44 protein-coding genes (1 of these 44 only partly in view) are annotated in these 57,671 nt (G+C 72.2%); 14 read left to right on the top strand and 30 right to left on the bottom strand.

All coding sequences use genetic code 11. The features are described 5' to 3' along the window. Positions 1 to 460: 460 nt before the first annotated feature. Positions 461 to 5,155, top strand: coding sequence for an FtsK/SpoIIIE domain-containing protein (locus ACZ6RT_RS15970; RefSeq protein ID WP_470154170.1), 4,695 nt, complete (start codon positions 461 to 463; stop codon positions 5,153 to 5,155). Between the two features lie 211 nt (positions 5,156 to 5,366). On the opposite strand, the gene ACZ6RT_RS15965 is transcribed toward ACZ6RT_RS15970, so the two are convergent. Next, the gene (locus ACZ6RT_RS15965; protein WP_344889587.1) at positions 5,367 to 5,639 is read right to left on the bottom strand and encodes a WXG100 family type VII secretion target; all 273 of its coding nucleotides are present in this window, start codon (positions 5,637 to 5,639) and stop codon (positions 5,367 to 5,369) included. Positions 5,640 to 6,038: 399 nt separating this feature from the next. Between ACZ6RT_RS15965 and ACZ6RT_RS15960 the strand changes: the two genes are divergently transcribed. Next, a complete protein-coding gene (locus ACZ6RT_RS15960) occupies positions 6,039 to 7,805 on the top strand; it encodes an acetyl/propionyl/methylcrotonyl-CoA carboxylase subunit alpha (RefSeq protein ID WP_470154168.1) in 1,767 nt (588 codons plus the stop codon). Between the two features lie 326 nt (positions 7,806 to 8,131). Further along, positions 8,132 to 9,475 (top strand): hypothetical protein, encoded by a 1,344-nt coding sequence (locus tag ACZ6RT_RS15955; RefSeq protein WP_399185891.1) that lies wholly within the window; start codon positions 8,132 to 8,134, stop codon positions 9,473 to 9,475. 251 nt (positions 9,476 to 9,726) lie between these two features. Here ACZ6RT_RS15955 and ACZ6RT_RS15950 read toward each other — a convergent pair whose 3' ends face one another. The 3 genes from ACZ6RT_RS15950 to ACZ6RT_RS15940 form a co-directional block, all read right to left on the bottom strand. Next, complete coding sequence (locus ACZ6RT_RS15950; RefSeq protein WP_399185890.1) at positions 9,727 to 10,731, bottom strand: LacI family DNA-binding transcriptional regulator; 1,005 nt, start codon at positions 10,729 to 10,731, stop codon at positions 9,727 to 9,729. Then, on the bottom strand, positions 10,728 to 13,538 hold the full coding sequence (locus tag ACZ6RT_RS15945; RefSeq protein ID WP_399185889.1) for a glycoside hydrolase family 3 C-terminal domain-containing protein: 2,811 nt from the start codon (positions 13,536 to 13,538) through the stop codon (positions 10,728 to 10,730). Before ACZ6RT_RS15945 ends, ACZ6RT_RS15950 begins: the two co-directional genes overlap by 4 nt. Before the next feature lie 181 nt (positions 13,539 to 13,719). Next, on the bottom strand, positions 13,720 to 14,925 hold the full coding sequence (locus tag ACZ6RT_RS15940) for an ROK family transcriptional regulator (RefSeq protein ID WP_399185888.1): 1,206 nt from the start codon (positions 14,923 to 14,925) through the stop codon (positions 13,720 to 13,722). Between the two features lie 212 nt (positions 14,926 to 15,137). Between ACZ6RT_RS15940 and ACZ6RT_RS15935 the strand changes: the two genes are divergently transcribed. The 3 genes from ACZ6RT_RS15935 to ACZ6RT_RS15925 are packed head-to-tail and all read left to right on the top strand — an operon-like array spanning position 15,138 to position 18,746. Then, on the top strand, positions 15,138 to 16,835 hold the full coding sequence (locus tag ACZ6RT_RS15935; RefSeq protein ID WP_399185887.1) for an extracellular solute-binding protein: 1,698 nt from the start codon (positions 15,138 to 15,140) through the stop codon (positions 16,833 to 16,835). Then, the gene (locus ACZ6RT_RS15930; RefSeq protein ID WP_470154164.1) at positions 16,828 to 17,850 is read left to right on the top strand and encodes an ABC transporter permease; all 1,023 of its coding nucleotides are present in this window, start codon (positions 16,828 to 16,830) and stop codon (positions 17,848 to 17,850) included. Before ACZ6RT_RS15935 ends, ACZ6RT_RS15930 begins: the two co-directional genes overlap by 8 nt. Further along, positions 17,847 to 18,746 carry a carbohydrate ABC transporter permease gene (locus ACZ6RT_RS15925; RefSeq protein ID WP_399185885.1) on the top strand — a complete coding sequence of 300 codons (900 nt, stop codon included), beginning with the start codon at positions 17,847 to 17,849 and terminating at the stop codon, positions 18,744 to 18,746. The genes ACZ6RT_RS15930 and ACZ6RT_RS15925 overlap by 4 nt, the downstream gene beginning before the upstream one ends. Positions 18,747 to 18,908: 162 nt before the next feature. On the opposite strand, the gene ACZ6RT_RS15920 is transcribed toward ACZ6RT_RS15925, so the two are convergent. The 8 genes from ACZ6RT_RS15920 to ACZ6RT_RS15885 form a co-directional block, all read right to left on the bottom strand. Continuing rightward, positions 18,909 to 19,220, bottom strand: coding sequence for a helix-turn-helix domain-containing protein (locus ACZ6RT_RS15920; RefSeq protein ID WP_399185884.1), 312 nt, complete (start codon positions 19,218 to 19,220; stop codon positions 18,909 to 18,911). A gap of 86 nt (positions 19,221 to 19,306) precedes the next feature. Continuing rightward, positions 19,307 to 19,762 (bottom strand): Hsp20/alpha crystallin family protein, encoded by a 456-nt coding sequence (locus tag ACZ6RT_RS15915; protein WP_399185883.1) that lies wholly within the window; start codon positions 19,760 to 19,762, stop codon positions 19,307 to 19,309. A 307-nt stretch (positions 19,763 to 20,069) separates the two neighbouring features. Further along, complete coding sequence (locus tag ACZ6RT_RS15910) at positions 20,070 to 20,936, bottom strand: aldo/keto reductase (protein ID WP_470154161.1); 867 nt, start codon at positions 20,934 to 20,936, stop codon at positions 20,070 to 20,072. Between the two features lie 200 nt (positions 20,937 to 21,136). Continuing rightward, on the bottom strand, positions 21,137 to 24,064 hold the full coding sequence (locus ACZ6RT_RS15905) for a glycoside hydrolase family 3 C-terminal domain-containing protein (RefSeq protein WP_470154159.1): 2,928 nt from the start codon (positions 24,062 to 24,064) through the stop codon (positions 21,137 to 21,139). 237 nt (positions 24,065 to 24,301) lie between these two features. Then, the gene (locus ACZ6RT_RS15900; protein WP_399185880.1) at positions 24,302 to 25,117 is read right to left on the bottom strand and encodes a carbohydrate ABC transporter permease; all 816 of its coding nucleotides are present in this window, start codon (positions 25,115 to 25,117) and stop codon (positions 24,302 to 24,304) included. Beyond that, positions 25,114 to 25,992 carry a carbohydrate ABC transporter permease gene (locus ACZ6RT_RS15895; protein WP_399185879.1) on the bottom strand — a complete coding sequence of 293 codons (879 nt, stop codon included), beginning with the start codon at positions 25,990 to 25,992 and terminating at the stop codon, positions 25,114 to 25,116. The genes ACZ6RT_RS15900 and ACZ6RT_RS15895 overlap by 4 nt, the downstream gene beginning before the upstream one ends. A 107-nt stretch (positions 25,993 to 26,099) precedes the next feature. Further along, positions 26,100 to 27,404, bottom strand: a complete 1,305-nt coding sequence (locus ACZ6RT_RS15890; RefSeq protein WP_470154157.1) for an ABC transporter substrate-binding protein — start codon at positions 27,402 to 27,404, stop codon at positions 26,100 to 26,102. Between the two features lie 10 nt (positions 27,405 to 27,414). Then, complete coding sequence (locus tag ACZ6RT_RS15885) at positions 27,415 to 29,703, bottom strand: TIM-barrel domain-containing protein (protein ID WP_470154155.1); 2,289 nt, start codon at positions 29,701 to 29,703, stop codon at positions 27,415 to 27,417. A 192-nt stretch (positions 29,704 to 29,895) separates the two neighbouring features. On the opposite strand from ACZ6RT_RS15885, the gene ACZ6RT_RS15880 reads away from it, so the two are divergent. Then, a complete protein-coding gene (locus ACZ6RT_RS15880; RefSeq protein WP_470154153.1) occupies positions 29,896 to 31,905 on the top strand; it encodes a beta-galactosidase in 2,010 nt (669 codons plus the stop codon). A 67-nt stretch (positions 31,906 to 31,972) separates the two neighbouring features. Here the strand turns inward: ACZ6RT_RS15880 and ACZ6RT_RS15875 are convergent, their stop codons facing one another. From ACZ6RT_RS15875 to ACZ6RT_RS15865, 3 genes are all read right to left on the bottom strand, one after another. After that, a complete protein-coding gene (locus ACZ6RT_RS15875) occupies positions 31,973 to 32,542 on the bottom strand; it encodes a hypothetical protein (protein ID WP_399185875.1) in 570 nt (189 codons plus the stop codon). A gap of 167 nt (positions 32,543 to 32,709) precedes the next feature. Then, on the bottom strand, positions 32,710 to 33,162 hold the full coding sequence (locus ACZ6RT_RS15870) for a hypothetical protein (protein ID WP_470154151.1): 453 nt from the start codon (positions 33,160 to 33,162) through the stop codon (positions 32,710 to 32,712). After that, on the bottom strand, positions 33,159 to 33,842 hold the full coding sequence (locus ACZ6RT_RS15865; protein WP_470154149.1) for an alpha/beta fold hydrolase: 684 nt from the start codon (positions 33,840 to 33,842) through the stop codon (positions 33,159 to 33,161). The genes ACZ6RT_RS15870 and ACZ6RT_RS15865 overlap by 4 nt, the downstream gene beginning before the upstream one ends. Before the next feature lie 231 nt (positions 33,843 to 34,073). Between ACZ6RT_RS15865 and ACZ6RT_RS15860 the strand changes: the two genes are divergently transcribed. Next, complete coding sequence (locus ACZ6RT_RS15860; protein WP_470154148.1) at positions 34,074 to 35,270, top strand: pentapeptide repeat-containing protein; 1,197 nt, start codon at positions 34,074 to 34,076, stop codon at positions 35,268 to 35,270. 53 nt (positions 35,271 to 35,323) lie between these two features. Here ACZ6RT_RS15860 and ACZ6RT_RS15855 read toward each other — a convergent pair whose 3' ends face one another. Further along, positions 35,324 to 36,718 (bottom strand): NAD(P)H-quinone dehydrogenase, encoded by a 1,395-nt coding sequence (locus ACZ6RT_RS15855; RefSeq protein WP_399185871.1) that lies wholly within the window; start codon positions 36,716 to 36,718, stop codon positions 35,324 to 35,326. Between the two features lie 151 nt (positions 36,719 to 36,869). Here ACZ6RT_RS15855 and ACZ6RT_RS15850 point away from each other — a divergent pair, with 151 nt between their 5' ends. The 3 genes from ACZ6RT_RS15850 to ACZ6RT_RS15840 are packed head-to-tail and all read left to right on the top strand — an operon-like array spanning position 36,870 to position 39,868. Further along, positions 36,870 to 37,322, top strand: coding sequence for a gamma-glutamylcyclotransferase (locus tag ACZ6RT_RS15850; RefSeq protein WP_399185870.1), 453 nt, complete (start codon positions 36,870 to 36,872; stop codon positions 37,320 to 37,322). 39 nt (positions 37,323 to 37,361) lie between these two features. Beyond that, positions 37,362 to 38,165 carry a purine-nucleoside phosphorylase gene (locus ACZ6RT_RS15845; RefSeq protein ID WP_470154146.1) on the top strand — a complete coding sequence of 268 codons (804 nt, stop codon included), beginning with the start codon at positions 37,362 to 37,364 and terminating at the stop codon, positions 38,163 to 38,165. 59 nt (positions 38,166 to 38,224) lie between these two features. After that, on the top strand, positions 38,225 to 39,868 hold the full coding sequence (locus ACZ6RT_RS15840) for a phospho-sugar mutase (RefSeq protein WP_470154144.1): 1,644 nt from the start codon (positions 38,225 to 38,227) through the stop codon (positions 39,866 to 39,868). 45 nt (positions 39,869 to 39,913) lie between these two features. On the opposite strand, the gene ACZ6RT_RS15835 is transcribed toward ACZ6RT_RS15840, so the two are convergent. The 5 genes from ACZ6RT_RS15835 to ACZ6RT_RS15815 all read right to left on the bottom strand — a co-directional run bounded on the left by ACZ6RT_RS15835 (position 39,914) and on the right by ACZ6RT_RS15815 (position 44,774). Beyond that, positions 39,914 to 40,726 (bottom strand): PH domain-containing protein, encoded by an 813-nt coding sequence (locus ACZ6RT_RS15835; protein WP_470154142.1) that lies wholly within the window; start codon positions 40,724 to 40,726, stop codon positions 39,914 to 39,916. 33 nt (positions 40,727 to 40,759) lie between these two features. Then, positions 40,760 to 41,839, bottom strand: a complete 1,080-nt coding sequence (locus ACZ6RT_RS15830) for an adenosine deaminase (protein ID WP_399185866.1) — start codon at positions 41,837 to 41,839, stop codon at positions 40,760 to 40,762. Positions 41,840 to 41,917: 78 nt separating this feature from the next. Next, positions 41,918 to 42,271 carry a cupin domain-containing protein gene (locus ACZ6RT_RS15825; protein ID WP_344889660.1) on the bottom strand — a complete coding sequence of 118 codons (354 nt, stop codon included), beginning with the start codon at positions 42,269 to 42,271 and terminating at the stop codon, positions 41,918 to 41,920. Between the two features lie 138 nt (positions 42,272 to 42,409). After that, a complete protein-coding gene (locus tag ACZ6RT_RS15820; RefSeq protein ID WP_470154139.1) occupies positions 42,410 to 43,006 on the bottom strand; it encodes an AMIN-like domain-containing (lipo)protein in 597 nt (198 codons plus the stop codon). A gap of 334 nt (positions 43,007 to 43,340) precedes the next feature. Continuing rightward, positions 43,341 to 44,774: an MFS transporter gene (locus ACZ6RT_RS15815; protein WP_399185863.1), complete on the bottom strand. Its 1,434-nt coding sequence runs from the start codon at positions 44,772 to 44,774 to the stop codon at positions 43,341 to 43,343. An 87-nt stretch (positions 44,775 to 44,861) separates the two neighbouring features. On the opposite strand from ACZ6RT_RS15815, the gene ACZ6RT_RS15810 reads away from it, so the two are divergent. Beyond that, a complete protein-coding gene (locus tag ACZ6RT_RS15810) occupies positions 44,862 to 45,488 on the top strand; it encodes a MarR family winged helix-turn-helix transcriptional regulator (RefSeq protein ID WP_470154138.1) in 627 nt (208 codons plus the stop codon). On the opposite strand, the gene ACZ6RT_RS15805 is transcribed toward ACZ6RT_RS15810, so the two are convergent. The 7 genes from ACZ6RT_RS15805 to ACZ6RT_RS15775 all read right to left on the bottom strand — a co-directional run bounded on the left by ACZ6RT_RS15805 (position 45,478) and on the right by ACZ6RT_RS15775 (position 54,017). Further along, on the bottom strand, positions 45,478 to 46,758 hold the full coding sequence (locus ACZ6RT_RS15805; RefSeq protein WP_470154136.1) for a thymidine phosphorylase: 1,281 nt from the start codon (positions 46,756 to 46,758) through the stop codon (positions 45,478 to 45,480). The genes ACZ6RT_RS15810 and ACZ6RT_RS15805 overlap by 11 nt on opposite strands. Positions 46,759 to 46,795: 37 nt before the next feature. Beyond that, positions 46,796 to 47,242: a cytidine deaminase gene (locus tag ACZ6RT_RS15800; protein ID WP_399185860.1), complete on the bottom strand. Its 447-nt coding sequence runs from the start codon at positions 47,240 to 47,242 to the stop codon at positions 46,796 to 46,798. A 77-nt stretch (positions 47,243 to 47,319) separates the two neighbouring features. Then, entirely contained in the window at positions 47,320 to 48,600 is a 1,281-nt protein-coding gene (locus tag ACZ6RT_RS15795) for an ABC transporter permease (RefSeq protein ID WP_470154134.1), read from the bottom strand. Beyond that, positions 48,597 to 49,745 carry an ABC transporter permease gene (locus ACZ6RT_RS15790; protein WP_399185858.1) on the bottom strand — a complete coding sequence of 383 codons (1,149 nt, stop codon included), beginning with the start codon at positions 49,743 to 49,745 and terminating at the stop codon, positions 48,597 to 48,599. The genes ACZ6RT_RS15795 and ACZ6RT_RS15790 overlap by 4 nt, the downstream gene beginning before the upstream one ends. Before the next feature lie 37 nt (positions 49,746 to 49,782). Then, on the bottom strand, positions 49,783 to 51,306 hold the full coding sequence (locus tag ACZ6RT_RS15785) for an ABC transporter ATP-binding protein (protein ID WP_470154260.1): 1,524 nt from the start codon (positions 51,304 to 51,306) through the stop codon (positions 49,783 to 49,785). Positions 51,307 to 51,408: 102 nt separating this feature from the next. After that, the gene (locus tag ACZ6RT_RS15780) at positions 51,409 to 52,488 is read right to left on the bottom strand and encodes a BMP family protein (protein ID WP_399185857.1); all 1,080 of its coding nucleotides are present in this window, start codon (positions 52,486 to 52,488) and stop codon (positions 51,409 to 51,411) included. Positions 52,489 to 52,775: 287 nt separating this feature from the next. Continuing rightward, the gene (locus tag ACZ6RT_RS15775) at positions 52,776 to 54,017 is read right to left on the bottom strand and encodes a M20 family metallopeptidase (protein WP_470154132.1); all 1,242 of its coding nucleotides are present in this window, start codon (positions 54,015 to 54,017) and stop codon (positions 52,776 to 52,778) included. A 536-nt stretch (positions 54,018 to 54,553) separates the two neighbouring features. Here ACZ6RT_RS15775 and ACZ6RT_RS15770 point away from each other — a divergent pair. Beyond that, entirely contained in the window at positions 54,554 to 55,942 is a 1,389-nt protein-coding gene (locus tag ACZ6RT_RS15770) for a peptide ligase PGM1-related protein (protein ID WP_399185855.1), read from the top strand. Positions 55,943 to 55,996: 54 nt separating this feature from the next. Here the strand turns inward: ACZ6RT_RS15770 and ACZ6RT_RS15765 are convergent, their stop codons facing one another. Then, the gene (locus ACZ6RT_RS15765) at positions 55,997 to 56,209 is read right to left on the bottom strand and encodes an SCO4848 family membrane protein (protein ID WP_399185854.1); all 213 of its coding nucleotides are present in this window, start codon (positions 56,207 to 56,209) and stop codon (positions 55,997 to 55,999) included. Between the two features lie 86 nt (positions 56,210 to 56,295). Here ACZ6RT_RS15765 and ACZ6RT_RS15760 point away from each other — a divergent pair, with 86 nt between their 5' ends. Beyond that, positions 56,296 to 57,555, top strand: coding sequence for a D-alanyl-D-alanine carboxypeptidase family protein (locus ACZ6RT_RS15760; RefSeq protein WP_470154130.1), 1,260 nt, complete (start codon positions 56,296 to 56,298; stop codon positions 57,553 to 57,555). Positions 57,556 to 57,599: 44 nt separating this feature from the next. On the opposite strand, the gene ACZ6RT_RS15755 is transcribed toward ACZ6RT_RS15760, so the two are convergent. Further along, positions 57,600 to 57,671 carry the final stretch of a YihY/virulence factor BrkB family protein gene (locus ACZ6RT_RS15755; RefSeq protein ID WP_470154128.1) on the bottom strand. The gene runs 861 nt beyond the window's last position, so the window shows 72 of its 933 coding nt (coding positions 862-933); the start codon falls outside the window, past its right edge; it ends in the stop codon at positions 57,600 to 57,602.

The following is a 57,671-nucleotide window of genomic DNA, read 5'->3' as shown; positions in this document are numbered from 1 at the left end:
ACACGAGACTTATTTGGGTGATAAGGACGGTAATCAACTCCTGTAACAATCGTCCCGGCATTTACAGCGGGCATTACCTGCTGTGCCCCACACCTTCACATCCCCTGTTCACGGCCTTCTCCCGCGCCCCCTCCCGCGGGGACGACCCGCCACCCGGACGCGGCACCACCGGACCCCCTCCCCACCTGGGGACCGGGACGGTACGGGTGTGGAAGGACCCGACTCTCCGAACAGGTTTTCCACAGCCTCGCCCCCGTGACGGGACGGCGACCGGACGCCTCCGGGAGACGGAACGCCCACGTGGACCGGCATGACGGCCCGGCGCCCACCGGCGGTTGTCCACAGGCGGGGACGTTTTCCACATACCAGCCCGCGTGCCATGACATTGCCGCGAACACCCTCTGCGAGACGGTTTCCACTCTGTACGGTAGATCCAGGGCCTGACCCGAGGAGAGCGGCGATGCGGATCATGCTCACCGTGCTCGGCGAGCACGCCGACCGCGACATCGTGGTCGAGGGCGACGAGACGACCACGGTGGCACGGCTCGCCGAGTCCCTGGCGGGGCAGGGCGGCGAGCGGCCGAGCAACGTGGTGCGGCTGACGCGCAGCAGGGCCCCGTACGGGCTGGGCCGCGATCCGGGCGGGTCCGAGCCGCCGCCGCTCTGGCTGGAGGGCCGTCCCCTCGACCCGTCCGTGCCCGTGCTCGGCCTGCTCCGCGACGGCGACCTGGTCACCCTCGACCGCTCCCTGGCGACGGCCACGGTCGCCGAGGAGCCGGGCGGGATCGTGGAGATCCGGGTCGTCGGCGGGCCCGCGGCCGGGTCCGTGCACCGCCTCAGCCTGGGCGTGCACACCGTCGGCTCCGACCCCGCCTGCTCGGTCTCCGTGGCCGATCCCCGGCTGCCCGCGCGGGCGGCGGTGGTCCGGCTCACCCCGGACGCCATCACCGTCGAGCCCGCCGAGGAGAACGGGCCCGTGCCCCTGCTGGACCGCGACCCGGTCTCCGAGCCGCTCGCCTGGCCCGAGCACGCGGTGCTGAGCTGCGGGGGGACCGTGCTGACCCTGCGGGCGGTCGAGCCTCCCGACGCGCACCTGGACGCGCAGCCGGACGGCGGGCTGGCCTACAACCGGCCGCCCAGGTTCCGGCCGCCGGGCGGCACGCGCCGCTTCGAGGTCCCGGCCGAGCCGAAGCGGGCCGAGACCATGCGGCTGCAGCTGCTGACCGCGTTCCTGCCTGCCGTGCTGGGCGTGGGCATGGCCATCGCCCTGAAGACCCCGTACTTCCTGCTGTTCGCGCTGATGACGCCGCTGATCATGATCGGTCAGTGGTGGAGCGACCGCCGGCACGGCCGCAAGCAGTACCGCCAGGAGCTCAAGCTGTACAGGGAGCGGATGAAGGGGTTCGAGGCGGCCGTGGAGCGCGCCCGCGCCGAGGACGAGGCCGCCCGCCGCGCCGCCGCCCCCGACCCCGCCGAGGTGCTGCTCACCGTGACCGGCCCGCGGCGGCGGCTGTGGGAGCGGCGCGACCACGACCCCGACGCGCTGCGCCTGCGCCTCGGCCTGGCCGACCTGCCCGCCGAGCTGGAGTTCGCCGCCGAGCGCTCCGCGGCGGTCGACGCGCCGCTCCCCGAGCCGCCGCTCTGCCACGCGGTGCCGGTGGCGCTGGCCATGCGCCGCCTGGGCGTCGCGGGCCTGACCGGGCCCCGGCAGGTCACGGCCGGGGTGGCGCGCTGGCTGGTCGGCCAGGCCGCCGCCCTGCACAGCCCGCGTGACCTGGCGATCGTCGTGCTGTCGGCGCACGGCGACGGGCAGGAACGCTGGGACTGGGTCCGCTGGCTGCCGCACTGCGCCCCGCGCGGCGGCGAGGACTGCGTGGCCCTGGTCGGCGCCGACCCCGAGGCCGCGGCCCGCCGGGTGGCCGAGCTGGCCGCGATGATCGACGAACGCCTCGGCGACGAGGCCGCGACCGGTACCGCGGCCAGGCTGGGCCGCATCCCGACCGGCTGGGGCGACCTCGGCGGCGCCGGGGACGACGGCGCCGGGCAGCCGTACGCCGCGCCCGTCTACGACGAGCGTCCCTACGACGTGCTGGTGGTGCTGGACGGCGCGCAGATGCTGCGCGCCCTGCCGGGCATGCCGCAGGTGCTACGCCGGGGCCCCCGCGCGGGCGTGTACACGCTGGCGATCGACGGCGACCAGCGGCTGCTGCCCGAGGAGTGCGTCACCGTCGCCGCGGCGGAGGCCGACGGCACGCTGCGGCTGCGCGGCGGCGGCCTGGACCACCTCGGCGAGATCCTGGCCGACCAGGTGGGCGCCGCCTGGTGCGACCGGCTGGCCCGCTCGCTCTCACCCATCCGCGACGTCAGCCGCGACGACGCGGGCCTGGCGCTGCCCGACTCCGCGCGGCTGCTCGACCTGCTGGGGCTGCCCTCGCTGTCAGGCTCCGACCTGGCCGGACGCTGGGGACGGACGACCGAGGCCGTCATCGGGGTGGGTCCCGAGGGGCCGTTCTCGGTCGACCTGAGCCGGGACGGGCCGCACGCCCTGATCGCGGGCACCACCGGCGCGGGCAAGTCGGAGCTGCTGCAGACCCTGATCTGCTCGCTGGCGGTGGCCAACCGGCCGGACGAGATGACGTTCGTGCTGATCGACTATAAGGGCGGCGCCGCGTTCAAGGAGTGCGTGCGGCTGCCGCACACGGTGGGCATGGTCAGCGACCTGGACGGCCACCTGACCCAGCGGGCCCTGGCCTCCCTGGCCGCGGAGATCCGCCGCCGCGAGCGCCTGCTGCTGGCCGCAGGGGCCAAGGACATCGAGGACTACCACGAGCTGCGCGACGCCCGTACCGCCCGCGCCTCCCGCGACCTGCTCGTCGCCGGGGGCGGCGCACCGGTCAGGCCGCTGCGCGGGCGCGGCGCGTCCTCGGCGTCCACGGCGTCCACGGCGTCCTCGGCGTTCTCGGCGTCCCCGGCGGCCCTGGAGCCCCCGGCGCCGCTGCCCAGGCTGGTCCTGGTCATCGACGAGTTCGCGGCCATGGTCAGCGAGCTGCCGGACTTCATGACCGGGCTGGTCGACATCGCCAGGCGGGGGCGCTCGCTCGGCATCCACCTGATCCTCGCCACCCAGCGGCCCGGCGGTGTGGTGACCGCCGACATCCAGGCCAACACCTCCCTGCGGATCGCGCTGCGCGTCACCGAGTCCGCCGAGTCCGCCGACGTCATCGGCCGTCCCGACGCCTCGTACATCCCCAAGTCCGTGCCGGGACGGTGTTACGTGAAGTCCGGGGCGGGCGCGGCGACGGGCGTGCAGGCCGCGCGGATCGGCGGCCGCAGCCCCGGCGCCTCGGGCGGGGAGAGCCGGGTACGGGTGAGCGAGGTCGGCTGGCACGACCTGGGACGGCCCAGGCCGGTCCAGGCCGGGTCCGAGAGCGGCCACGTCACCGACCTGTCGCTGCTCGTCGACGCGCTGGTGGAGGCCGCCCGGGTGGCCGGGGTGGCCGAGCAGCCCAGCCCGTGGCTGGAGCCGCTCCCCGACCTGGTGACCGTCCCCGGCCTCGTCCCGCCCGCCGGAGACCGAGCAACCGGGGACCGGTCCGGCGGGGACCGGTCCGGCGGCTTCGTGAACGGCGGACCGCCGAACGGCGGGCTGCCCTACCGGCCGGGGGTCGAGGAGGTGGCGCCGCTGGCCTTCGGGGTCACCGACCTGCCCTGGGCGCAGGACCGCCGGGCGCTGACGCTCGACCTGGCCCACGGCGGGCACCTGCTCGTCGCCGGCGCCCCGCGCAGCGGGCGGTCCACGGCGCTGCGCACGCTGGCCGGATCGATCGCCGCGGGCGCCTCCCCCGACGACGTGCACCTGCACGCGATCGACTGCGGCTCGGGGGCGCTGCTCCCCCTGGTGGCGATGCCGCACTGCGGGGCGGTGGTCACCCGCGACCAGCTCGACCGGGTGGAACGGCTGCTGGCCCGGCTCCGCGCCGAGGTGGGACGGCGCCAGCAGCTCCTGGCCGAGGCCGGGTACGCCTCGCTGGCCGAGCTCCGCGCCGCCGACGGTCCCCGGCTGCCGTGGCTGGTGCTGATGCTCGACCGCTGGGAGGGGTTCGTCGCCGCGTTCGAGGCCTACGACTACGGGCGGCTGATCGAGGCGCTGATGCAGCTGCTGCGGGAGGGCCCGGCGGTCGGCCTGCGGGCGGTGGTGACCGGTGACCGGTCCGCGCTGATCGGGCAGATCTCCACGGTCTTCGACGACCGGCTCATCCTCCGGCTGGCCGACCCCACCGACTACGGGCTGGCCGGGCTGCCCGTCAAAAACCTGCCCGCCACCATCGCGCCCGGCCGGGCGCTGTCCGGCGGGGAGCACGGCACGACCGAGAGCCAGATCGCGCTTCTGTGCGAGGACCCCTCGGGCCCTGCCCAGGTCGCCGCGCTCCAGGCGCTGGCCCGCTCGGCCCCGGAGATCACCGGTGATCCGCCGATGCGGGTGGACGCACTGCCGATGCGCGTCACCGCGGCGCAGGCCATGGACCTCGCGCCCGCCTTCCGGCCGCCGTCCCCGCTGTGGGCGCTGCTCGGGGTGGGGGGCGACTCGCTGGCCCCGCTCGGGATCGACCTGCTCGCCCACGGCCCGGCCGCGGTCGTCGCGGGCCCGCCCAGGTCGGGCAGGTCCACGACGCTGCTGACCGCCACCCACTCTCTGCTGTCCCAGGGCACGCCCGCGGTCCTGGTCACGCCCCGCCGCAGCCCGCTGTGCACGCTGGTCGACACACCGGGCGTGCTGGCCGTGCTGGACGCGGGCGGGGATCTGCACGGGGCCGTCGCCGGGCACGACCGCTACGTCGTGGTCGTCGACGACGCCGAGCTGATCTCCGCCGACTCGCCCCTGGGCACCGCGCTGGAGGAGGTGCTGCGCAGCGGCAGGGACGGCGAGCACGGCATGATCGTCGGTGGTACCACCGGTGACCTGACCACCGCCTACCGGGGGTTCGCGGCCGAGGCCCGCAAGGGCCGTACCGGCCTGCTGCTCTCGGTGCAGAGCCCGGCCGACGGCGACCTGTTCACCGTCCGCCTGCCCCGCGGCGCGGTCGGCGGCCCCCCGGGACGCGGCCTGCTGGTGACCGCGGGCTCGGTGACCCCCGTCCAGGCCGCCGTCACGTGAGGACGGCGCAGGCCCGGCCCTGACCGGGCCGCGCACGGACGGCCGTACCCGGACGGACCGCGCACGGACGGCCTGTGCGGGGCCGCACTCGGACGAGGCCGCTCGGACGGGGCCGCACGGACGGGCCGGGGCACGCGGGCGGGGCCGCGCATGGAAACGCCCCGGTCCTCGAAGGCGTCTCCTCCAGGACCGGGGCGTCCCGGCCGTTCCTCTAGCGCGTCGCGGACTCGATGTTGCCGCGGTAGGTGTTGATGACCCTGGAGGCCTCGGCGAGCTCCTCGGACATGCGCTGGAACGCGGCGCGGTAGTTCTGCCACGCCTCGCCGAAACGCTGGGCACCGGGCCCCGTCCAGGCGGTCCCGACTTTCGCGGCCTCGCGGTCCAGCGCGGCCACCGTGGCCCTGACCTGGTCGGCCTGCTGGGTGAACTGGGTGGCCATCTGCTGCATTTCCGCGGGATTGCCGCCGAGCAAGTTCTGGCTCATGCCAGTCTCCTTCGGATCAGTGTCGGGACGGTGACCAAACGAAATCACGATAGGCGAATGGATCACATGGGATCCGGGTTATACCGAGCGGATATGGACGTTCCCGTCGTTGCCGAGAGGCTAACGTTCTTCATTATCCCTATTTTTCGTGAAGCAGGGAGTTATCGGCGGTGGGTGGGATCGTGGTGACGGGCGGGGGAACCGGTATCGGTCACGCCGTCGCGGAGACGTCCGCCGCCCGGAGCGACCGGGTGACGATCCGGCCGGGTCGTGCGCGTCGACGGCGGCGCCCACCCGGCCGGGCAGGCGCCCCATCGCCGCCGGGTGATCAGGGTGCGCCTACACTCCGTTGGAGGCCCGCCAGCCTTCTGTCCGTACGTACTGAAGGGAACGACCTCGGTGCACAAGGTCCTGATCGCCAATCGTGGTGAGATCGCGGTGCGGATCGCACGCGCGTGCAAGGACGCCGGGCTGGCCGGCGTCGCCGTCTACGCCGACCAGGACCTGGACTCGCTCCATGTCCGGGTCGCGGACGAGGCACACGCGCTCGGCGGGCGGACGCCCGCGGAGACCTACCTCGACATCGGCAAGCTGCTGCGGATCGCCGCCGAGACCGGGGCGGACGCCGTCCACCCCGGGTACGGCTTCCTCGCCGAGAACGCGGACTTCGCCCAGGCCGTGATCGACGCGGGACTGACCTGGATCGGCCCGCCCCCGGCCGCGATCGTCGCGCTCGGCGACAAGGTGCAGGCCCGTCACATCGCCCAGAAGGTCGGCGCCCCGCTGGTGGCCGGAACCCCGGACCCGGTCTCCGGCAGCGAGGAGGTCGTCGCCTTCGCGGCCGAGCACGGCCTGCCGATCGCGATCAAGGCCGCCTACGGCGGTGGCGGGCGCGGCCTCAAGGTGGCCCGCACGATCGAGGAGATCCCCGAGCTGTACGAGTCGGCGGTGCGCGAGGCCGTCACCGCGTTCGGCAGGGGCGAGTGCTTCGTCGAGCGCTACCTGGACCGTCCCCGGCACGTGGAGACCCAGTGCCTGGCCGACGCCCACGGCGGCGTGGTCGTGGTCTCCACCCGGGACTGCTCGCTCCAGCGCCGCCACCAGAAGCTCGTCGAGGAGGCCCCGGCGCCGTTCCTGACGCCCGAGCAGATCGACCTGCTGCACACCAGCTCCAAGGCGATCCTGCGCGAGGCGGGCTACGTGGGCGCGGGCACCTGCGAGTTCCTGGTGGGACAGGACGGGACGATCTCCTTCCTGGAGGTCAACACCCGCCTGCAGGTCGAGCACCCGGTGACCGAGGAGGTCTCCGGCATCGACCTGGTACGGGAGATGTTCCGGATCGCCGACGGCGAGGAGCTCGGCTACGACGACCCCGTGCCGCGCGGTCACTCGATCGAGTTCCGGATCAACGCCGAGGACGCGGGCCGCGGTTTCCTGCCCGCCCCGGGCACGATCACCCGCCTGAGCGTCCCGTCCGGCCCCGGCGTGCGCCTGGACTCCGGGTACGAGGCCGGCATGACCGTGCCGCAGTCCTTCGACTCCCTGATCGCCAAGCTGATCGTGACCGGCGCCACCCGGGAGCAGGCCCTGGAACGCTCGCGCCGGGCGCTGGCCGAGTTCGAGGTCGGCGGCATGCCGACCGTGATCCCCTTCCACCGGGCCGTGGTCGGTGACCCCGCGTTCACCGGCGAGCCGTTCTCGGTGCACACCCGCTGGATCGAGACCGAGTTCGCGGGCACGATCCCGCCGTACGAGGGGGAGACCGGCCCGGACGGGGAGCCGGCCGAGCGGGAGCGGATCACCGTCGAGGTGGGCGGCAAGCGGCTGGAGGTGGTGCTCCCCGCGGGGTTCGCCGCCTCGGGCGCCGGAGCGGGCGCGGGCGCCGGACGGAGCACGCCGAGGGCCCCGCGCCGGAACCGGGGCGGGACGGCCGGGAAGGCCACGAGCGGCGAATCGCTGGTCAGCCCGATGCAGGGGACGATCGTCAAGGTCGTGGCCGCCGACGGCGACACCGTGGCGGCCGGCGACACCGTGGTCGTGCTGGAGGCGATGAAGATGGAACAGCCGATCGCCGCGCACCGGGCCGGCACCGTCACCGGGCTGGCGGCGCAGGTCGGCCAGACGGTCACCTCTGGGGCCGTGATCTGCGAGATCAAGGACGCCTGAGGGGCTTCCGGCGCCCCCGGGCCCTGGACGAGGCCCGCGGAGCCCCGGGCCCCCGGGGGCCCGGACGTGCGTTCCCGTCGGGCCCGGGCGGGACCGCGGGTTCCCACAGGCATGGGAGCCCGCGTTCGGGGCAGGGGGCGCGGGGAGGAGACAGGGCGACGGGGACGATCACGCACCATGGCGCTCACCTCGGGTACGAAGGGGATACGGTCGAGAGACGTAGGAAACTACGAGGCCACGACCGAACTACGAGGGCACGACTAGGGAACTACGTGGGAACTCTGACGTCCGCCCATTCGTCTTCAGGACGAAGGAGGCTTTCTGCCGTGACCATCACAAAAGCCGCGCTAGGTCGTTTCAGTGCCACGCTCGTGGCGGTGTTCGCCGGGCTCCTGGCCATGTTCATGATCGCCCCGGCGGCCCACGCCGCGGCACCGGACCCCGGTGTGATCGCCTCGGGCCTCAAGGACGGCGACAACTTCTACCTCGATCCGGCGGCGGGCATCCCCGAGAACGCCGCGAACGCCATGCGTGACGCGGCGGATCAGACGTCCTCCGTCTACGTCGCCATGCTCCCCCAGGGAGCGATCACCAGCCAGTCCCAGGCGAGGACCCTGCTGAGCTCGACCCTCAAGAGCGTCGGGCCCAAGTCCACCGTCCTGGTGATGAGCGGTAAGACCCCGTTCGGCGTGACGAACATCAGGGGCGTCGACGTCGACGAGCTGCTCGGCCGGGCCAAGACCACCGGCAGCCCGACCGACAACGTGATCAACTTCGTCAAGCTGGCGAACGACGCCGCCGTCTCCGGTGGCGCCCCCGCCTCCTCCGGCTCCCGCTCCTCGGGCGGCTCCGGCGCCGGCGTGCTGGTCGGCCTCCTCGTGCTGGCCCTGGCCGGCGGTGGCGGTCTCTTCTTCTACTCCCGTAAGAAGAAGAAGGAGCGCGAGACCCGCGAGGCCGCCGAGCTGGCCGCGGTCAAGCAGACCGTGGACGAGGACGTCACCAAGTTCGGCGAGGAGATCACCGAGCTCGACACCGACGTCAAGCTCCTCAACGACGGCGCCGACCACCAGCAGGACTGGCAGCGCGCCCTCGACTCCTACGACCGGGCCAAGACGGAGCTGGCGGCGGTCAAGCGCCCCGACGAGCTCCGCGGCGTGACCACCGCGCTGGAGGAGGGCCGCTACGCCCTCGCCTGCGTGAAGGCGCGCGTCAACCACCTGCCGCTGCCCGAGCGGCGCTCGCCGTGCTTCTTCAACCCGCAGCACGGCCCCTCGATCCGTGACGTGCGCTGGGCCCCGCCCGGTGGCGCGCTGCGCGACGTGCCCGCCTGCGCGGCCGACGCCGAGGCCGTCGAGCGCGGCTTCGAGCCCCAGACCCGCGAGGTCATGGTCAACGGCCAGCGCCGCCCGTACTACGATGCGGGACCGGCCTACCAGCCCTACGCCTACGGCTACTACGGCGGCTTCGGCGACGTCATGACCGGCATGATGGTCGGCACCATGATGGGCAGCATGATGAGCGGTGGCTTCGGCTACGGCGGCTACGGCGGCGGCGACCAGGCCGCGGGCACCGACTTCGGCGGCGGAGGCGACTTCGGCGGCGGGGGCTGGGGCGACTTCGGCGGCGGAGGCGACTTCGGCGGTGGCGACTTCGGTGGCGGCGACTGGTAGACCCTGATCACCGGCACGGACCTCCGGCCGGGAGGCCGGTGACCGCCACGGCGGGCCACCGGTCTCCGGACCGTCGGAGAAGATCGAGAAGACGACGGCGGGCGTCCCCTTCCCAGGGGGGGCGCCCGCCGTCGGCATGACATCGGGGAGCGGCGCCCACCGTCGTCCTGGCGGGCGTCCGCGCAGACGCCCGGCGGGGTGACCGGGCTCGCGCGGGCCGTCAGGGGCCGGTCCTCACCGAGGCCGGTCTCTCAGGTGCTGGCGCGTACGGTCAGCCGGGGCTGGAGCAGGGTCCCGTCAGGGACGGCGCGGCCCTCCAGTTTCTCCATCAGCAGCCGTACCGCCTGGCGGCCCACCTCCTCGGCCGGGATCAGCACCGAGGTCAGCGGCGGGCTGGAGCGTTCCGCGATGTCGTCCGGGCAGATCGCCACCACCGCGATGTCGTCCGGCACCCGCCGGCCGCTCTGGCGCAGTGCCCCGAGCACGTGGTTGACCGCGGCCTCGTTGTGCACGACCAGCCCGGACAGGCCCGGCCTGGCCTCCAGCAGGCCGGTGATCGCGGCACAGACCCGGTCGAAGTCCTCTTCGCAGGGCAGGGCCACGCCGGCCAGCCCGGTCTCGGCCATGGCGACCGCGAACCCCTCCCGGGTGCGCCGGGCGAACCCGGTGCCCCGGTCGTAGACGACCGAGGGGGCGCCGAGCAGCGCGATCTCGCGGTGCCCGCGCTCGGCCAGGTGCTCCACGCAGAGCGCCCCGGCCCGCGCGAAGTCGAGGTCGACGCAGGTCAGGCCCGCCGAGTCGGAGGGGAACCCGATCAGCACGCTGGGCTCGGCCAGGTCCTTGAGCAGCGGCACCCGGCTGTCGTGGAGCTCCACGTCCATCAGGACCAGCCCGTCCACCAGGGCGCTCGCCGCCGCCCTGCGCAACCCGTCCGACCCCTCGTCCGCGGTCAGCAGCAGCACGTCGTGGTCGTAGCGCCGGGCCTCGGTGACCACCGAGGTGGCGAACTGCATGAGCACCGGGACGTGCATCCCCACCCGGAGCGGCAGCACCAGGGCGATGACGTTGGAGCGCCTGCTGGCCAGCGCCCGCGCCCCGGCGTTGGGGTGGTAGCCCAGCACCCGGACGCTGTCGAGCACCCGGCGCCGGGTGTCGGCAGAGATCGCGCGTTTCCCGCTGAGCACGTACGAGACCGTGCTCACCGCCACCCCCGCGTGCCGGGCGACCTCGCTGATGGTGACGGCCCGCTCGCTCACGCGGCCTCGCAGAGGCTCAGCGTGGCCACGGTGATCCCCGCGTTCTCGAACACCAGATAAAGATCGTGGACTCCCTCGGCCTCCGCAAGTCCGCCGCGTACCTCGGTGAGGTCGTAGCGGCCTGCGCGGGGGACGGGGAGGTCGCCGACGACGGGCCCGTAGAGGGGGTCGTCCAGGCGCAGGGTGATCACGCCGCCCTCGACGCTGGTGGCCAGGACCGAGCAGGAGGCGGCCCCGGCGCCCAGGTCCACCGAGCGGAACACGATCCACGCCCCCTCCGCGGTGGAGCGCACCGCGTCGCCGGAGACCCGGGAGGCGTCCACGAAGGAGACCGAGTCGTACTCGTCGTGGTCCACCGCCGGGATCGGGGCCGCGAAGGCGTCGCGCGGGCCGATGTGCTCGCCCTCGACGTGGAAGGACGCGCAGAGCCGGATGTCGCGCGCGGACCGGCCGATCATGATCTTGTGGGGGGCGTCCTCCACGACGAACCGGTTCCCGACCACGTCCCAGAAGGCCAGCTCCCGGATGTCGAGGTCCCAGTCGATCCGGGTGCTCTGGCCGGGGTCGAGCCGCACCTTGACGAAGCCGCGCAGCCGCCGCAGCGCCTGCTTGACCCGGGAGCGCCGCTGGCGGGTGTAGATCTGGACGACCTCCACGCCGGGTCGGGACCCGGTGTTGGCGACGGTGGCCGAGGCGACCAGCCGTCCGCCGGTGACCTCGACCTCCAGGTCGGAGTAGTCGAAGTCGGTGTAGCTCAGGCCGTGGCCGAAGGGGTAGAGCGGGGTGCCGCGGAAGTACTGGTAGGTCGCGTCCGAGGCGATGATGTCGTAGTCGAGCAGGTCGGGCAGCTCGCACGCCGAGCGGTACCAGGTCTGGGTGAGCCGTCCCTCGGGGTCGGCGTCGCCGAACAGCACCTCGGCCAGCGCGTGCCCGTACTCCTGGCCCCCGTGCGAGGACCAGAGCACCGCGGGCGGGTCGTCGCCCTCCCAGGTCACCGGGTAGCCGCTGCTGATCACCATCACGGTCCGGGGATTGGCCTCGCGCACGGCCCTGACCACGGCCTGCTGGGCCGCGGGCAGTTCCAGGTCGAGGCGGTCCTCGGTCTCCCTGCCGTTGACCAGCGGGTGGTCCCCCACGACCACCACGGCCACGTCCGCGGTCGCGGCGAGCGCGGCGGCGGCCTCGGCCCCGCTGACCACCGTCTCCAGGGTGATCCAGGCGGCGGCGTCGGCGTCGTCGGCCAGGCGGAAGCGGGAGCCGCCCGGACGGCCGTCCAGGCGGGCATCCGGCTCGCTCTCCAGGGCGAGGTAGCGGCCGGTGGAGATGTGCCGGAACGCCACGGTGCCGCGCGGGCGCTCCTCGGTGCGGAAGGTCTGGCGCACCTCCCAGCCGTTGGGTCCCGGCTGGTCGTTGACCAGCACGCCGTCGTCGTCGATCGACAGGTGGCGGCCGGTCGTCACCGAGCGCAGTGCGTAGCTGCCGCCGCCCCAGTCGAACAGGTCGAACAGGCCGGGCTCGGCGGCGATGCCCAGCGGGCCGCCGTCCGGGTCGGCCACGACGTGGCCGCCGTCCACCGAGAGCGTGATCCGGTCCACCGCCTCGCAGAAGACGGTCTCGCACCGCCCGGCCAGCCCGGCGCGGGCGGTGACCGCGTACGGGAGCGTCCCGGAGTACCAGTCCTCCATGAGCGTGTCGCCGAGCTGGCCGATGACCGCGATCCTGCGCGTCCCGGGCGTCAGCGGCAGCAGGCCGTCGTTGCGCAGCAGCACGATGGAGCGCCGGGCGGCCTCGCGGGCCAGCGCCTGGTGCTCGGGGCAGTTGACGACCTCCTCGGTGATGTCGTCGTACGGCGTGGACGGGTCGAACTCGCCCAGCCGGAAGCGGATCGACAGGGCGTGCCCCACGGCCGCGTCCACGTCGGCCTCGGTGAGCAGGCCGCGCTCCAGGGCGGCGTGCAGGTGGCCCAGGGTGGCCTCGGGCCGGTCGTCGTCCTGGGTGAAGCTGTCCAGCCCGGCCTTGACCGCGTGGGCGTACGCCTCGGGCAGGTCGTCGTGGTAGGCCTGCAGGCCGGTGAGGTTGGCGGGCGCGTAGGCGTCGCTGACCACCAGGACGTCGTCGGGCGCCCAGGCCCGCAGCACCTGGGCGATCAGCGGGCTGAGGTGGGCCGGGCGGCCGTTGACCAGGTTGTAGGAGGGCATCACGGCGACCGCGGCACCGGAGGCCAGGGCCGGGCGGTAGGCGGGGAGCTCGTACTCGTGCAGCACCCGGGGCGGCAGGTCGCTGGAGGTGACGCAGCGGTCGGTCTCGTTGTTGTAGCCCAGGAAGTGCTTGAGGGTGGGCGCGGTCTTCAGGATCTTGGGAGCGCTCCCACGAAGGCCGGAGGCGTACGCCTCCCCCATGACCCCGGTCAGCCAGGGGTCCTCGGAGTAGCCCTCCTCGTTACGGCCCCAGCGCGGGTCGCGCAGCGGGTTGACCACCGGCGCCCAGACGTTGAGCCCGGCCCCGGCCGGGTCCTTGCGGTGGAAGGCCACGACCTCGTCGCCGGTGGCCTCGCCGACCCGCCTGACCAGGTCCGGGTCCCAGGTGCTTGCCAGCCCCACCGCCTGGGGGAACACCGTCGCCGGTCCCAGCCAGGCCAGGCCGTGCAGCGCCTCGGTGCCGGTGCGGAACGGGGCGAGGCCGAGCCGTTCCACCGGCGGCTGGTACTGGTGCAGCAGGGCGACCTTCTCCGCCAGGGTCAGCCGGTCCCGCAGGTCGGCGATGCGCGTGGCGAGCGGCAGATCCGGGTCACGGAACGGTTCGGTCATGGGGGACCATCCCTCTGAGAGCGTCGAAGCGCTTCGACTGGCCTGCGCGAAGAACGCCTCTGTCGAAGCGCTTCGATAATCGGTCCGGGAAAACTCCGGCCGTCACCGCGCGTTTCACTGCTCGTTACGCGCGTGTTTCGAACGGAGCTTCCCTGAAGGGTGCCCTTCCGTGAGCGCTGGGTCAAGAGATGCGGGGCAAACGACCCGAATCCACCGAATCCAGGACCCTGGCGGCGCCTCCCAGCGCGGCGGCGCCGTAGCCGAGGGTGGAGGCCACCACCCGGCAGCCCCCGGCCTCGGGCGCGATCGTGCGGCTCCGCACCTCGGCCTCGACCGCGGGCAGCAGCCAGGGGGCGAGCGGCACGTAGTAGCCGCCCAGGATGACCACCTCGGGGTTGATCAGGTTGGCCAGCACGGCCACCCCCTTGCCCAGGTTCCGCCCGACCGAGGCGAGCACGTCGAGCGTGCGGGGATCGCCCGCGCCGGCCAGCCGTACCACCTCGTCCAGTTCCACCTCGACCTCGGCGGGCGAGAGCGCGGCGTGCTCCAGCACGGCGCCGATCCCGGCGACGGCCTCCAGGCAGCCCAGCCGCCCGCAGCGGCACTCGGCCCCGAGCGGGTCGAGCTGGATGTGGCCGATCTCCCCGCCGTAGCCCTGACCGCCACGGCGAAGGCGCCCGTCGAGGATGATCCCGGCACCGACCCCGATCTCACCGGTGAGGTAGACGAGGTTGGCCGTCCCGGCGTGCGGCCCGAAGCGGTGCTCGGCCAGCGCGGCGAGGTTGGCGTCGTTGTCGACCTGGACCGGGAAGCCCGGGTCGCGCAGGGCCTTGGTGAGGTCACCGCACAGGTCGGCGTCGCGCCAGCCCAGGTTGGGCGCGATGCGCACGCCGCCGTCGACGCCGATCAGGCCCGGCACGCCCACGGTCAGCCCGAGGACCTGGCGCTCCTGCTTGGCCATCCGGCTCACCACCCGGCGGACGATCCCGGCCACGGTGGCCATGGCCTGCCCGGCCGTGCCGCCCGCGCCGGGGAAGGACCTGCGCCACGACAGCAGCCTCTCCCCCGACAGGTCCACCGCGACCGCGGTGACGTAGTCGACGTTGACCTCGATGCCGATCGCCGCGTACGGCGAGCCGTCGAGCACCAGCATCGTGGCGGGGCGGCCGACCCGGTTCTCGGTCAGGCCGGTCTCCCGGACCAGGCGGCGGTCGATCAGGTCGGCGACCAGGCTGGAGACGGTCGCCTTGTTCAGACCGGTGGAGGCCGCGATGTCGGCCCGCGAGCACGGCGCGTTCCCGCGCACGAACCTCAGCACCACGGCGAGGTTGGTGGCCCGCACGTCGGCGAAGTCGGCGGGCCGCGGGTCGGTCGTTGATGTGATCAAGGTGAATCCCGCTCCCGCTCGGCCAGGCTGGCCCCATCATGCCCCATCGTTCACCAATCTGTGATCGCTCCACCGTGGCCCGCGATCGGCGGTCCCTTGTGGCGGCGGCCACCCTCGACTAATTTGTTTGGTCAACAGACGAACTAATTCTACCCCGGACCCTCTCCCCACGACACCCCCGATCCACCCCGGAACAACGAAGGGAGCGCCCCGTGAAGGATCTTCCCAAGGGCGCCGTGACCAGCCGCCGCGGATTTCTCGGACTGGTGGGCCTCACCGCCGCGATGACCGCGGGCGGCGGACTGCTGGGCGCGTGCTCGGCACCGGCAGGGCCCCGGCCCGGCGCCGGAGGCGGGGCGAAGGCCGCCGCGGCGGACAAGCTGACGACCCTCACCCCCACCTACACCGCCTTCCCCGGCGTCAAGCCCGACCTGCCCGGCACGGTCTCCACGCTGCCCGGCGTCCCCGACGTCAGCGGCGGCTTCACCTCCTACCCGGCCGACCCCGCCCCCGCGCTCACCCAGAAGGCCGGCAAGGGCGGCACGTACAAGGCCATGACCCCGCTGTGGGGCCCGCCCCCTCCCGGCCTGTCGGAGAACTCCTACTTCCAGGCGGTCAACGCCGACATCGGCTCCACCGTGGAGTTCCAGATCACCGACGGCACCGTCTACGCCGACAAGGCGATCGCCCGCCTGGCCTCCGGCGACGTCCCCGACCTCATGGTCATCCCGAGCTGGGAGATCGAGAAGATGGCGGACTTCAACACCGCCGTCGACAGGGCGTTCGAGGACCTGACCCCCTACCTGCAGGGCGACAAGGTCAAGCCGTACGCGCTGCTGGCCAACCTGCCCACGGCCGCGTGGCAGTGGTCGGTGTGGAACGACAAGCTGATGGCGGTGCCGTTCCCGACCGAGCCGTACCCGATCGCGCTGCTCTACCGCAAGGACATCTTCGAGGACAAGGGCTGGAACGCCAACCCCAAGTCCGCCGACGAGCTGTTCGAGCTGGGCAAGGAGATCACCGACGCCAAGGCCAAGCGCTGGGCGTTCGGCAGCATCCACGAGATGATGTGGCCGACCTTCCGCGTCCCGCAGGAGTGGCGCTACGAGGGCGGCAAGCTCGTGCACAAGTACGAGACGCCCGAGTACGTGCTGATGCTGGAGTTCATGCAGAAGGTCTTCAAGGCCGGGCTGGTCCACCCCAGCGTCGTCAGCAGCAAGGGCTCCAACGAAAAGGACCTGATCGGGGCCGGGCAGATCCTCGTCTACCGCGACGGCCTGGGCGCCTGGAAGGAACTGCTGCAGCAGCACCGCGCCAAGAACCCCGCCTTCGACATCGGCGCCTTCCCGGTCTTCGCGCACGACGGCGGCAAGCCGCTCATGCACCACGGCACCGCGGCCGGCATCTTCACCTTCGTGAAGAAGGGCCTGCCCAAGGAGAAGGTGGCGGAGATCCTCTCCATCCTCAACTGGTGCGCGGCGCCGTACGGCACCAAGGAGTACGAGCTGGCCAACTTCGGCGTGGAGGGCAAGCACTTCACCCGGGACGACAAGAACGTGCCGCAGTCGACCGACCTGGGCCGCAAGGAGGTCGCCTACACCTACGGCTTCCTCGGCGGGCGCCCGCTGTACGTGGACTGGATCTGGCCTGACGCGGTCAAGGCCAACGTCGAGTGGCAGAACGCGTCCTTCCCCTTCCTGGAGAAGGGCCCCTTCGACGGGATCAGGATCCAGCGGCCGTCGAAGCTCTCGGGCCTGCAGGTGCCCACCGAGGACAAGTTCACCGACATCATGCGCGGACGGCGCCCGGTGAGCGACGTCAAGCAGATCGTCGCCGAGTGGCAGCGGGACGGCGGGAACGAGGGCCGCGACTTCTACATGAAGGTCCTGCAGGAAAACGGCCGTGCTTAGGGACGACACGAAGACCGGGCCGGCGGGTGACCTGACCTCACCCGCCGGCACCGGCACCTCCAAGGATGTCCGTAAAAGGGGCCCGAGGACAAGACGGACGCGCCCGCAACCGCTCCGCTCGCGGCTGAAACGTGACTGGCAGCTGCTGCTGATGGCGTTCCCCGCCGTCGGCCTGCTGATCGTCTTCCACTACGTCCCGCTGCTCGGCAACGTGATCGCGTTCCAGGGCTACTCGCCGTACGTGGGCGTCGCCGAGAGCCCTTGGGTGGGGTTCACCAACTTCCAGTGGCTGATGTTCGACGACAGCTTCTGGGACGCGACGATCAACACCCTGTCGATCACCACGTTCCAGCTGATCTTCTACTTCCCGGTGCCGATCATGCTGGCCATCCTGCTGGACAGCGTGGTGCGGCCCCGGCTGCGCCTGTTCATCCAGGGCATCGTCTACATGCCGCACTTCTTCTCGTGGGTGCTGGTGGTCACGCTCTTCCAGCAGATGTTCGGCGGGGCGGGCCTGCTGTCGCAGACGCTGCGCGACAACGGCTACGACGGCGTCGACCTGATGACCAACCCGGACACCTTCATCGCACTGGTCACGGCGGAGACGATCTGGAAGGACGCCGGCTGGGGGACGATCATCTTCCTGGCCGCGCTGGCCGCGATCAACCAGAACCTGTACGAGGCCGCGGCCGTGGACGGCGCGAGCCGCTGGCGGCGCATGTGGCACATCACCCTGCCCGGCCTGCGCCCGGTCATCGTGCTGCTGCTGATCCTGCGCCTGGGCGAGGCGCTCAACGTCGGCTTCGAGCAGTTCTTCCTGCAGCGCGACGCGGTCGGCCGGGACGCGGCCGAGGTGCTGGACACCTTCGTGTACTGGCGCACGCTGCTGACCGGCGAGTGGAGCTACGGCGCCGCGGCCGGCCTGGTGAAGGGGCTGGTGGGACTGATCCTGATCCTGGTGGCCAACAAGGTCGCCCACCGATTCGGCGAGCAGGGAATCTACAAACGATCATGACGACTCTTCCTCCCTGGGCCGAGCGGCCCAGCCGCGTCGGCGGGCTCCTCAAGGGGCTCCTGCTGACGCTCATCGTCGCCTCGGTGCTCTTCCCGATCTACATGGTCGTGCTGACCAGCCTGTCCACCCAGGAGGCGGTGACCGCCTCCGGCGGCCTGGTCATCAAGCCGAGCGGGCTCTCGCTGGCCGCGTACCGGGAGCTGTTCGCCGGGGGCGTGGTGACGCGGTCGGTCGGGGTCAGCCTGGGCGTGACCCTCGTCGGCACGGCGATCAGCCTGACCGTGACCGTGCTGGCCGCCTACGGGCTGTCGCGGCCCGGCTCGCTGCTGCACCGGCCGCTGCTGTTCCTGGTGCTGCTGACGTTCCTGTTCGGCCCGGGCCTGATCCCCAACTACCTGCTGGTCAGCTCGCTGGGGCTGATCGACACGTACTGGGCGCTGATCCTGCCCGGCGCGGTCACCGCCTTCAACCTGGTGGTGATGCGGGCGTTCTTCATGAACATCCCCGAGGAGGTCTCCGACAGCGCCCGCATCGACGGCGCGAGCGAGTTCAGCATCCTGCGGAAGATCGTGCTGCCCATGTCCAAGGGCGTCACCGCGGTCATCGGGCTGTTCTACGCGGTCGGTTACTGGAACTCGTTCTTCAACGCCGTCCTCTACCTGAACGACAACGCCAAGTGGCCGCTGCAGGTGGTGCTGCGGCAGTACGTGCTGCAGGGCCAGTCCCTGGTCGTCGGCCAGTCCGGCGTCGGCACGGTCCCGGGCCAGTCGCTGCCGCCGAGCCTGGCGATCCAGATGGCCATCGTCGTGGTCGCGCTACTGCCGATCCTGTTCGTCTACCCGTTCGTCCAGCGGCACCTCACCAAGGGAGTGATCATCGGGGCCATCAAGGGCTGAGCGGCTTTCGTCGAACGGGCCTCTCGGACCGGCCTTGACCGACGCTCCCTGACGGGCGGGTCTCGGCGGGCGGATCATGGCGGGCCCCGCACGGGTTTCCCGGCCGGTCACAACCCGGGGACCCGGGGACCGGGTGGGCCCGGCGCGTGGCCGGGCCCCGGGTCAACCCCCCGAGCGTGCCTCCCGCTCCCTGGCCAGTTCCTCCTCCAGCTCGCGGACCTGCTGCTGGAGCGCGAAGATCCGTCGGATCGCGGCGAGCGTCATGCCCTCGCCGACCAGCCGGATGGCGTCCTGGAGATCACCGATCTCGTGACGGGTGTAGCGGCGCTGGCCGCCGCTGGAACGGGCCGGGCGGACCACATCGTGCTCGTCGAGACGACGCAGGAATGCCTGCTCGACGTTGAGCATGTCGGCGACCTGGCCGACCGAGTACAGGGGGGCGTGCTCGTCGTCGAAGGGCAGGCGGGCCATCATGGTTCCCTCTCTTGAAACGCGGAAGGGTGGGGCCGGAGGGTTCCGGCCGTCCACCCTGCCCGGTTCCACGTTCAGGCCCAGTGCCCTCAGGACTTGATCGACTTCTGCTCGGACACGTTCTCGGCCTTCTGGATCTCGACCTTGCGGGGCTTGGCCCGCTCGATGACCGGGATGCGCACCGCCAGCACCCCGTTGGAGTAGGCCGCGTCGACCTTGTCGGCGTCGAGGTGCTCGGAGAGGTAGACGCGCCGGGTGAAGGTGCCCATCGGGCGCTCGCGGACGAACAGGCGGTCGTCCTCGCCGTACTCCTCCTCGCGGCCGGCGCTCACCGTGAGCACGCCCCGGTCGACGGTCACCTCGATGGAGTCGGGGTCGATGCCCGGCAGGTCGAACTTGAGCAGGACGTCGTCCTTGCGGCGGACCCCGTCGAGCGGCATGGCCCCGCGCGCGGCGCCCTCGGACCCGCCGAAGGCCTGGCGGGCGAGCCGGTCGAAGCGGCGGTCGAACTCCTGCACGAACGGGTCGATCGACGTGAGCAGCATCGGTAACCACCTCCGGTGAACCTGGCAGGTTTCCTCAAGCCTTCCTTCTCGGAAACTTGTTACTTCAGTTATAGGTTATCGGCGGCCGAGGTTGCAAGTCATCTCATCAAGATTTTTCAGAGATGGCGCACGGTGAGCATCGACAACGGCTTCTACCTGCGGAAAGGATGAGCACGCCCGGCTCCCGAGGGAACCGGGCGGGCTCACGAAGCAGGCCCGGCCGAGCCGGGTCAGGGGGGGCAGGGGCAGGGGCGAGGACAGGGGCGGGGAACGGGAAGCGGGGCAGGGAGCGGGAAGCGGCCGGGGGTCAGGCCCCCCTGGACAGCGCCTCGAACTGCTCGTCGGTCAGCGTGACGGTCGCGGCGGTGACGTTGTCCTCCAGGTGCGCGACCGTCGAGGTGCCCGGGATGGGCAGCATCACCGGCGAGCGCCGCAGCAGCCAGGCCAGCGCGAGCTGCGAAGGCGAGGCCCCGTGACCGGCGGCCGCCTCGGCGAGCGGGCCGCCCGCCTCGGCCAGCCTGCCGGTCGCCAGCGGGAACCAGGGGATGAAGGCGACGCCGTTGGCCTCGCAGTACTCCAGCAGCGGCTCGGCGTCGCGGTGCGCGAGGTTGTAGAGGTTCTGTACCGAGACGATCCTCGCCGACCTGCCCGCCTCCTCGACCTCCTCGACGCTCACCTCGCTGAGACCGATGTGACGGATCTTGCCCTCCTGCTGCAGGAGCGCGAGCTCCCCGACCTGGTCGGCGACCGGCACCGCGGGGTCGATGCGGTGCAGCTGGAACAGGTCGATCCGTTCCACGCCGAGGTGGCGCAGGCTCAGCTCGGCCTGCTGGCGCAGGTACTCCGGACGGCCGACCGGACGCCACCGGCCGGGCCCCTGCCGGGTCAGCCCCGCCTTGGTCGCGATGACCAGCTCGTCGGGGTAGGGGTGCAGCGCCTTCCTGATGAGCCGCTCGGCCACGAACGGGCCGTAGGAGTCGGCGGTGTCGATGAGGGTCACGCCCAGCTCGACGGCCCGGCGCAGGACCCGGACGGCCTCCTCCGGGTCGCGCGGCTCCCCCCACACCCCCTCGCCGGTGAGCTGCATGCTGCCGAAACCGAGACGGTTGACGTTGAGGTCGCCCCCGATGGCGAACCGGCCGGACGCCTCTGCGGGGCGGGTAGTGGTCGTCATGGTCGTCCTCCCAGAACCAGGCAACAGGCGGGCCGCGACGATCCGGCGCGTCCCGCCGGATCGGTGACCCGAGACATCCCTGCGGGATCTCGTGCCGTCCCCCTTACCCCCGGGACCCCTGGTCATCCGGCCCCGGGACGGGTGCGGCCCGCTCCCCCGCCGGGACGGGAGAACGGGCCGCACCCGGGACGCGCCGGCGGTCAGCGGGTGAAGGTGACGTCCCTGATCCGCAGTCCCCCCTTGAAGACCAGGTAGACGTCCTGGCGGCCCCGCACGCCCTGGACGGGGGCCTGCGCGGTCGCCCAGGAGTACACGCCGCCGGTGGCGGTCACCGGCACGGTCCCGGCGAGGGTGCCGGTCGGCGAGCCGAGGCGGACCTCGACCGAGGAGGCCGCGGTGGCCGCGACCCCGAGCCGGACGCCGGTGACCCCGGAGCCGGAGTCCACGTCCTCGAAGGAGATCCACTCCCCCGCCGAGGCCGCGACCGCGTCGCCGCGCACCTTGGTCTCGTCGACCAGCTCGGCCCCGGAGTGGTCGTCGAAGTCGGCGGCGCGGGTGACGCGGGTGAGGTCGCGGGCACCGATGCGCTCGCCCGTCACCCGTACGGTCGCCCGCTGCCGGATCCTCTCCGACGACGAGCCGACCATGACGTCGTGGGTGGAGGTCTCCACGGCGAAGCGGCCCCGCGTCACGTCCCACAGGGCCAGGTCGGCGGTCCTGAGCGGGAACGTCACGGTCCTGGTCTGTCCGGGGGCCAGGTGCACCCGCTGGAAGCCGCGCAGCTGCTTGACGGGCTGCTCCACCCGGGAGGCGTGCTGGTGGGTGTAGAGCTGCACGACCTCGTCACCCGCCCGGGTGCCGGTGTTGGTCACCCGGACGCTCACCTCGTGCCCGTCGCCCCGGGGGACGACCTTGAGGCCCTGGTAGCCGAAGGTGGTGTAGCTCAGGCCGTGCCCGAAGGCGTACAGCGGGTCGGCCGTGGAGTACAGGTAGGTCGCGCGGGTCTTGATGATGTCGTAGTCGAGGATGTCGGGCAGGGGCGTGCTCTCCTTCGGCCAGGTCTGGGTGAGCCGGCCGGCCGGGTTGGCGTCGCCGTAGAGCAGATCGGCCAGGGCGTGACCGGTCTCGGCTCCGGCGTGGGTGGTCCACAGGATCGCCGGGACCTTCCGCTGGAGGGCGTCGATCGTGGTCGGGTAGCTGTTCTCCAGGATCACGACCGTGTTCGGGTTGGCGGCGTGGACCGCCTCGACGAGCTCGCGCTGTCCCTCGGCGAGGCCGAGGTCGGTCCGGTCGTGGTCCTCGCGGCCGTTGATGAACGGCATGCTGCCGACCACGACCACCGCGACGTCGGCCATCTTCGCCGCCGCGACGGCCTCGTCGACGCCGCTGCGCACGGTCTCGGTCTCGAAGCGGGTGGCGTCCGCGGCGACGCTCAGCGAGAGCGTGCCGTCGGCGGCGGCCTTGACGTAGACGTTCGGGCCGAACCAGTCCTGGGCGGTCTCGTACCCGGCGTAGCGCAGCAGCGTCGTGCCGTCGGCCTGGGCCTCCAGTTTGAACTGCTCCTGCACGAACCAGCCGGTGGGCTGCTCCTGGCTGTTGACCAGGGTGGACCAGTTCGCCCGGCTGACGTACCTGCCGTTGGCGACGCTGCGCAGGGTGACGACGCCCTGCCCCCAGTCGAAGACGTCGAACTGCTCGGTGGCCCCGGCCGTGGTGGACGAGAGCCTCAGGTCGGCGCCCGCGCCGGTGCCCGCGGTGAGGTACCTGCCGCCGGACTTCAGGGCGATCCGGTCGACGCCCTCGGCCGAGACGGTGCTCGCGGCCCGCTTCCTGATGCCGTCGAGCGGGGTGACGCGGTACGGGAGCGAGCCCGAGTACCAGTCGGTGTAGAGGGTGTCGGCCAGCGGGCCGACCACCGCGACCTTCTTGCCGGGGGAGATCGGCAGCGCCGCGGAGGAGTTCTTCAGCAGCACCGCCGCCTCGGCGGCGGTCCTCCGGGCCAGCGCGCGGTGCGCCGGGCTGTCGACCACCTCCTTGGTGATCTTCCCGTACGGTCCCCCGTCCGGGTCGAACTCGCCGAGCCGGAACCGGATGTGCAGGATGTCGCGGACGGCCTCGTCGAGGTCGGCCTCGGTGAGCAGTCCCTGCGCGAGCGCCTCGCCGACCGCGGCCGCCGTCGGGGCCCCGTCGGTGTTGTCGACGGTGAAGCTCGACACCCCCGCCTTGACGATGGCGGCGGCGGCCTCGGCCCGGGTGGCGAAGTAGCGCTGGGAGCCGACGAGGTTGTTCGGGCCTCCGGCGTCGGAGACGTTGAACAGCCGCCGGTCGCTCCAGGTGTCGACCGTGGAGGTGAGGTCGGTGACCGTGGCGGGCCGCCCGTTGACCAGGTTGTAGGCCGTCATGACGCCGGTGGCCGCCCCGGCCTCCAGCGCCGTCCTGAAGGCCGGGATCTCGTACTCGTTGAGCACGCGCGGGCGCAGGCTGGAGGAGGTCGTGTCGCGGCGGATCTCGTTGTTGTTGGCCATGAAGTGCTTGAGCACCGGCGCCGCCCGCAGGTGGTCGGGGTCGTCGCCCTGGATGCCCGAGCCGTACGCGGTGGAGATCGCGCCGGTGAGCAGCGGGTCCTCGGAGTAGCCCTCCTCGTTGCGGCCCCAGCGGGGGTCGCGGAGCAGGTTGACCACGGGCGCCCACAGCTGCAGGCCCCACACGCGGGGGTTCTCGGAGTGGTAGCCCCTGGCCTCCTCGCCGACGGCCGTGCCGACCTTCTTGATCAGAGCCGGGTCCCAGGTGCTGGCCAGGCCCACGGCCTGCGGGAAGACCGTGCCCTTGGCGGTCACCACGTTGCCGCCGTCGTCGATGTCGGTGGACCAGGCGACGCCGTGCAGCGCCTCGGTGCCGGTCTTGAACAGCCCGATGCCGAGCCGCTCCACGGCCGGCTGGTACTGGTGGAGCCAGGAGATCTTCTCGGCCCGGGTCAGGCGGCCGAGGAGGTCGTCCACGCGCTGGGACAGCGGGAGCGAGGGGTCACGGAAGGGGTGCTCGTAGGCCGCGCGGGCGGGTGCCGCGCACAGCCCCAGGGTCAGGGCCGCCGCGGCGACGGCCGCGACGGCCTTGGTCGACAGGGACATTTCGCCTCCAGGTCAGGGGGAGTCGAAGGGGGGAGGGCTCGCATGGGCCGGGAGGCTCACATGGGCCGGGAGGGCCCGGTAGGGGTCGGGAGGGCTTCTCACGGGGCCGAAAAGGCCCCTCGGGTCCGGGGAGGGCTTCTGCGGGCCCGGGGCCTTTCGAGGATCGGGGCCTTCGAGGATCGGGGCCTTCGAGGATCGGGGCCTTCGAGGATCGGGAAGGCCGCGGAAAGCGCGGGGTCACTTCACGGCGCCCACGGTCACGCCGCGGGTCAGGGTGCGTTGGAAGATGAGGAAGAAGACGACGGCCGGGAGGATGCCGAGCAGCGCCGAGGCGCTGGACATCGTCGCGTCCATCATCTTGTCCCCCTGCAGGACGCCCAGCGCGACCGGGACGGTCTGGTTCTCGTTGGAGATGAGGAAGATCAGCGGCAGGAAGAACTCGTTCCAGGTCCAGATGAAGAAGAAGACGAGCAGCACGCTCAGCGTCGGTGAGCTGATCGGCACGACGACCCGCCACAGGGCCCGCCACTTGCCCGCCCCGTCCAGGGCCGCGGCCTCCAGGATCTCGCGCGGGAAGCGGCCGAGCACCGAGGAGAGCAGGTAGGTGCCGAACGCGCTCTGGATCACCGTGAAGATGATGATCATCCCGAGCCGGGTGTCGTACAGGCCCACCTGCTTGGACAGGTAGTACAGCGGGTAGACCAGTGCCTCCTGCGGGAGCGTGTTGGCCACCAGGAACAGCACCAGGATCCACATCCGGCCGCGCACCCTGCCGATGCCGATCGCGTACGCGTTGAACACCGACAGCACGGTGGCCAGCACGGCCACCGAGCCGCTGATCAGCAGGCTGTTCCAGAGCTTGCCGCCGAAGTCGACCCGGTTCCAGAACTCGACGATCCCGTCGAGGTACAGCGAGCCGGGCAGGCTCAGCGGGCCGCCCGCGGAGTATTCGGCCGGGGACTTCACCGCGTTGAGCGTGACGATGGCGAACGGCACCAGCATCACGACGGCCAGCACGACCAGCGCGGCCAGGACCGAGTATTTCCGGATCATGCTTCCCTGTCCTGAACCCGGAGGAACAACACCGTCACCACGATGATCACCAGGGTGAGCACGGTGGCGATCGCCGAGCCGTATCCGACGTTGGCCTTCTCGAAGAAGTTCTGGTAGCTGAAGTAGGACGGCACCAGCGTGGCCCCGCCCGGGCCGCCCCGGGTCAGCACGAAGATCGGCCCGAAGACCTTGAGGGCGGCGATCGTGCAGGTCAGCAGGACCACGTAGATCTCCGGCCGGATCTGCGGGATCGTGATGTGCCAGAACCGCCGCCACCATGACGCGCCGTCCATCTCCGCGGCCTCGTACAGCGCGGGGTCCACCCGCTGCAGCCCGGCCATGAAGATGACCACCGGGTAGCCGATCTGGAACCACACCATGATGGCCATGACGCTCGGCAGCGCCCAGTCCGGGTCGCCGAGCCAGTTCCTCGGCTCCATCCCCAGCAGGGCGAGGAACTCGTTCAGCGCCCCGAAGCGCGGGTGCATGATCCAGCCCCAGACGATGCCGGCGACCGCGACCGGCAGCACCTGCGGCAGGTAGTACGCGGCCCGCAGCGCCCCGGCCGTGCGGGGGCCGAACCTCCTGCCCACGTGGTCGAAGAGCGTGGCCGCCAGGACCAGCCCGACGATCGTCGGGACGATCGCCATCGCGACGATCAGCGCGACGTTGTTGCGGAAGGAGGTCCAGAACCGCGCGTCGGCCAGCAGCCGGGAGTAGTTGTCCAGCCCGATCCACCGGGGATCGCCGATCCCCTGCCACCGGGTGAAGCCGATCCCGACGTTCATCAGGAACGGCACCGCGACGACCGCGGTGAACAGCAGGGCACCGGGCAGCAGGAACACCAGGTACCCGCGGTCACGAGACCTCTGCATCGGAGGTCTCCTCTCTGTGTCTCCACACGTACGGGACCCCGTACGTCGCCGGGCCGCGCGGGCCGGTCGTGCTCGGTCGTGGCCGGGCCACGCGGTCGGGGGCGTGCTCAGTTGCCGAGGTCGGCGAGGTTCTCCTGGTACGGCGCGGCGAGCTCGTCCAGGACCTCGGCGGAGGACTTGGACCCGTTGATGAGGTTCTGCAGCCCGGACACGAGCACGTCGTAGTAGCCGGGGGCCGGCCAGTCCGGGTAGAACGCCAGCCGGTCGGAGGACGAGAGCGTGTTGAAGTTCTCGATCAGCTCCTTGCTCTTGGCGTCGGTGATCGCGGCCGTGTCGGCCGCCACCGGGATGCCGCCGGAGTTGCCCAGCAGGTTCTGGATCTCCTTCTTCATCGTGATGTCGATGAAGTCGTAGGCGAGGTCCTTGTTCTTGGCGTTCTCGGGGACGACCCAGACGTTGCCGCTGGACCCGGCGCTCATCGTGCCGCCCGGCCAGAGGAACGAGCCCCACTCGAAGTCCTTGACGTCGCTGACGAAGCGGCCGTACCACCAGCTGCCGGAGATCAGGATCGGGTACTTGCCGCCGATGAAGGACACGCCCATGTCCTCGGCCTTGACCGCGGCGGAGTCCTTGCCGATGTAGCCCTTCTTCACCCAGTCGGCGAAGGTGTCGGCCGCGTAGGTGAACTCCGGCCCCTTGAAGTCGACCTTGCCCTTGTAGAGCTGGAAGGCGTCCACCCAGGGCCGCTGCGCCTTGCTCAGCGCGAGCTGGTAGAAGATGTGCTGCGCGGGGTACTCGGCGCCGCCCATCGCGATGGGGGTGGTGCCCTTCTTCGCGAACGTGTCGAGGACCTCGGTGAACTCCTCGAAGGTGGTGGGCACCTCGACGCCCGCCTTCTTGAAGGCGTCCTTGTTGTAGTAGACCATCACGTACTCGGCGTAGTTCGGGACGCCGTACCAGTTGCCCGAGCCCATGACGCCGCGCTCGTCGTACCTCGCGGTGGTCTGGAGCGAGGGGCTGAGCAGCTTGTCCCAGCCGCGCCTGGTCACCTCGGGGGTCAGGTCGGTGAGCAGCCCCTGCTTGGACAGCAGCCCGGCCGTGGCGTTGCCCTTGTTGTACTCCATCACGTCCGGGGCCTCGTCCGAGTTGAGGATCATGCCCGCGGACTGGCGGATCTGCTCGAACGCCTTCTCCTCGAACTTCACCGTCACCCCGGGGTGGGACGCCTCGAACTGCTTGACGGCCTCGGTCCAGGCCTTGCCCATCGCGCTGTCGGCGGCCTCGTAGTGCCAGAGCTTCAGGACGCGGGGACCGTCCGCGGCGGGTGACTGCGCCGCGGGCTCGGTGCCGCCGCAGGCGGCCAGCGCCACGACCGCCGCCACGACGGCGACACCCGCTCTCAGGTTGAGCATGGTTCTTCTCCTAGGTGGTGGTGATGACGACCGGGACGTCGGTCCCCACGAATTCGACGCCCGCGATCCGCGCGCTCCCCGAGACGGTCACCCGCAGGCCCTCCCCGTCCGGGACGGAGATGATCACGGTGTCCCCGTCGAGGTCGGAGACGGTGGTGCGGCCCTGTCCGACGCCGTACGCGACCAGGGTGATCTCCCCGAACGGCCCCTCGCCGACGGTCCCGCCCGGGTCGGCGAGGACGGGGACGATCGCGCCGTGCCGCGCGTACAGCGGGATGCGGTCCAGCGGAGTGGCGGCCGTGACGTACCGGCCGCCGGTCAGCACCTCGCCGGTCCAGTGGTCGACCCACTCGCCCGCGGGCAGGTAGACCTTCCTGACCTGCTCGGGCGAGGTCATCGGCGCCACCAGCAGGTCGCGGCCGAGCAGGTACTCCAGGTCGGCCTGCCAGGCCACCGGGTCGTCGGGGTGGTCGACGCACAGCGCCCGCATCATCGGCGCCCCGGTCCTGGCGGCCTCCACGGCCGCGCTGTAGATGTACGGCATGAGCCGGTAGCGCAGCCTCAGCGCCTCCACCGCCTCGGCCTCCACCTCGGGGAACTCCCACGGCTCCCGGCTGGTGGTGCCGTGCAGGCGCAGCAGCGGGGACAGGGCGCCGAACTGGGTCCAGCGGACGTACAGGTCGTCGGTGGGACGGCCGGTGAACCCCCCGGCGTCGTGGCTCCAGAACGGGATGCCGGACAGGCCGTGCGCCAGCCCGCCGCGCAGCGTGCTGGCCATGGCCGGGTAGCTGGTGTAGGTGTCGCCGCTCCACTGCGCCGCGTGCCGCTGCCCGCCCAGGTACGACGAGCGCGCCCAGACCATGCCGTGCCCGGTGACCTCGCGGGTCACCTCCGAGACGACGTCGTTGAACAGCAGCGTGTAGACGTTGTGCAGGTCGGTGCCGGACATGCCGTTGGCCGCCACGGCGTCGTGCGGCACGCCCTCGGCGAAGTCGGTCTTGAAGACCTGCACACCCTGCTCCAGCAGCGGGCGGAGCAGCCCCTTGAACCACTCGACGGCGGCGGGCGAGGTGAAGTCGACGATGCCGCAGGCCGGGTACGAGCCGTGCCAGCAGTCCGCGACGTACACCTCACCATCCGGATTTTTCAGGAAAAATCCGTTCTCGGCGGCCTCGGGGAAGGCCGGGCTGAGGTGGGAGACGTAGGGGTTCATCCACAGGCAGACCTTGAAGCCCATGGCGTCCAGCTCGGCCAGCATGCCCGCGGGGTCGGGGAAGCCGCCGGCGTCCCAGCGCAGGTCGGACCAGTGGCCGTCGGTCTGCCAGTAGGTGTCCAGGTGCAGCACGTCGCAGGGAATGCCGCGCTCGCGGATCGTGCGCGCCCTGTTCATCACCCGCTCCTGGGTGTCGACGAAGAACCCCGAGGAGATCCAGGTGCCGAACGCCCACTTGGGCGGGAGCTGCGGCGCGCAGGTCAGCAGGTCGAACCGGCCGAGCACCTCCGGCGGGGTGGGACCGGCGATCACGTAGTAGTCGATGAGGTCGTCCGGCACCACGATCTGCACGCAGCTGTGCGTGGTCTGGCACACGTCGAACTCCACCGGCGCCCCGCTGTCCACCAGCACGCCGTAGCCCCTGCTGGACAGGTAGAACGGCACGTTCTTGTACGCCCGCTGCGACTCGGCGCCGAACGCGTCGAAGTTCCACATCAGGGGGCGCTGGCCACGCTTGTCGAGCCGGGTGAACGACTCGCCGAACCCGGTGAACGCCTCGTCGGCCCCGGCCACGAAGCTCTCGTGGTAGCCGGCCACCGTCCCGCCCGAGGCCGAGCGGCCGAACGGCAGCGTGCGCAGCCGGCCGCTGATGTCGGTGTGCCCCCGGTCCTGCTCCAGCAGCGGCGCCCCGCTCGCGTCGGTGAACCTCAGGTGCCAGGGCGACAGGGTGATCTCCGCGCGGAGCGAGCCCGCGTCGAGCAGGATCGTCCCGTCCCGGTTCTCCACCCGGGCCCCGGCGAACTCACCCGGCGTGACCATGGAGATCGCCGGGGCCGACCGGGTCCGCGCGTCCGCGTCCTGGCCCAGCCTGACCCGGATCACGCCCTCGCCCGCCACACCGACCTGCACCAGGAGCGTCTCCTCGGCGGTGGTCACCGCCTTGAGGATCACCCCGGCCTCGTCGGAGGCCACCGGCTCCGCCGAGATCAGCGCCGACAGTCCCTCCTCGCCGTGCGAGCGGACGGGCAGCTCCGGCGGATCCGCGACGAAGTACTCGTGCGCGACCAGCGGGGGACGGTAGGGCATGGGAACTCCAGAGCTCGACGTGCGGCTGCGGAATTAGTTTTACGTCCAAACCAACAAACGTCAATGGCGGGGCACGCCCCGCGGTCCGGTCCGCCGGGCGCCCGGACCGGAGAGGACGAGCGATCCGGCTCTTGAACGGAACCGGTGACCCGTGATAATTAGTTTAGTTTGCATCCAAACAAAGGGGCGAGCGTGGACTGGCCTGGACGGACCGGCGGGCTGTACTACGGCGGGGACTACAACCCCGAGCAGTGGCCCGAGGAGGTCTGGGAGGAGGACGTCGCGCTGATGCGGCGGGCCGGGGTCAACCTGGTCAGCGTCGGAGTGTTCTCCTGGGCCCGGCTGGAGCCCCTGCCCGGGGTCCACGACTTCGGCTGGCTCGACCGCGTCCTCGACCTGCTGCACGAGGGCGGGATCGCCGTCAACCTCGCCACCCCCACCGCCTCGCCGCCGCCCTGGTTCGGCCTGGCCCACCCCGACGCCCTCACCGTCACCGCCGACGGCACCCGCCTGACCCACGGGAGCCGCGACACCTACTGCGTGCACGCCCCCGCCTACCGGGACGCCTGCCTGCGGATCGCCGACGCCCTCGCCGAGCGCTACTTCGACCATCCCGCGCTGGCCATGTGGCACGTGCACAACGAGTACGGCACCGTCTGCCACTGCGACCACGCCGCGGACGCCTTCCGGGTCTGGCTGCGGGAGCGGCACGGCACCCTGAAGGCGCTGAACGACGCCTGGACCACCTCGTTCTGGAGCCAGCACTACTCGGCCTGGGAGCAGATCACCCCGCCCCGCGCCACCCAGTACCTGCCCAACCCCTCCCAGGTGCTCGACTTCCGGCGGTTCGTCTCCGACGCGATGCTCGACCACTTCCGTGACCAGAAGGCCGTCCTGCGGGACATCACCCCGGACATCCCGGTCACCACGAACTTCGTCCTCGGCGACTGGGTGCCGGTGAACCACCGGCACTGGGCCGACGAGGTCGACGTGGTGGCGATCGATCACTACCCCTCGGCCGACCCCCCGGCCGAGACCGCGTTCGCCGCCGACCTGGCCCGGGGCTGGGCCTCCGGGAAGCCCTGGCTGCTGATGGAACAGGCCGTGGTCACCTACACCGGCCCCCGGATGGTCGCCAAACGCCCCGGGGAGATCACCCGGCTGAGCCTGTCGCACGTGGCACGGGGTTCGCGGGGGGCGATGTTCTTCCAGTGGCGGGCCTCGCGGGGCGGTGCGGAGCTCTGGCACGGGGGCATGGTGCCGCACGCCGGGCCCGACTCACGGATCTTCGAGGAGATCTGCGAGCTGGGCGCGCTGCTGCCGACCCTGGTGGACGCCTGCGCCGCCCCGGTCGAGGCCGGGGCCGCGATCCTGGTGGACTCCGAGGCGAACTGGGCCCTGCAGGCACCCGGCCTGCCGTCGTCCGAGATCGCCTACACCGACGCGGTACGCCAGGCCCACCGGGTGCTCTACCGGCACGGCGTCACCGCAGACCTGGTGCACCCCTCGGCCGACCTGTCGGCGTACCCGCTCGTGCTCGTCCCGGCCCTGTACCTCGTCTCCGACGCCGACGCCGACAACCTGCGCCGCTACGTCGCCGACGGCGGCACGCTCGTGGTCTCCTACCTCAGCGGCGTCGCCGACGAGCACGCCCGCGTCCGCCTCGGCGGCTACCCCGGCGCCCTCCGCGACCTCCTCGGCATCAGGGTCGAGGAGTTCCACCCCCTCCCGCCCGACGTCGCCCTCACGCTCTCGGCCCCCGACGCCCTGAACGCCCCGGACGCCCCGGACGCCCCGGACGACCACACGGCGACCTTCCCGGGTCCCCGGGGGGAGACCGGCACGTTCTGGAGCGAGCACGTCCACCTCGAGGGCGCCGAGGCGCTGGCCGTCTACACCGGCGCGCACGCCTCCGGCACCCCCCTCGACGGACAGCCCGCGATCACCCGCCACTCCCACGGCTCCGGCACGGCCCTGTACGTCTCCACCCGCCTGTCCGACGACGCCTACGCCCGCCTGCTGGGCCTGACCCCCGCCCCCGTGGAACTCGTCCGCCGCGGCGACTGGTTCTTCGCCGTCAACCACGGCGACGAGGAGCAGAAGGTGGAGGGCGTCACCCTCCCCCCGGGCGGCTTCGCCGTACGGACGCACGACGACCTGGACCTCGACCGTTCCGCCTCCCGCCCCCGGGAGTGGCATTGACCTTCGCGGGGGATCGGGGCCGGGTGGCGGCGTCCCCCGCGGGACGGATCGCCGCCCGGCTGCGCGATCAGCCGCTGTAGGAGACCCAGCCGTACTCGTACTGGGTCCAGCCGTTCTCGTCCCCGCTGTGCTTGCGGCCGGTCATCACCTGGCCGGCGCCGGCCATCGAGTCGTGGTTGTTCTCCCTGACCCAGTCCCCCAGCTGCCTGGCGTGGATCTGCACCGGCTTGCTCTGCAGGTACAGCGCACCGCTGTAGTAGACGGTGTCGCCGTTCTCGTCCCCGTCGTGCCGGATCCCGACGATGGCCCGGTTCTCCGGGGCACGGTAGTCGTGCTCGTTCTCATCCTTCACGGTGCCCCAGAAGTCCAGCTTGAGCACCGTGACCTGGACGTTGTCGATGAAGATACGCCCGCACCGGAACGTGGTGTCGCCGTTCTCGTCGCCACGGTGCGCGCGGCCGATCAGCACCTCGTTCGCGGGGCAGGTGAACTTGCTGTTCGACTGTTTCAGGGTCGAGCTGTGCCCGAGGCGGACCTCGATCGTTGGCTCCGCGACGGCCGCGGCGGGGGCGGCGGGGGCCAGGGTGAGAGCGGCGAGGGCCGCCGCCAGCGCGGCCGGCAGAGACTTCTTGAGCATGTTCGTGTCCTTACGAGAGCCTGTGGTGAGCAGGCTCCATGGTCGGCCGTCACGACGGCGCCCGTCGTCCGCCTGCAGGCTGAGCGCGCGTCCGCCTGCGTGGTGATCCACCCCGCGAGCCCGCGTGGCGGGCCGTGCGGTGACCCGCCGGCGTCACCCGGCGGGCGTCACGGCAGGAGCCGGGAGGCGAGCAGGACGCCGAGCGTGACCAGCAGCACGACCTTGAGGCATTCGGCCGCGATGTAGAGCAGGTGATGGTGCGAGCGCGGCGGGTTCCCGCCCTCGATGATCTGCCGGGCGCGGCGGTCCAGGCGAGGCCGCAGCACCGTCACCTGGACGACCAGCAGCACCCAGAGGGCGATGAGCACCGTCGTCGCGACGTCTCCGAGGGCGAGGCCGCCCGCGCCGAGGAGCAGTGCCAGGGTGAGGACGACGGCCAGGACGAGTTCCGCGACGTTGAGCGCCCGGAAGACCAGGCGGCCGATGCCGAGCCCGAGCGGCACGGTGATGCCGGGCGCGCGGAACTTCAGCGGCGCCTCCAGGAACGAGATGGCCAGCACCATCCCGAGCCAGAGGAACGGGACGGCGATCTGCGTCACGGCGGCGAGGGGGGTGTTCACGGCCGCAGGAACGCCAGGACCGCGTCGGTGAACTCCCGGGGCCGGACGTCGTGCACCAGGTGCCCGGCCTCGACGGTGACGACGCGGGCGTCGGGGATCCGCCGCGCCATCTCCGCGATCAGGTCCTGCGGCACGTGGCTCAGCGACCCGCCCGCCACGATGAGGGTCGGCGAGGTGATCCGGCCGAGCCGGTCCGACCACACCGGGTCGGGATCGTCGATCTGCTTCTTGACGGCGAGCACCATCGCCCAGTCGAAGGGCAGTGCCCCGTCCGGCCTGACCGGCACGGTCCGTTCCCGGGGCAGCGGCGCCGAGACGTCCTCCAGGACCAGGCGCTCCACCCGCTCGGGGTGGTCCTCGGCGAGCAGGTACGCCACGAACCCGCCCAGCGAGTGCCCGACCAGGGTCACCCGGTCGAGCGCCAGGGCGTCCAGGAATCCGAGCACGTCGTCGCGCATGAGTTCCAGGGAGTAGTCACCGGGCCAGGCGCTGTCCCCGTGCCCGCGCAGGTCCAGGGCGTGGACCCGCCAGTGGGGCTCGAAGGCGGCCACCACGCCGTCCCAGTCGGCCGCGGTCCTGCCCAGCGCGTGCAGCAGGACGAGCGGCGGGGCGTCGACGGCTCCGGACACCCGGTACGCGAGCCGGATCCCGTCCACGTCGACCGCGCGGTGGTCGGTCATGCCCCGACGATACCGACCGTGTCGGTCGGGCGTGCGGCCATCCCTCCGCAGAGCTCCCGGCGGCGGCGCCGGTCCGGTTCACGGTGGACGGCACGCCACCGGCCGCGCCCGCGTCCCTGCCGGGGATCCGGGGAGCACCGGCGGGTGGCGTCCGGAGGACGATGCAAGCGGCCGTCTAGCGGGATGCAATGATCCGCTGACACCATCGGGACTGCTTTGAAGGAGGCTCCCGTGCGTCGTTCCATCCCCCTGGCTCTCATCGTCGCGATCATCGCGCTGTCGGGGACACTGTTCTCTCCCGTCCAGGCCGCGACCGGGCCGTGCCGGCCCGGTGAGGGCGCGAACCTGCGCGGCAGGGACTTCACCGAGGGCGCCAGGCTCCCGGCGAACCTGCGCTGCGCCGACCTGACCAAGGCGAAGCTGGACGGGGTGGACCTGACCCAGAAGGACCTCACCGGCGCGATCCTGCACGGCGCCTCGCTCAAGCAGGCCGACCTGACCCAGGCCACGCTGAAGTACGCCGACCTGCGCAGGGCCGACCTCACCGAGGCCGCCCTGGGGCAGATGCACGCCGACCACGCCGACCTGCGGGACGCGGTCATGGTCGACGCCGAGGCGGGGCAGGCGTACTTCCCGCACGCGGACCTGTCGAGGGTGGCGCTGACCAGGGCCGAGCTGACCCAGGCGGACTTCACCAACGCCAAGCTGATCGACGCCGACCTGGAGGAGAGCACCCCCGGCCAGCTCAAGGGGCGCAAGGCCGACTTCACCCGGGCCAAGATGCACGAGGCCAAGATGGGTCAGGCGAACCTGCGCAACGCCACCCTCAAGGACGCCGACCTCAGAGAGGTCACCTTCACCCAGGCCGAGCTGGACGGCGCCGACTTCACCGGGGCGCTGGTCGAGGGCGCGTCCTTCGTCCAGGCCGACGACGCCGACCTCACCGGCTCCAAGGGCACCCCCACGGGCCTGGACCCCTCGACGCCGATCACAGTTCCCGACCTCGGCATCTTCTCCGGCGAGCCGTCGGACTCCCCGTCGGCCGCCGCCGCCCGGGGCGGTGGCGCGTCGGTGGGCCTGATCATGGTCGTGGTCAGCGCGGTGGGCCTGGCACTGACCGTGGTGGCCTGGGGGATCAGCGCCCAGGGACGCACCCGGCGGGCCCAGCGGTTCGCGCTGATGCGCCACGGCGCCGAGGAGGACATCACCCGGCTGGGCGAGGAGATCGACCAGCTCGACTACGAGTTCCAGCTCGGCGGGCGCGGCGGGATGACCGCCGACCGCGACTGGCGGCACGCCCTGGACGCGTACGAGGCCGCCAAGCAGGCCCTGTCGATCGCCAGGCGCCAGGAGGAGCTGCACTTCGTGGCCCAGGCCGTCCAGGACGGCCGGAACGCGCTGAACCGCCTGCGGCCCAAGGTCCGCTGACCCCTCCCCCGCCCCCGGCCGGAAGGTCCGCCGGGGGCGGGGGCCCGGAGCGGTCAGATGCCGCTGGGGGTCATCGGCTGCATCAGGCGGCGGGCCGCCTCGGTGACGGAGCCGGACAGGGAGGGGTAGACCGCGAACGTGTGGGCGAGCTGGTCGACGGTCAGCCGCTGCTGGACGGCCACCGACACCGCGAGGATCAGCTCCGAGGCCCGGGGGGCGACCACGACGCCGCCCAGGATGATGCCGGTGTGCGGGCGGCAGAACAGCTTCACGAAGCCGTCGTTGAAGCCCTGCATCTTGGCGCGGGCGTTGGTGGCCAGCGGAAGCTTGACGATGTTGGCCTCGATCTCCCCGGCGCGGACCGCCTTCTCGGCGACGCCCACGGCGGCGATCTCGGGGTCGGTGAAGATGGCGGAGGCCACCGTGGCCAGGCGGAGCGGCTGCACGGCCTCGCCCAGGGCGTGCCAGACGGCGATCCGGCCCTGCATGGCGGCCACCGAGGCGAGCATCAGCACCCCGGTGCAGTCCCCGGCCGCGTAGACACCGGGCGCGGAGGTGCGCGAGACCTTGTCCACCTGGACGAACCCGCCGGGGGCGAGGGTGACCCCGGCCTCCTCCAGGCCGATCCCCGCGGTGTTGGGGACCATGCCGACCGTCATCAGGCAGTGGGTGCCCTCGGCGGTGCGGCCGTCCTCCAGGGTGACGACCACGCCGTCGGCGGTGCGCTTGACGGACTCGGCGCGGGAGCGGCCCATGACGTTCATGCCGCGGCGGCGGTAGACCTCTTCGAGGACCTCGGCGGCGTCGGCGTCCTCGTTGGGCATCATGCGGTCGCGGGAGGAGACGAGGGTGACCTCCGAGCCCAGCGAGCGGTAGGCGCCCGCGAACTCCGCGCCGGTGACGCCGGAGCCGACCACGATGAGGTGCTCGGGCAGCTCCTCCAGGTCGTACAGCTGCCGCCAGGTCAGGATGCGCTCGCCGTCGGGCTCGGCGCCGGGCAGGATGCGGGGGGTCGCGCCGGTCGCGACGATGACGACGTCCGCCCGGATCGTCCGGTCCCCGGCCCTGACCACCTGCGGGTCGACCAGCCGCCCGGGGGCGGTGACCACCTCGACGCCCTCGGCGGCCAGCCGGGCGGCGATGTCGGCGGACTGCGCGCGGGCCAGCTCCTTGACGCGCCTGTTGACCAGCGGCATGTCGGCGATGACGCCGCCGACGTCGCCGTCGGGGCCACCGGTGTAGTGCACCCCGAGCATGCTGGCGTCCAGGAGCGCCTGCTTGCGCACGGAGGTGGCGATCAGCGTCTTGGACGGCACGCAGTCGGTGAGCACGCACGCCCCGCCGGGGCCGTCCTGCTCGACCACGGTGACCCGCGCCCCCAGTTGGGCCGCCACCAGCGCCGCCTCGTATCCGCCGGGACCGCCACCGATGATCACTATCCTCGTCACATGTACCATTCTCCCGCATGACGGGAGCGACCGTCGCTCCGCGTCCCGTCCAATCGCGAAAGCCCCCGGAAACCCCGCGCCACACGGGGATGTCGGCGCGCCTTCCCCGCCGGGCGATCGTCCGGCCGATCTTCGATTAGTGTTGGGCACCGTGCCTGTCTACGCCGCTTACGGCAGCAACATGGACCCCAAGCAGATGGCCCAGCGGGCCCCTCACTCCCCGATCAGGGGGACGGGCTGGCTCCAGGGCTGGCGCCTGACCTTCGGCGGGAACGACCTCGGCTGGGAGGGCGCGCTGGCCTCCATCGTCGAGGACCCGGCCGACCAGGTCTTCGTCGTCCTGTACGACGTGCCCGAATGGGACGAGAGCTCCCTCGACCAGTGGGAGGGCGCGGCGCGCGGCCTGTACCACAAGGTCAAACTCCGGGTGCAGACCCTGGAGGGCGAGGTCCTGGCGTGGTTCTACGTGCTGGACGGCTACGAGGGCGGCCTGCCCTCGGCCCGCTACCTCGGCATCCTGGCCGAGGCCGCCGAGCGCGCGGGCGCCCCGGACGACTACGTCAGGGGTCTGCGCGGCCGGCCCTGCACCTCCCTGGGAGGCTGACGCCCGCCGCCCGCGGCGGTGACCGGTACGCTCGGTGAGGTGACCAACGACCCCTACGCCCTCGCCACGGACGCCGCGGACGCGCTGAGAGGCGCCGTCGGAGTGGACTCCTTCGACGTCGCGCTCGTGATGGGCTCCGGCTGGGTTCCGGCCGCCGACGCGATCGGCGAGACCGTCGCCGAGATCCCCGTGACCGACCTGCCCGGCTTCCTGCCGCCCGCCGTGCAGGGGCACGCGGGCCGGATCCGCGCCGTACGGACCCCGGCGGGCAGGAACGTGCTGATCTTCCTCGGGCGTACCCACCTCTACGAGGGCCGCGGGGTGGACCCCGTGGTGCACGGGGTGCGGACCGCGATCAGGGCCGGGGCGGGCACGATCGTGCTGACCAACGCCGCCGGGGGGCTGCGCCCGGAGACCCAGGAGGTCGGCGAGGCGGTGCTGATCAGTGACCACATCAACCTGACCGGTGCCAGCCCGATCACCGGCGCCACCTTCGTCGACCTCACCGACGTCTACAGCCCGCGCCTGCGCGCGCTGGCCCGCGAGGTGGACCCGTCGCTGACCGAGGGCGTCTACGTGGCCTTCCGCGGCCCCACGTACGAGACCCCGGCCGAGGTGCGCATGTGCCGCATCCTCGGCGGCGACATGGTGGGCATGTCCACCGTGCTGGAGGCGATCGCGGCGCGCGAGGGCGGCGCCGAGGTGCTGGGCGTCTCCCTGGTCACCAACCCGGGCGCCGGGCTGGTGGGCGAGCCGCTCAACCACGAGGAGGTGCTGGAGGTGGGCCGCGCCACCGCCACCCGCATGGGCGGTCTGCTGGCCAGCGTCGTGGGCAGGCTGTAGGACGGGCCGGCGGCAGGCTCCGGCGACCACCCACGGCCTCGGCCTCCGAGAGGTGATGCATGAACAGCGACCTGGCAGGGCTCGCCCGATCCTGGCTGGCCCAGGACCCCGACCCCGACACCCGCGCGGAACTGACCGGCCTGCTGGACGGCGGTGACGACGACGCGCTGCGCGAGCGGTTCGGCTCCCGGCTGGAGTTCGGGACCGCCGGGCTCCGCGGCGAGCTGGGCGCCGGGCCCAACCGGATGAACCGGGTGACGGTCATGCGCGCCGCCGCCGGCCTGGCCCGCGTCCTCGGCCCGGGACGGCACGTCGTGATCGGCTACGACGCCCGGCACAAGTCCGACGCCTTCGCCCACGACACCGCGGCCGTGCTCACCGGGGCGGGGCTGCGCGCCTCGCTCCTGCCCGGCCCGCTGCCCACCCCGGTGCTGGCCTTCGCCGTCCGCCACCTCGGCGCGGACGCGGGCGTGACGGTCACCGCCAGCCACAACCCGCCCCGGGACAACGGCTACAAGGTCTACTGGGGGGACGGCTCCCAGATCGTGCCGCCGATCGACGCGGAGATCTCCGCCGCCATCGACGCCACCGGGCCGGTCTCCGAGCTCCCCCTGGGCTCCCCCGGCGACCCGGGCTGGACCACCCTGGACGACGGCGTCGTGGCCGCCTACCTGGAGGCGCTGACCGCCCTGCCGATCGGTGAGGCCCGCGGGCTGCGGGTGGCGTACACCCCGCTGCACGGCGTGGGCGGCGCCACCCTGGCCAGGGCCTTCGCCGCGGCCGGGTTCGAGGCGCCCGCGACCGTGGCCGAGCAGGCCGAGCCGGACCCCGACTTCCCGACCGTCGCCTTCCCCAACCCGGAGGAGCCCGGCGCGATGGACCTCGCGCTGGAGCTGGCCGCGCGGACCGGCGCCGACCTGGTGCTGGCCAACGACCCCGACGCGGACCGCTGCGCGGTGGGCGTGCCGCTGCCCGGCGGCGGCCACCGGATGCTGACCGGCGACGAGCTGGGCGCCCTGCTCGGCGAGCACGTGATCCGGCACACCTCGGGCGACGACCGCCTGGTGGCTACCACCATCGTGTCCTCGTCACTGCTCGGCAAGATCGCCGCCGCGCACGGCGTGCGCTACGCCGAGACCCTGACCGGCTTCAAATGGATCATGAAGGCCGGTGCGGGACTGGTCTTCGGGTACGAGGAGGCGCTGGGGTACAGCGTCGGCTCGGGGGCCGGGCTGCCCGTGCACGACAAGGACGGCATCGGCGCGGCGCTGACCGTGGCCGGGATCGCCGCCGAGGCCCGGCTGGAGGGCCGGAGCCTGCTCGACCTCCTGGACGACCAGGCACGCCGCCACGGCCTGCACGCCACCTCGCAGCTCTCGTTCCGGGTGGCCGACCTGTCGCTCATCGCCGGCGCGATGGCCCGCCTGCGGGCGACGCCGCCGGCCCGGCTCGGCGGTCGCGAGGTCGAGTCCGCCGACGACCTGAGCGAGGGGGCGGGCGGGCTGCCGCCCACCGAGGGGATGCGCTACCGGCTGTCCGGCGGCGCCCGGGTGGTCGTCCGCCCCTCGGGCACCGAGCCCAAGCTCAAGTGCTACCTGGAGGTGGTGATCCCGGTGGGCGGCGAGGTCTCCGAGGCCCGCGCGCGGGCCGCCGCCGAGCTGGACGCCCTCAGGGCCGACCTCGCCGGGGCCCTCGGGCTCTGACGTCCCCCGGGGCCGCGGAGGCCCCGGGGTCCGCGCGTGCGGGCTTCAGACGAGGAAGGCCGCGATCGTCGGCAGGGCCGCGACCGCGAGGGCGGCCAGCGCGGTCGGGGCCCAGGTCGTCCGGGGCGCGCCCGCCCCGGTGCCGTCCCCGGTGGACGCCGTGACCCCCGTGGACGGCACGGCTCCGGTGGACGCCGTGCCCTCGGAGGCCGTGCTCTCGGAGGCCGTGGCCCCGGGCACCGGTGCCGCGGTGGACGCCGTGGTCCCGGACGCCATGGTCCCTGATGCCGCGGTCCCGGACGCCGGTGCCCCGGTGGGCGCAGGTGCCGCGGTGGTCTCCCGTGCCCGGGCCGCACGCCGGGCCGCCTCGGCGCGCTCGGTGATCTGCTGGGCCACCCAGTCGGCGTGGGTCCTCCCGGCCACCGCCTCGGCGGCCGCCCGCTCCCCCTTGGAACGGACCGGCTCGGTCTCGAAGCGGCCCCGCCGTCCCGGGACACCGGCCTTGCGGGTCACGGCGGCCCGCTCGCGGGCGGAGACGTGCGGCACCCAGCAGCGGATCTTCCGCTCGCCGGAGACGATCGTGATCGAGTGCGAGACCGTGACCCCGTCCACCGCCCGCCAGGGCACGAAGGTGTTCCGCAGCGGGTTGCGGACCAGCACCCCCTCCTCGGACAGCACGAGCGCCGGGCGCAGGCAGGTGAGAAAGACCAGCGCGGTCAGCACCGCCAGCACCGCCGCGGCGACCATCGAACTCCGCCCGCCGTAGCGGACCACCAGGTCGACCGCGCTGAAGGCGGCGAAGGCCATCCAGACCCAGCCGACGATCACCGCGAAGGTGGAGCGGAACACCTGCTTCATCGGAGAGAACTCACTTCGCCGGTACGAACCCGCTCACGCCTGCCACTTGAGCCGCGCGAACCCGGGCTTGATGACGCCGTTGATGAGCGACAGGCGCTCGTCGAACGGGAGGAACGCCGACTTCATGGCGTTGACCGTGAACCACAGCATGTCGTCCCACCCGTAGCCGAACGCCTCCGACAGCTTGGCGAACTCCTCCGACAGGGACGTCCCGCTCATCAGCCGGTTGTCGGTGTTGACGGTCACCCGGAAGTTCAGGCGGCGCAGCAGCCCGATCGGATGCTCGGCGATGGAGGCCGCGGCACCGGTCTGCAGGTTGGACGTGGGGCACATCTCCAGCGGGATGCGCTTGTCCCGGACGTAGGCGGCCAGGCGGCCGAGCTTGGGTTCGGCGTCGTCCTGGACCGAGATGTCGTCGATGATGCGGACGCCGTGGCCGAGCCGGTCGGCGCCGCACCACTGGATGGCCTGCCAGATGGACGGCAGGCCGAACGCCTCACCGGCGTGGATGGTGAAGTGGGCGTTCTCCCGCTGGAGGTACTCGAAGGCGTCGAGGTGGCGGGTGGGCGGGTAGCCCGCCTCCGCGCCCGCGATGTCGAACCCGGCCACCCCGGCGTCGCGGTAGCGGACCGCGAGCTCGGCGATCTCCATGGACCTGGCCTGGTGACGCATGGCGGTGAGCAGGGTCCCCACCCGGATGCCGCGTCCCGCGGAGCCGGAGGCGAAACCCTCCTGGACGGCCTCGATGACCTCTTCCAGGCTCAGGCCGGCCGAGGTGTGCTGCTCTGGCGCGAAGCGCACCTCGGCGTAGACCACGCCGTCGGCGGCCAGGTCCTCGGCGCACTCGGCGGCGACCCTGATCAGCGCCTCGCGCGTCTGCATGACGCCCACGGTGTGGTCGAAGGTCTCCAGGTAGCGCTCCAGCGAGCCGGAGTCGGCGGACTCGCGGAACCAGGCGCGCAGGCTCTCGGTGTCGGTCGCGGGCAGCCGGTCGTAGCCCGTCTCCCGGGCCAGATCGATGATGGTCTCCGGTCGCAGGCCACCGTCGAGATGATCGTGGAGCAGCACCTTGGGGGCCAGGCGGATCTGCTCGAAGGTGGGTAGCTGACTCATCTCACCAGCCTACCGCCGGGGTCCGGCGGGCGGTCATCGCCTCGGCCGGCACGACGGGCGTCGCGGCGGGTGCCCGGGTCAGTCCTCACGGCGGGCGGCCTCGGGGGCGAAGGCGGGCAGGCAGACGGCGACGTACTCGGCGCCCTCGGGACCGGCGCTGTAGCGGATCCGCTCCCCCGGCTCGCAGCCGAAGGCCTGTCCCGCGCCGACCTCGGTGACGCCCCCGTCGTGCTCCACCAGGACCGTGCCGGAGAGCACGAGCGTGTACTCGGCGAACTCGGGGGTCTGGGCGGGCTCCTCCCACCCGGCGGGGGCCTTCATGTGGGCGATCGAGATCCGCTCGTCACCGCTGTTGACCCGGCCGACGTACTCGTCGATCGTCTTGCCGCCCGGGACGGGAATCCGCGTCGCGCCCTCGATTTTGCGTACCATCGCACCAGTCTGGCACCGGCGCGGTGGTCACCGTGCGCGGCACCCGCCGCGCGGGACCGGGCCGCGCAGGACGGGGCCGGTGCGGCCGGTACGGTCGTGCCGTCGGTGCTGTCGGTGCCGTCGGTGCCGTCGGTACGGTCAGTGCGCGATGTCGACGACCAGCCGGTTCGGGCTCTTCTGCTCCAGCACCCGGAAGGCGGCCTTGCGCTCCAGGACGACGCCGACGCCCACCACGGCCTCGAAGTCGCCGGTCCTGACGACGTTCCGCACGTTGCCGAGCCCGGCCTGGAAGATCGGCCCGCCGGTCCAGGTCGGCGTGCCCGCCTCGGTGTGCGCCGCGGCCGGGGTCATCGTGAGCTGGAGGTAGGCGCCGCCCTTGACGTCGATCGGGTCGCCCGACCCGTCCTGGACCAGCTCCGCCACCCAGCGCGCGGTGTAGCCGGGCAGGTCTCCCTTGAGGTCGATCACCACCCGGTCGAACCCCGGGTGCTCGGCGAACCGGGCTCCGGTGACGATCGGCGTGGTGCCGGTCGTCCGGTCGACCTCGATCTCCTTGGTGCTCGTCGGTGGACGCAGCCCGGCGGGCGCGGCCACGGAGGGCGTGGCCGTCGCGCCGTCCGCCGGGGTCGTGGCCGCCGGAGCCCCCGAGGAGGGGGTCGTGGTCTGGGTGGTCGTGCCACAGGCCGCCAGCGCCAGCAGGGAAGCGAGCGCGAAGGGGACGAGGGTGCGGTTCATGGTGAGCCTCCTGCCCCGTTAGATGCCCAGGTGGGACGCGGCTCTCACGCCCGTCGCCCACCTGTGCCCTGGCCGGATCGTGACAGCCGTCCGAGGGACGAGTCAAGCACCGCGCCCCGGTCGTGGCGGCGCGTCGCGGTGGGCCGGGCGAACCGGGCGCCGCCGCCGGGCCCCTGTGACCGGCGGCGGCGCGCCCGCGACCCGGCGGGGTCCCCGGGGGTCCCGGGGTCCCGTGTCCCCGTCCCCGTCGTCCCCGTCGTCCCCGTCGTTCCTGTCCCGGGCCGCGAGTCGTCCGCGGGTCCGCGCCGAGGCGTACGGACCCGCAGGAGAGGTTCTAGACCGCCTCCAGGACCGCCTCCTCCTCGGCGACGGCGAGCGGGCGGCGCGCCCGCAGGCCGGTCAGGGCGATCACCAGGCCGGCCAGGGCGAGGATCCCGGAGACCATGATCGCCGCGCGGAAGGAGCCGATCGGGTCGGCGCCCGTGCCGGAGGTCAGCACGGCCGTCACGACGGCCAGCACGACCGCCCCGCCGACCTGCCCGGAGGTGTTGAGCAGCCCGGAGGCCAGCCCCTGCTCGTCGTCGGCCACGCCGTTGGTGGCCTGGATGTTCAGCGCGGGGAAGGAGAGCGCGAACGCGATGCCCAGCAGCACCATCCCGGGGATGATCAGCGTGGACAGGCTGGGGTCGGCGTTCAGCCGGAGGAAGAAGGCGTACCCGGCGGCCAGGGCGGCCGAGCCGACCACGATCAGTTTCGCGGTGCCGAACCGGTCGGCCAGCGCGCCCATCCGGGTGGAGGTCACCGCGACCAGCAGTCCGGCCGGCAGGAAGGCCAGCGCGGTCTGCAGGGCCGACCAGTGCAGGAAGTTCTGGAAGTACTGCATGGCGACGAACTGGAAGCCGACGTAGGAGCCGAACAGGATCACCAGCCCGAGGTTGGCGCGGACGATCGGGCCGGAGCGCAGGATGCCCAGGCGCACCAGCGGGTGCCTGACGCGCCGTTCGGTGATCACGAAGGCGGCCATCAGCGCGGCGGCGCCCAGCAGCGAGGCGATCGTGCGCGGCGAGCTCCAGCCCGCGTCGGGCGCCTCGACCACGGCGTAGACCAGCAGCAGCATGGAGCCGGTGATGGTGATCGCGCCGAGCAGGTCGTGGCCGCTCTCGGCGCGCTCCTCACGGCGCTTGGGCAGGTACTTCAGGGCCGCGACCAGCGCGATGATCGCGACGGGGACCGGCATGAGGAACGTCCAGCGCCAGCCGAGCTCGGTCAGGAAGCCGGAGATGACCAGTCCCAGCGAGAAGCCGCTGGCGCCGGAGGCGGTGAAGAAGCTGAGGGCCCTGTTGCGGGCCGGGCCCTCGGCGAAGGTCGTGGTGATGATGGAGAGCGCCGCGGGCGCGGTGAAGGCGGCGCTGACGCCCTTGACGAAGCGGGCCGCGATCAGCAGCGTGCCGTCGTCGACGAGGCCGCCGAGCAGGGAGGCCACGGCGAAGACCGCGAGGGCGACCAGGAAGACCCTGCGACGCCCGAGCAGGTCGGCGGTCCGGCCGCCGAGGAGGAGCAGGCCGCCGTAGCCGAGCACGTAGCCGCTGACCACCCACTGCAGCGAGGAGGTGGACAGTCCCAGGTCCGCCTGGATCGACGGCAGGGCCACGCCCACCATGGAGACGTCGAGGGCGTCGAGGAAGACCACGGCGCAGAGCACGGTGAGCGCGGCCCACAGCGCGGGACTCCAGCGCTCGTCATCCGGTGAAGTCGATGAGGAGGTCATGACGACCGAGAATACATGCAGCCGCATTTAATGCAAGAGAATTTAGTTCCTGTGCATCTATCCTTCACGGGTGGTACGATCCGCGACATGAACGAGGAGGACGCGGTCCGCGCCTGGCGCCAGATCCTGGCGATGCACGCCACGGCCGCCTGCGCGCTGGAACGCGAGCTCTCCGAACGGCACCGGCTGGGCATGAGCGAGTTCGAGGTCCTGGAACGGATGGTCGAGGGCGGCCGGGAGAAGTACCGGGTCCAGGAGGTCGCCGACGCCGTCCACCTCAGCCAGAGCGCCTGTTCCCGGCTGCTCGCCCGCCTGGAGAAGGCGGGCCTGGTGACCCGGGCCGTCTGCCAGGACGACCGGCGCGGCATCTACGTGGGCATCACCGGGCAGGGACGCGAGCGTCACGCCACGGCCCTCCCCACCCACCGCGCCGTGATCGGCGAGATCTTCGCCCCCGTCGACCCCGGCACCTGCCGGCCCTCCGGCCGGGCGCGGCTCTCCGAGGAGACGCAGGACGCCTGGGACGCCGGAAGCGCCGAGGTCACCGGGGGCCGCTGCTCGGCACCGCGACTCCCCGGGCCGCGCGCCGGGGAAGCCTGGGACGCACAGAACACCGAAGACACCGAAGACGGCGAAGACACCGGAGACGCCACGGCCCCCCGCCCCGAGGAGGCGGAGGGCCCGGCCTCGCGGGAGGCCGCGGTCAGGCGGTGACGCGGTCGATCACCAGGGGCAGCAGGTCCTCGCCGGCCGCCTCGCCCACGGCGTAGGCGCCCTCCAGGGCGGCGAGCGCCCGCTCGAAGCGACCGGCGTCGTCGGCGTACAGCGTCATCAGCGGGGCGCCCTCGCGGACCGGGTCGCCGGGCTTGGCGTGCAGGACGATGCCCGCGCCCGGGGAGACCGGGTCCTCCTTGCGTTCCCGTCCCGCGCCGAGGCGCCAGGCCGCCAGGCCCACCCCGTAGGCGTCGAGCCGGCGGAGCACGCCGGACGAGGGCGCGACGACCTGCGTCGTCTCGGCGGCCACGGGCAGCGGGGCGTCCGGGTCGCCGCCCTGGGCGGTGATCATCCGTCGCCAGGCGTCCATCGCCGAGCCGTCGGCCAGGGCCCGCTCGGGATCCTTGCCCGCGGTGATCCCCGCCGTGGCGAGCATCTCCCGTGCCAGCAGCACGGTCAGCTCGACCACGTCGGCGGGCCCACCCCCGGCGAGCACCTCGACCGACTCGGCGACCTCCAGCGCGTTGCCCACGGCCAGGCCCAGCGGCCGGTCCATCGCGGTCAGCAGCGCGACCGTGCCCACCCCGGCGTCGGTGCCGAGCTCGACCATGGTGGTGGCCAGCTCGCGGGCCTCCTCCACGGTCTTCATGAACGCCCCGGAGCCGACCTTGACGTCCAGGACGAGCGCGCCGGTCCCTTCGGCGATCTTCTTCGACATGATCGAGGAGGCGATCAGCGGGATCGACTCCACGGTCCCGGTGACGTCGCGGAGCGCGTACAGCTTCTTGTCGGCCGGGGCCAGGCCGTCGCCCGCCGCGCAGATCACGGCCCCGGCCGTGCCGAGCACGCCGAGCATCTCGTCGTTGGAGAGCGAGGCCCGCCAGCCCGGGATGGACTCCAGCTTGTCCAGGGTGCCGCCGGTGTGGCCGAGCCCCCGTCCGGACAGCTGGGGCACGTACCCCCCGCAGGCCGCGACCAGCGGGGCCAGCGGCAGCGTGATCTTGTCGCCGACGCCTCCGGTGGAGTGCTTGTCGGTGGTGGGACCCGGGAGCGCCGACCACTCCATCCGGTCGCCGGAGCGGATCATCGCCTGGGTCCATCCGGCGATCTCCCGCCGGTTCATGCCGTTGAGCAGGATCGCCATGGCCAGCGCGGACATCTGCTCGTCGGCCACGACGCCCCGGGTGTAGGCGTCGATCACCCAGTCGATCTGCCCGGGCGACAGCTCGCGCCCGTCCCGCTTGGCGGAGATGACCTCGATGGCGTCCATGGTCAGGCCCTCCGGCTCAGGTCGATGGCGTCCATGGTCAGGCTCCCCGGCTCAGGTCGTCGGGCCCGAAGGCGTAGGGCAGGATCTCCGACATCGGTCTCGGGCCGTCGACGGTCTCCAGCAGCATCTCGGGGCCGCCGAACTCGTACAGCAGCTGGCGGCACCTGCCGCACGGCATGAGCAGCTCCTCGTGCCCGTCGACGCAGGTGAACGCCACCAGCCTGCCACCGCCGGTCGCCTGGAGCGCGGAGACGAGCCCGCACTCGGCGCACAGGCCCAGGCCGTAGGAGGCGTTCTCCACGTTGCAGCCGGACACGATCCGCCCGTCGTCCACCAGGGCGGCGGCGCCGACCGGGAACTTGGAGTAGGGGGCGTAGGCGTGCCCCATGGCCCGTACGGCCTCGTCCTTGAGCGCGGCCCAGTCGACGTCCGCGCCCGTCCCGGCCCCTTCGCCGGTGCGGCCGTCCGTACCCGTGTCCGTCACACCGTCTCCCCTCGTGGGGACGGTGCGGGCCGTCCCCGTCGCGTCGTGCGTGTCACGCTCCCCGCCCCGCCGTCACGTCATTTCCCCTGTCCTCTGCGGTACACCATGCCGTTGGCGGCCGGCGGGCGGAGCCGCTGCGCGGCCAGCGACAGCACCAGCAGCGTGGTGATGTGCGGGGTGACCGAGGTGAACTCCGACGGGATCGAGTCGGTCAGCGCGAACACCACGAACACGGCGACCGCCGCGACGCCGGTGATCAGCGCGGCCCGCGTCCGGTGCTGCCGTACGAGCTGGTAGACGGTCACGGCGACGAGCAGGATCACCACCACGAGCAGCAGCGCGTGCACCGACTCGCCGCCCCGGCGCAGCTGCAGCGCGTCGGTGTAGCCGAACAGGACGGCGCCCCCGGCCAGACCGCCCGGCCGCCAGTTACCGAAGATCATGGCGGCGAGGCCGATGAAGCCGCGCCCGCCGGTCTGTCCCTCGCGGTAGGCGCTCGCGGCCACCTGTGCCAGGAACGCGCCGCCCAGGCCCGCCAGGGCGCCGGAGACGACGACGGCGACGTACTTGTGCAGGTAGACGTTGACGCCCAGCGACTCGGCGGCCACCGGGCTCTCCCCGCAGGAGCGCAGCCGCAGGCCGAACGCGGTGCGCCAGAGCACGTAGTACGACAGCGGGACGAGCAGGATCGCCAGGATCGTCAGCAGCGAGACGTTCGTGGTCAGGCCGCGCAGGATGCCCGCCGCGTCCGAGAGCAGGAACCACCGCCCGGCCTCCAGGTCCCTCAGCGGATCCCCCACCCACGGCAGGCTCACCACCTCGGGCTTGGGCACCGGGGGCGACTGGGAGTCGCCGCCGCCCGGCATCTCGGCGAAGGTGACCTTGGACAGGAACTGGGTGACGCCCAGCCCCAGGATGTTGATCGCGACACCGGAGATGATGTGGTCGACGCCGAACGTCACGGTGGCGATCGCGTGCAGCAGGCCGCCCAGGGCACCGCCGATCGCACCCGCGACGACGCCCGCCCAGGGATTGCCGAACTGGATCGCGCCCCAGGCACCGCACCAGGTGCCCATGATCATCATGCCTTCGAGGCCGATGTTGACCACTCCGGCCCGCTCCGCCCACAGGCCGCCCAGACCGGCCAGGCCGATGGGGATGGCCAGCGCGATGGAGGCGTTGATCGCGCCCGCCGAGGTGAGGTCGACGGCGCCGGTGACGGCGCGCGTGAACGACAGCAGCACGACCAGCGCGCCGAGGGCCAGCAGCACGGTCCGCCAGGTCAGCCTGAACCTGCGTGCCGGGGCCTTGGGCCCCAGGAGGGGGGCCTCCGGCGTGGCGAGGGCGTTCTGGCTCATACCGGCGTTCCTTCCTGGGCCGGGGCGGCGCTCGCCAGCTGGCGGCTCACCCGGCGCTGCTCGGCGGCGACCTGGTAGCGGTGCACCAGCTCGTAGGCGATGATCACCGAGAGCACGATCACACCCTGCATGATGGTGACGATGTCCGGGGAGATCCTCTTGATCTGCAGGATGCCGGCCGAGGTGTCCAGGAAGGCCCACAGCAGGGCGCCGAACGCGATGCCGACCGGGTGGTTGCGTCCGAGCAGGGCGATCGCGATGCCGGTGAAGCCGAGTCCCGTGGGGAAGTCCAGGCTGTAGCTGTAGGAGGAGCCCAGCAGCTGCGGCATGCCGACCAGGCCCGCCACCGCGCCGGACAGGATCATCGAGACGAGGATCATCCGCTTGACGTTGACGCCGCTGGCCACCGCGGCCGGCTCCGAGCGGCCGGTGGCGCGCAGGTCGAACCCGAAGCGGGTCCGGTTGATCACCACGTGGAACAGGACGCCCATCGCGATCGAGAGCAGGATCAGGCCGAAGACCTTCGTCTGGGTGCCCGAGACGATCGCCAGCCCCGGCACCTGGCCGGAGGGCGCGATCGGCTTCGTGCCGATGTTGTTGCTGCCCCCGACCTCGACGGCCAGGCGCTCCTTGTTGAGCAGCCAGGAGCCGAGCGCGGTGGCGATGGCGTTCAGCATGATCGTGGAGATCACCTCGCTGACCCCGCGCCGCACCTTGAGCAGCCCGGCGATGGCCGCCCAGCCGGCACCGACCAGCACGGCCACGAAGATGATCAGCGCGACGTGCAGCGGGGCGGGCAGCGCGACCGCGCCGCCGACGGCCGCGGCGGTCAGCGCGGCGAGACGGTACTGGCCGTCGACGCCGATGTTGAAGAGGTTCATCTTGAACCCGATCGCCACCGCCAGCGCCGACAGGTAGTAGGTCGTCGCGGAGTTCAGGGTCAGCACGATCGAGCGGGGCCGGACGGCGTACTCGCCCATGACGACCAGCGTGTCCACCGGCGGGGCGCCGATGAGCCCCAGGATCACCATGGTGACCAGCGCGGCGAACACGATGGCCGTGACCGGCGCGACGAGCGAGAGCAGCCCCGCCGGTGAGACCCGGCCGAGCAGCCGGTCGGCGAAGGTCGATTCTTTCGCGCTCATCCGGGCGTCCCGGGGGGCGTGTGCGCTACGTGGGTGTTCATGCCGCCTCTCCAGCACCCGTCATGGCCGAGCCGAGCCGCTCCGGCGTCACGTCCTTGGGGTCGACCTCGGCGACGATGCGGCCGCGCAGGATCACCTTGAGGGTGTCCGACAGGCCGATCAGCTCGTCCAGGTCGGCCGAGATGAGCAGGACCGCCAGGCCCGCGGCGCGTGCCGCGCGCAGGTGGTCCCAGATCGCGGCCTGGGCGCCCACGTCGACACCGCGGGTGGGGTGGGACGCGATCAGGAAGACGGGGTCCCCGCTCATCTCCCGGCCGACGATCAGTTTCTGCTGGTTGCCGCCGGACAGCGCGGAGGCGTCCACGTCGATGCCCGGCGTGCGGACGTCGTAGCTCTCGACGATGCGGCGGGTGTCCTCGCGGGCCCCGGCGCGGTCGATCCAGGGCCCCTTGACGTTGGGCCTGCGCGTCTGGTGGCCGAGGATGCGGTTCTCCCACAGCGGGGCCTCCAGCAGCAGGCCGTGCCGGTGGCGGTCCTCGGGGATGTAGCCGATGCCGGCCTCGCGGCGGCGCAGGGTCGTCCAGCCGGAGATGTCGTGCTCGCCGAGCCGGATCTCGCCGTCGGCCGGGCGCATGCCCATGATGGCCTCGACGAGCTCGGCCTGGCCGTTGCCCTCGACCCCGGCGATGCCCAGCACCTCACCCCTGCGGATGTCGAAGCTCACGTCGTCCACGACGCAGCGTTCCCCGTCCGAGTGGACCCTCAGGTCCCGCACCGAGATCGCCACCGTGTCGGTGACCGTGGACTCGCGGGTCTCCGGGCTGGGCAGCTCGCTGCCGACCATGAGCTCGGCGAGCTGCCGGGCGCTCACGTCCTTGGGGTCCACCTCGGCCACGGTCGTGCCGCGGCGGATGACGGTGATGGCGTCGGCCACCGAGAGGACCTCGTCCAGCTTGTGCGAGATGAAGATGATCGTGAGTCCCTCGCGGACCAGCTCGCGCAGGTTGGCGAAGAGCTCCTTGACCTCCTGCGGCACGAGCACGGCGGTCGGCTCGTCCAGGATGAGGATCCGGGCCCCGCGGTAGAGCACCTTGAGGATCTCCACCCGCTGGCGGGCGCCCACCCCCAGGTCCTCGACGGTGGCGTCCGGGTCGATGCCCAGGCCGTAGGAGTCGGAGATCTCCCGGATCCTGGCGCGGGCGGCGCCGAAGTCGATGGCGACGCCCCCCTTGCGGGGCTCGCTGCCCAGGATCACGTTCTCCAGCACGGTCAGGTTGCCGGCCAGCATGAAGTGCTGGTGGACCATGCCGATGCCCACCCCGATCGCGTCAGCGGGGGAGCGGAAGCCCACCTCGGCGCCGTTGACACGGATCCGTCCCTCGTCCGGGCGCTGCATGCCGTACAGGATCTTCATGAGGGTGGACTTGCCTGCGCCGTTCTCGCCGACGACGGCGTGCACGTGTCCCTGCCGTACGGAAAGGGAGATGTCGCGGTTGGCGACGACGCCGGGGAATCGTTTGGTGATCCCCTCGAGCTCGACGGCCGGTGCCGGGGTGCTGATGACGGCCTCCTCCGCACGGATGCCCGATACGGAACGTGGTGGTGAGGATAGGGCGAAGGGCCCGGAGGAGGGTGTCCGCCGGGCCCCGCGTGAGCGTTCAGGTCAGGAGGTCTTGTCCGGGACGGTCAGCTCGCCGGAGATGATCTTCTGCTTGTACTCGTCGAGCTTGGGCTTGACGTCGTCGACCTGGCCACCGGTGGTGGAGTAGTCGACGCCGTCGGCCTTGAGGTCGTAGGTCGTCGTGCCGGCCTTCACCGAGTTGGTGGTGAAGCTCTTCAGGAAGTCGAAGACGGCGACGTCGACCTTCTTGACCATGGAGGTCATGATGACGCTCTGCAGCTCGGGGGCCGCGGTCTTCGCCTGGTCGGAGTCGACGCCGATGGCCAGGCCCTTGGCGGCCTTGGCCGCCTCGAACACGCCGCCGCCGGAGCCGCCCGCGGCCTGGTAGACCACGTCGGCGCCCGCGTCGAACATGCCCTCGGCCGCGGTCTTGCCCTTGGCCGGGTCGTTGAAGCCGGTGAAGTCCGGCGGCTGGGTCAGGTACTTGACGTCGACCTTGATGTCGGACTTGACCGCCTTGGCACCGGCGATGAACCCGGCCTCGAACTTGTTGATCAGCGGCACCTGGACGCCGCCGACGAAGCCCACGTGGTTCTTCTTGCTCTTCAGCGCCGCGGCGGCGCCGACCAGGAAGGAGCCCTCGTGCTCGGCGAAGAGGAGGTTGGAGATGTTGGGACCGGCCGCCGCGGCGTCGTCCACGATCGCGAACTTGACGTCGGGGAACTCGGTCGCGACCTTCTTGACCGGGTTGGAGTAGGCGAAGCCCACCGCGATGATCGGGTTGAAGCCGCCGTCGGCGAGCAGGCGGAGCCGCTCCTCCTTGGCCGCCTCGGTCTCACCGGTGCCGGCCTCGAGCTCGTTGGTCTCGGCCAGGCCCAGCTCGGCCTTGGCCTTGTCCAGCCCGGCCGCCGCGGAGTCGTTGAACGACTGGTCACCACGCCCGCCGATGTCGTACGCGAGCCCGACCTTGGGTCCGGTCGCGGCCGACGCCGCACTGCTGGCGGCCCCGCTCGGCTGGGCCGACGTGGTCGGTTCCTCGCTTCCACCACACGCGGCAGCTCCCATGAGCATGCTGCCCGCCAGTGCGGTCGCGGCCAGCTTGCCGAATCGGTTCTGAAGCAAGATGACTCCCTTCGCGTTCTCAGTGCACGCGCGAAGAGACGCACGGCAACCCTGCACGGAAGATAGTTGGTCCGTCAGGGTTGACCAAACCGTCACACCAGTCCGAAACAGGTCCGTTATCCAGCTCAGGCCGCCCTGTGACACACGTAGCGTGACGAAACCACCCCGCGGGTGACACCGGACGGCCCTGGCCGCCGGGCCCCGGCCCGGCTCCGGTCTCCGACGTTCCTCTGACCGGATCCGTTGAGTAATTTTGCCCAAATATGTCCGAAGTTGCTCGGTAAGGGCTAGTTGTCGGCGTTCACGGCCATCAGGGCGTCGTCGGTGACCGGGCGCCGGCCCTCCCAGAGCGCGGTCAGCGCGGTCGCGGCCAGGAAGCGCACGCCGGTGCCGATGGCGCTCTCGTCCACGTCGAAGGTGCCCTGGTGGATGTCGGCCGACTCGGTCGACCCCTTCCGGCGGGTGCCCAGCCGGGCGAACGCGCCGGGGATGGACTCCAGGTACCAGCCGAAGTCCTCACCGCCCAGGCTCTGCTCGGTGGGGACCGGGGCGCCCTGGCCGAGCACGCCCTCGGCGGCCTCGGCCAGCATCTGCACGCTGACCTTGTCGTTGACCACCGGCGGCACGCCGCGCACGTAGTCCATCTCGGCCTCGACGCCGTACGCGCCCGCGACCGACTCCAGCAGCGACTTGATCATGTCGGGGGCCGCGTGCCAGGCGGCCTCGTCCAGGCAGCGCACGGTGCCCTCGGCGACGCCGTCGTCCGGGATGGCGTTGGCGACCGAGCCCGCCTCGACCCGGCCCCAGACCAGGCTCAGCGAGGAGCGGGGGTCGATCCGGCGGGAGAGCGCGGCCGGCAGCTCCGTGAGGATCTTGGCGAGCGCGAAGACCAGGTCCGCGGTGAGGTGCGGCCGGGCGGTGTGCCCGCCGGGGCCGCTCACCCGGATCGTGACCCGGTCGCAGGCGGAGGTGATCGGGCCGGTCTTGAGGCCCACCTTGCCGACGTCCAGGCGCGGGTCGCAGTGCAGCCCGAAGATGCGGTCGACACCGCTGATGCCGCCCGAGGCCATGACCTCCAGCGCGCCGCCGGGAAGCTCCTCGGCGGGCTGGAAGATCAGCCGGACCCGGCCGGGCAGCAGGCCCGCCTCGGCCTGCTGGGCCAGGAACAGCGAGGTGCCCAGCAGGATCGTGGTGTGCACGTCGTGCCCGCAGGCGTGGCAGACTCCCGGGACCGTCGAGCTGTAGGGGACGTCCTTCTCGTCCGGCACCGGCAGCGCGTCCAGGTCGGCCCGGAGCGCCACGGTCGGGCCGTCACCGCTGCCGACGTCGCAGAGCAGGCCGGTACCGCGCGGCAGCACCGAGGGGACGAGGCCGGCGGCGCTCAGGCGCTCGGCGACACGCTGGGTGGTGCGGTACTCGGCGAACGCGAGCTCGGGATGCATGTGCAGGTCTCGACGGAAACCGATCAGTTCCTGCTCGCCAGCGGCAAGGAACGTGTCGAGTTCTCCCCGCAAATTACGCCCCCGCATTGCTCACCGTCCCATCCGCGCCGGCGGGCTGTGGATCCTCGACGCACCTGTGCGACCGTCCGGGATCTCTGCGTCCACGGGGCCGTCTCGAAAAAAGCGATCGCCGCACCGACGGGCCGGGGTGGGCCTCCCGGACCGCATCGGCGCGGACTGGTCCGTCACCGGCGCGGGAACGGCGGACCGGTGGTCCGGGGTAGCCGTCGCGTCGGCGATGACACCGACTTTATCGCTCTCCCCGAGCGGCTCGCCGACATCCGGCCCAAATGTTTTGTCACCTCATGTTCCTCTTCTGGCACTTGCGCCCCAGGAGGACCACGAAAGATGGCTCCGATTGACCATGGGGACGCTGGTCCTTCGCGGGGACGGACCCCGTGGGAAAGGTGGCCGCACCCCTCTCCCAAACCTCGCCTACCTGGCAATTTACGTGACCCTCAGGTGCCGGTCATCGCACCGGGCGGAGTGATGTAAACAGGAAGAGTGCGTGTTTCACTTCGCATATGATCACTAACATCCCATTCGGGAAGAGATGGTCGCGTTTGAGCATATTCGAACCGGACGAGGGCGCCCTGTTGGTCATTCCCTCGCTCTCCCTTCCCCAGGAGGAGCTGCGCAGCATCCCCGCGGCCCGCTGCTACGAGGAGCGGCTGCTGTTCCTGCTGCTGACGCTGAGAAGGCCCGGCGTCTCGGTCGTCTACGTGACCTCGCTGCCCGTGGACGGGGCGATCGTGGACTACTACCTGAGCTTCCTCGACGATCCCGACGAGGCCCGCACGCGGCTGCAAATGATCAGTTTGGACGATCCCGACACGCACCCGCTCAGCGAGGCGCTGCTCCGGCGCCCGGACGTGATCGAGCGCCTGCGCGCGTCTCTCGGCCTCCCCCGCGAGGACGACGGGGGCGCCTGGATGGTCCCGTTCGTGGTCAGCGAGTACGAGGAGCGGCTGGCCGCGATCCTCTCCCTGCCGATCTACGGCCCTCCCACCGCCCTGGCCCACCTGGGCTCCAAGAGCGGCGGGCGGACGCTCGGCGCACAGGCCGAGGTGCCGACGGTCAGGGGGTTCGGGGACCTGCGGTCGCTGACCGAGGTGGAGCACGCCGCCCGCGCGATGAGCCCCGCGCCCCGGCTGATGGTCAAGCTGAACAACAGCTACTCGGGGATGGGCAACGCCATCCTGACCAGGGACGACCGCCCGATCACCGACTGCCCCACGAGCTTCTCCGCGCCGGGCGAGAACTGGGCGACGTTCGCCGAGAAGATCGCCGAGCGGGGGGCGGTGGTCGAGGAGTTCATCGAGGACCGGCCGCTGCGCTCCCCCAGCGCGCTGGCGAGGATCACCCCGGGCGGCACCGTCGACGTGGTCGCCACCCACGAGCAGGTCCTCGGCGGCCCCAACGACGACGTCTACCAGGGGTGCAGCTTCCCCGCCCGCCAGGAGTACCGGGCCGAGCTCAGCGCGTACGCCGAGCGGATCGCCCGCATCCTCGCCGACCGCGGCGTGGTGGGACTGTTCGGCGTCGACTTCTTCGCCGTCAAGGCCGGCGGCGGCTACCGGACGCTGCTGTGCGAGATCAACCTGCGCATCGGCGGGACCACCCACCCGTTCGGGGCCGCGGTCCTGACCACCGGCGCCTCCTACGACCCCGGCAGCGGCCTGCTCGTGCACGAGGGCAGGGCCAAGCACTACGTGGCGACGGACAACTGCGCCGCCCCCTGCCTGCGGGGCCGCGCCCCCGGGGAGGTCGTCAAGCTGATCCAGGACGAGGGCCTCGGCTTCGACCGGGAGCGCCGTACCGGGAACGTGCTGCACCTGCTGGGCGCGGTCACCGAGTTCGGCAAGCTCGGGTTCACCAGCATCGGCGACTCCGCCGAGGAGGCCGCCGAGCTGCACCGCAGGACCGTCTCGACGCTGAACCGTCCCGCCTGAGCGGCTCCGGCCCGCTCCCCGGCCACTCCGCCGCGGCCGTCCCGGTCACACCGGTCACCTCGCCTCCCGCAGGCCGCGCAGTGCCCGCAGGCCGATCGCACCGAGCACCACGGCCAGCACCAGGTTGACCGCGACCAGGATCCCGTGGACCACGTAGAACGACGTGGGGTGGCCGTCCGCGAGGTTGAAGCCAAGGTTGATCCATTCGAAGATCATGAAAGCGGCAAGGCCGATCAGAAAAGCGGCGATCTTTCGCGATATTTGCATGATGTCAGTATTCCGCCGAGTGGTGCGTAGCCGGTCAGGGCACCTGTACTCCATGCGAACCGGCACGAAGCTACCCTGAGATCATCATGGGGACCAGACACGTCGCGCCCGTCGGGGTGCTGCTCGCGGCGACCGCCTTTCTCGGCGCGCCCGCACAGGCCGGGGCCCGGGCGCCGGGCACGCCCGCGGGCACTGCATCGGGCACCGCATCGGGCGTCTCGCCGGGCACCGCCGCGCTGCCGGGCACCGGTTCGCACGGTGCGGGCACCGGCTTCGGGGGAGCCGGCCCGCCGGGCACCGGCCGGCTCGGGCCGAACGGCGCGGGGGAACCGGTCGGCGGTTCCCGGCTCGGCGAGCGGGGGCTCATCGTCCCCGAGGGCGTGAAGGCCCCGCCCAAGACCGCCGCCAGGGCGTACGTGATCGCCGACGCCGGGACGGGCGCGGTGCTGGCCGCCAAGGACGCCCACGGGCGCTACCTGCCCGCGAGCACGCTCAAGGCGCTCACCGCCCTCACCCTGATCCCCAGGCTGGACAAGAACCGGAAGGTCACGCCGAGCCGGCGCGCGGTGAACGAGGAGGGCAGCGCGGTCGGCCTGGTCCCCAAGCCGCTCTACACCGTCGAGGACCTGTTCAAGGCGCTGCTGCTGGTCTCCGGCAACGACAGCGCGATGGCGCTGGCCGAGGCCAACGGCGGCCTGACCGCCACCCTGGCCGACATGAACGCCGAGGCCAGGCGCCTGCAGGCATTCGACACCGTGGCCAGGACCCCGAGCGGGCTGGACAAGCCCGGGCAGAGCAGCTCGGCCTACGACCTGGCCTTGATCGCCCGCGCCGGCCTGGCCAACCCCGATTTCCGCCGATATATCAGCTTGAAGACGGACAAGTTCCCGGCACCCAAGGGCTACTACGAGATCGGCAACCACAACAAGCTGCTCTGGCGCTACAAGGGCATGATCGGCGTCAAGAACGGCTGGACCTCCAAGGCCCAGGGCAGCTTCGTCGGCGCGGCCAGGCGGAACGGCCACACGATCATCGTGTCGATCATGCGCCACGACGGCTACTTCTGGGACGAGGTCGCCGACCTGCTCGACTGGGGCTTCGCCAACCGCGGCCGGGTCACCCCGGTCGGGCGGCTGGTCGACCCGGCCCCCGCGGTCACCCCGTCCCCCATCGCGCCCGCCACCTCCGCGCCCCCGGCCGTCCCGGCACCGGTCGCCGCGACCGATCCGCCCGGCGCGGCCCGTCCCGCCGGCGGGAGCGTCCCGATCGGCTACTACGTCCTGGGTGCGGGCCTGCTGGGCGGCCTGGCCTGGCTGGCGTACGGCCTGCGCCGGCGCTTCCGCTGACCGGGGCCGCCGGACCCCGCCGGTCATCCGCCGGTCACCGCGGCTCAGACGGGGATGGCGGTCGCCGGGACCGGCGTGGGGTCGGGCGGCGGGCCGAGCGAGGCGGTGGCCGTCCA

Source organism: Streptosporangium sp. NPDC050148 (genome assembly GCF_055586505.1).
Note: the sequence above shows the minus strand (reverse complement) of the source record. Positions and strands in the feature narration are given on the sequence as shown.

Bases quoted from the DNA above. Each gene is read 5' to 3' on its own strand.
- ACZ6RT_RS15915 (WP_399185883.1), bottom strand. From the start codon at position 19,762: ATGCTGCTCACGTCGATCGACCCGTTCGTGCAGGAGTTCGACCGCCGC.
- ACZ6RT_RS15810 (WP_470154138.1), top strand. From the start codon at position 44,862: ATGAACGAGGAGGACGCGGTCCGCGCCTGGCGCCAGATCCTGGCGATG.
- ACZ6RT_RS15760 (WP_470154130.1), top strand. From the start codon at position 56,296: ATGGGGACCAGACACGTCGCGCCCGTCGGGGTGCTGCTCGCGGCGACC.
- ACZ6RT_RS15835 (WP_470154142.1), bottom strand. From the start codon at position 40,726: ATGAAGCAGGTGTTCCGCTCCACCTTCGCGGTGATCGTCGGCTGGGTC.
- ACZ6RT_RS15965 (WP_344889587.1), bottom strand. From the start codon at position 5,639: ATGAGCCAGAACTTGCTCGGCGGCAATCCCGCGGAAATGCAGCAGATG.
- ACZ6RT_RS15970 (WP_470154170.1), top strand. From the start codon at position 461: ATGCGGATCATGCTCACCGTGCTCGGCGAGCACGCCGACCGCGACATC.
- ACZ6RT_RS15905 (WP_470154159.1), bottom strand. From the start codon at position 24,064: ATGTCCCTGTCGACCAAGGCCGTCGCGGCCGTCGCCGCGGCGGCCCTG.
- ACZ6RT_RS15775 (WP_470154132.1), bottom strand. From the start codon at position 54,017: ATGCGGGGGCGTAATTTGCGGGGAGAACTCGACACGTTCCTTGCCGCT.
- ACZ6RT_RS15825 (WP_344889660.1), bottom strand. From the start codon at position 42,271: ATGGTACGCAAAATCGAGGGCGCGACGCGGATTCCCGTCCCGGGCGGC.
- ACZ6RT_RS15945 (WP_399185889.1), bottom strand. From the start codon at position 13,538: ATGACCGAACCGTTCCGTGACCCGGATCTGCCGCTCGCCACGCGCATC.
- ACZ6RT_RS15875 (WP_399185875.1), bottom strand. From the start codon at position 32,542: ATGCTCAAGAAGTCTCTGCCGGCCGCGCTGGCGGCGGCCCTCGCCGCT.
- ACZ6RT_RS15815 (WP_399185863.1), bottom strand. From the start codon at position 44,774: ATGACCTCCTCATCGACTTCACCGGATGACGAGCGCTGGAGTCCCGCG.
- ACZ6RT_RS15820 (WP_470154139.1), bottom strand. From the start codon at position 43,006: ATGAACCGCACCCTCGTCCCCTTCGCGCTCGCTTCCCTGCTGGCGCTG.
- ACZ6RT_RS15925 (WP_399185885.1), top strand. From the start codon at position 17,847: ATGACGACTCTTCCTCCCTGGGCCGAGCGGCCCAGCCGCGTCGGCGGG.
- ACZ6RT_RS15830 (WP_399185866.1), bottom strand. From the start codon at position 41,839: ATGAGTCAGCTACCCACCTTCGAGCAGATCCGCCTGGCCCCCAAGGTG.
- ACZ6RT_RS15805 (WP_470154136.1), bottom strand. From the start codon at position 46,758: ATGGACGCCATCGAGGTCATCTCCGCCAAGCGGGACGGGCGCGAGCTG.
- ACZ6RT_RS15865 (WP_470154149.1), bottom strand. From the start codon at position 33,842: ATGACCGACCACCGCGCGGTCGACGTGGACGGGATCCGGCTCGCGTAC.
- ACZ6RT_RS15895 (WP_399185879.1), bottom strand. From the start codon at position 25,992: ATGCAGAGGTCTCGTGACCGCGGGTACCTGGTGTTCCTGCTGCCCGGT.
- ACZ6RT_RS15795 (WP_470154134.1), bottom strand. From the start codon at position 48,600: ATGAGCCAGAACGCCCTCGCCACGCCGGAGGCCCCCCTCCTGGGGCCC.
- ACZ6RT_RS15765 (WP_399185854.1), bottom strand. From the start codon at position 56,209: ATGCAAATATCGCGAAAGATCGCCGCTTTTCTGATCGGCCTTGCCGCT.
- ACZ6RT_RS15920 (WP_399185884.1), bottom strand. From the start codon at position 19,220: ATGATGGCCCGCCTGCCCTTCGACGACGAGCACGCCCCCCTGTACTCG.
- ACZ6RT_RS15790 (WP_399185858.1), bottom strand. From the start codon at position 49,745: ATGAGCGCGAAAGAATCGACCTTCGCCGACCGGCTGCTCGGCCGGGTC.
- ACZ6RT_RS15890 (WP_470154157.1), bottom strand. From the start codon at position 27,404: ATGCTCAACCTGAGAGCGGGTGTCGCCGTCGTGGCGGCGGTCGTGGCG.
- ACZ6RT_RS15840 (WP_470154144.1), top strand. From the start codon at position 38,225: ATGAACAGCGACCTGGCAGGGCTCGCCCGATCCTGGCTGGCCCAGGAC.
- ACZ6RT_RS15900 (WP_399185880.1), bottom strand. From the start codon at position 25,117: ATGATCCGGAAATACTCGGTCCTGGCCGCGCTGGTCGTGCTGGCCGTC.
- ACZ6RT_RS15885 (WP_470154155.1), bottom strand. From the start codon at position 29,703: ATGCCCTACCGTCCCCCGCTGGTCGCGCACGAGTACTTCGTCGCGGAT.
- ACZ6RT_RS15910 (WP_470154161.1), bottom strand. From the start codon at position 20,936: ATGACGACCACTACCCGCCCCGCAGAGGCGTCCGGCCGGTTCGCCATC.